The organism is Sorangium sp. So ce394 (genome assembly GCF_051474665.1).
GTDB lineage: Bacteria > Myxococcota_A > Polyangia > Polyangiales > Polyangiaceae > Sorangium > Sorangium cellulosum_D.
In genome coordinates this window covers 11,188,927-11,246,597 of sequence record NZ_CP150339.1, presented here as the reverse complement: position 1 = coordinate 11,246,597, position 57,671 = coordinate 11,188,927, and the positions used below count along the sequence as shown (strand labels likewise).

Sequence of the window (57,671 nt, the reverse complement as noted above, 5' to 3'; positions counted from 1 at the left end):
GAGCTGGTCGTGCAGGGCGCCGTCGGGGCTCACCACCTCGACGATGGGCAGCCCATACGCGCGCGCGAACGCGAAGTCGCGCTCGTCGTGCCCGGGCACCGCCATCACGGCGCCGGTGCCGTAGCTGCCGAGGACGTAGTCCGCGACCCAGATCGGCACCTCGGCGCCCGTGATCGGATGCACCGCGAACAGGCCCGTGTCGACGCCGGTCTTCTCCTTCGCGGCCCCGGCGAGGCGCTCGCGATCGCTCTTGCTGGACGCCGCGGCGACGTACGCGCGCACGGCCTCCCGGCGCGGCTCGGACGTGCTGCCCTCCGTCGACGTGATCCAGCTGGTGAGCGGGTGCTCGGGCGCGAGCACGACGTAGGTGACGCCCATCAGCGTGTCGGGGCGGGTCGTGAACACGCTCACCGAGCCCTTGCTCCACGCCTTGACCTCGAACGTGATCAGGGCGCCCTCCGAGCGGCCGATCCAGGCGCGCTGCATCGCGACCGTCCCCTCGGGCCAGTCGAGCAGGCGGAGATCCTCCGCCAGGCGGTCGGCGTAGGCGGTGATGCGGAGCATCCACTGGCGGAGCGGCGTCCTGTAGACCGGGTGGTTGCCGCGCTCGCTCTTGCCGTCGATCACCTCCTCGTTCGCGAGGACGGTGCCGAGCGCCGGGCACCAGTTGACGCTCACCTCGTCCTGGTACGCGAGGCCGTTCTTGAAGAGCTGGAGGAAGATCCACTGCGTCCAGCGCACGTAGCGCGGATCGGTCGTGGCGAGCTCTCGGGACCAGTCGTAGCTGAAGCCCAGCATCTTGAGCTGGCGCTTGAACGTCGCGATGTTCCGCGCCGTGGTGTCGGCCGGGTGCGTGCCGGTCTCGATGGCGTGCTGCTCGGCCGGGAGGCCGAAGGCGTCCCAGCCCATCACGTGCAGCACGTCGATGCCGCGCATGCGGTAGTAGCGCGACACGATGTCGGTCGCCGTGTACCCCTCGGGGTGGCCGACGTGCAGCCCCGCGCCCGAAGGGTAGGGGAACATGTCGAGCACGTAGCGCTTCTCGCGCGCGCCGCCCGCGCTGCGGACGGCGCGGAAGGTCTCGCCCTCCTCCCACGCGCGCTGCCAGTGCGGCTCGACCGCGGCGTGGTCGTAGCGCGCGGGCTCGCGCGGCTCGTTGGGAGAAGGTTCGGTGGAGGTGCGGGGGCCCATCGTCTCGGCGGCCATATCGCGACGAGCCATAGCACTGTGCTGCCGCGGTCGACAGCCGCCCCGCGGCGGCACAAGCCCGCGTCCCCGCGGGGGCGCCGTCACCCGTCCGCGGCGTGCGCCCCGCCATGTCGAGAGTTCCCGGCAAGCGTGGACAGCCCCTCGGTGCGAGCTCTGCCGTCGGGCGCGCCCGCTCGCGAGGCTTCGCGCAGGCCGCTGACGGAGCGCGCGTCCCCGGCGCGCTGGATGCGAGCGCGCCGCGGGCCGGGAGCGCCGTCCGCTCCCGCGCAGGCGGCGGGGCGAGCGCACCGCCGCCTGCGCCCACGGGCGGAGGGCGATCTCGATCTTCGACGGGCCGAGCCCGGGAAGCGCGCCGCGCTGCTCCTTCGTCCGCAACGGGCGCCGTGGTCGCGGCGCCGCGCCGCGCATCCCCGGCGCAGCAGCGCCTCACGGGCGGGGCGACGCGTCAGAAGGATGGCCGGACGCCGAGACTTGAGGGTAGATTGAGAGCGCTGTTCCGCTTCAGTGTGAGGCGGAGGGGCCGCGTTGGCGGTCTCTCCGGGGCGCGCGGATGACCGACAAACACGTTCCATGGGGAGCCCCCGAGGGTGAGATGGCGGCGCAGTCAGGCCGGCCGCTCGCATCGACGCATGCATCGGGGATCCCTTTCCGGCCGCCGCCCGTGGCGCCGCTGATGGCGCCCGGGGTCCTCCGCCCGCTCTCCTCGCAGTACGCGCTCAGCCCTCGGCTTCAGCAGCACAGCCCACCCGGCTTCGCGGGACCGGCGCCGTCCGGGGCCGGGCTCGCTGGGCCCGCCGCCTCCGGAGCGGCGTATCCCGGGCCGGCGCCGTCGCCGCCCGCGTTCGCAGCGCCGCCGCCGCCCGCGTTCGCGGCGCCCGCGCCGTCGGCGCCCGGCCTCGCTGGGCCCGCGTCGTCGACGCCCGAGTTCTCCGCGCCGGCCTCCCCTCCGGTGGCGGCGAGATCCGGCTACACCCAGCCGCCCGCGGGGAACGTCTCGGCGCGCGGAGGGACGCTCCCGCCCGGGCTCGTCTCGCAGCAGGACGTGCTGTCGACCAGCGGCGTCTATTCTGCGAGCGGCCTCCCGTTCATCTCGGCGCCGCCGCCGTCGGACCCGGCGCCCCCGAGCCAGATGTCGTTCCAGCCCGCGCCGAACACGGAACGGATGCTGGCCGCGAACGCAGCGCAGCCGCCCCCTCCGGGGGCGCCGCCGGCGTTCGCGGGCCCCGGCTTCGGTCCGGCGGGTCCCCCTGTCCACGAGGCCGGGCGCACGCCGCTGCCCTCGCTGCACGCGGGCGTTCCGGCGCCGGCCGGGCCGCCCTCGGCCGCTGCGCCCGCGCCGGCTCCGGCCGTGGGCGCGGCGCCCGCCGCGGCGGCGCCCGGCGCGCCGCCGGCGGGCGGCGGGTGGGACGGCGCATCCGCCGCGGGCGCGCCTCACGCCGCCGGCGGCTGGGACGGCGCGGCGGCGGCCGGCGCGCCCCAGGCGGCTCACGCGGCGATGGCGCCCGCCGAGAGCCCGTGGGCCACCACGTCGGCGCGCCTCGAGCTGCCGGCGCTCCCGTCGAGCTTCGTGCAGGAGCGCGCGGAGCCGCAGAAGCCGCCCGCCGTGACGGCGCCGCGCCGCGAGGGCGGCAGGACGGTCATCATCGTGCTCAGCGTGATCCTGGCGATCGCCCTCCTGGCGCTCGTCGGGATCACGCTGTGGCAGAGCATGGGCGGCGGCGGCCCCATCGCGATCGACTACACCGAGCCGGCCCCGACGACCGCCGAGACGTCGGCCGAGCCCACCCCGAGCGCGACCGCAGCGCCCGCCGCGACCGCAGCGCCCCGGCCAGCCGCGCGCCCGCGGCCGAAGAGCGACGACATCTACGACGAGATCGACAAGGAGAAGACCCGGCGCTGAGGCGGCTCGACGCGCGCGAGGCCGCGCGCCGGCGATTCGTTGGCCCTGCGGCCCGTTCCATGCTGGTGATCGCCCGCGATGGCGACGCCGATCCCGCAGAACCTTGCCCCGTTCACCCTCGACGAGCTGGCGCGCGCGACCGGCGGGCGCGTGCTGAGGGCCGGGCCGGCGGCGCGCGGCATCTCGACCGACAGCCGCACGATCGCGCCCGGCGCGGCGTTCGTCGCGCTCGCCGGCGAGACCTTCGACGGCCATCGGTTCCTCGGCGCCGCGGCGCAGCGCGGGGCGGCCGCGTTCGTCGTCTCCCGGGAGGCGGACCTGCCGCCCGAAGGCGGCGCGGTGCTCGTGGAGGACGGGCTCGCGGCGCTCGGGGCGCTGGCCAGCGCGCACCGCGAGCGGTGGCGCGGGGGCGCGCACCCGGACGGACCGCGGGCGATCGTCGCGATCGGCGGCTCCGCCGGCAAGACGACGACGACGCGGACCATCGCGGCGCTGCTCGCGGGCGCGGGCCGCGGCCACGTGCACGCGACCGCGGGCAACCTGAACAACGCCATCGGGCTGCCGATGACGTTGCTCGGGCTCGAGGACCGTCATCGCTTCGCCGTCGTCGAGATCGGCACGAACCACCGCGGCGAGGTCGCGGCCCTCGCGCGGATCGCGGCGCCGGACCTCGCCGTGCTGACGTCCATCGGCGTCGAGCACACCGAGGGGCTCGGCACGCTGGAGGACGTCGCCGCCGAGGAAGGGGATCTGCTCGCCGCGCTGCCGGCCGACGGGGTCGCCCTCGGCAACGGCGACGACGCGAAGGTGGTCGAGCAGCTCGAGCGCGCCGGCGCCGCGCGGCGGATCACCTACGGGTTCGGCGAGCGCGCGCAGATCCGGATCGCGGGGCGACGGCCGGTCGGCGTGCGCGGCACCTCGGTGCGGATCGAGCGGGGAGGGGAGGCGCTGGAGATCGTGGTCCCGCTGCTCGGGGAGGCGGGGGCGCTGGCCGCGGCGGCGGCCGTCGCCGCGGTGGAGGAGGCGCTCGGCGAGCGGCTCTCGACGGAGCGGGCGGCGCGCGCCGCCGCGGGGCTCGCGCCGCCGGGGGACGGGCGGCTGTCGGTCCGCGAGCTGCCGGACGGCACCGTGATCATCGACGACAGCTACAACGCGAACCCCCTGTCGATGCGCTCATCGCTGAGGACGGCGGTCGAGCTGGCCGAGGCGCTCGGCAAGCGGCTCGTCCTGCTGCTCGGCGAGATGCGCGAGCTCGGCGCGCTCGCGGCGGCGGAGCACGACGCGCTCGGCGAGGCGGTCGGCGCCGCGCGCCCCGCCGCGCTGATCGCCGTCGGCGGCGAGGCGGCGCGGATCGCGCGCGCCGCCGAGGCGGCCGGCGTGCGCGCGTGGTTCGCCGGCGACGCGAGCGCCGCCGCGAGCCGGGCGCTTCAGATCGTCGAACGCGGCGATCTGGTGCTGGTGAAGGGCTCGCGCGGGATCAGGATGGAGCGGATCGTGGAGCGGATCGTAGAAGACCTCGCCGGGCGCGGCGCCGGCCCCTCGCCGTGAGCACGGGCGCCGCGCGGGCGCTCGCCCGACGGGCGCGCGGTCACGCGCCGAGCGCGGCCCGCGCCTCGGCGACCGACTGGCCGAGCAGGACCTTCGCCTCCTCGTTGCTGCAGAAGGATCGCGAGATCATGCGATCGACGTACAGCGTGCCGCGGAGGTGATCGACCTCGTGCTGGAGGATCCGCGCGGGCCAGCCGGTCGCCTGCCAGCGGACCTCCTTGCCGTCCGCGTCCACGCCGCTCACCTCGACCGACAGATCCCGCTCGACCAGCGCCATGTAGCCCGGAACGCTCAGGCAGCCCTCGAAGAACGCCGCCCGCCCCGCGCCCGCCGCGTCGGCCGCCGCCGGCAGCGACGGCGCGAGGACCTTCAGCGTCGGGTTGACGATCACCTGCAGCGGGAAGGGCACGCGGCCGCGCTCGGCGCGCTGCTCCGGCGTCAGGCGGGACATCAGCGCCTCGCTGTCCTCGAGCACGATCACCTGCTGGCCGACGCCGATCTGCGGCGCGGCGAGCCCCACGCCGGGCGCCTTGCGCATGACCGCGACCATCGTCGAGACGAGCTGCTTGAGCTGCTTCGTCCCGATCTCCTCGGGCGGGACGGGCGCGGCGGGCTTCCGCAGGACGGCTCTGCCTGCGAGGACGATCGGGGGGAGCTCCATGCCGCCGGGATGAACCGGCGCGCCCGCGGGCGCAAGCGCGGCCGGCGGGGGGGCGGGCGCGCGATGTCCTCGCGGCGAGGCGGGCGTGAGGGTAGAGGAGCGGCGCCGGCCCGGCCCGGCTCGCCATGGCAGCGCCCCCTCCGCCCTCGCCGGCCCGCGCACGCGCCCCGCGCCGGCCTCTCCGCCTCGCCGTCGCGCTCGCGCTCGCGGCGCTGACGCTCGCCGCCTTCGCCGCCGTGACGCTGCGGCTCCAGCTCGAGCCGAACGTCGCCTCGCTCCTGCCCGAGCGCGGCGACGCCGCCGCGCTGCGCCGGTACGTGCGCGGGTTCGGGGGCGGCGATCTCGGCGTCGTGATGGTGAAGGGGGACGACCCCGACGAGAACGCCGCCGTCGCCGCCGAGATCGCGCGGGCCCTCGCGGCGCGCCCGACCGTGCAGCGCGCCGCCGATCGCGTCGACGCCTCGCGCGCGCTCGATCCGTGGCTCGCCTTCCGGCACGCGGACGCGCGCGTGCGGGAGCGGCTCGCCGCCGCGCTCTCGCCCGAGGGGATGCGCGAGCGCCTCGCCGAGACGCGCGCCATGCTGCTCGCGCCGGGCGCCGGCGCCGCGGCCGAGGCGATCGCGGCCGACCCGCTGCGGCTCGCGCAGCTCGTCTTCGAGTCCGCGGACATCGGCTCCGGGGTGCGCACGCAGGCCGACGGCGCCTTCGCCACGGACGACGGCAAGGTGCACCTCGTCCTGGTGCAGCCGGCCGGGCAGGCGCTCCGCGGCGCCGACGCGCGCGCCTTCGTCGCCGACGCGAACGCCGTCCTCGAGCCGATCCGCGCGGCGCACCCGCGGCTCACGCTCGGGCTCACCGGCGGGCACGCCATCGCCGCGGCCACCGAGGAGATGCTCACGCGCGATCTCGCCGTCTCGGGCACGCTCTCGATGCTGCTCGCGTCCGCGGTCTTCGCGCTGCTCTTCCGCCGCATGCGCGCGCTCGCCGCGGTGATGCCGCCGCTCGTGCTCGGGACCGTCTGGACCGCGGGGCTCGCCACGGCGCTCCCGGGCGGGCTCAGCGCGATCGCGGTCGCCTTCATGTCGGTCGTCGTCGGCGTCGGCGTCGACACCGGCGTCCACGTCTACGCCGCGCTGCTCGAGGCGCGGCGCGAGGGCCTCGATCCGGAGGCGGCCGGGCGCGCCGCGAGGGCGCGGACCTTCCGCGCGGTGCTCGTCGCCGCCGTCACCGCGGCGGCGGCGTTCGGCGCGCTCGCGCTGTCGGACATCAACGCCCTCCGGCAGCTCGGCCTCCTGTGCGCCGCGGGCGAGGTGCTCACGGCGATCGCGATCGTCCTCGTGACGCCGGCCGTCGGCGCCTGGCTCGAGCGGGGGGCCCCGCCGCCCGAGGCGCCGGCGCGCTGGCCCGACGGCCTCTACCGGCTCACCCGGACCCGGGGCCGCGCGCTCGCGCTCGCCGCGCTCGCGGCGCTCCCCATCGCGGCGGTCGCCCTCGGCGCCGCGCCGCCGCTCGCCGAGGCCATCGTCGCGATCCGGCCCGCCGAGCTCGAGCCGCTCAAGGTGCAGCAGGCGATCTTCGACGCGTTCGGCGGGCGGCGCGGGCAGTGGGTGGTGCTCCTCGCGGACGGCGAGCAGGAGCGCGCCCGCGCCCGGGCCGACCGGCTCGCGGAGCGCCTCGCCTCGATGAAGGACGACGTGGAGGCGGTCGACGCGCTCACCGCGCTCGCGCCCGCCCCCTCGACGCAGGCCGCGCGGTTCGCCGCGCGCGACGCGCTCGACCTGCCCGCGAAGGCCGGCGAGCTCGAGCGGGCGCTCCGCGACACGGGCTTCGCGCCCGAGCGCTTCTCGGCGGTGCTGGACGGGATGCGCTCGCCGCCGCGGCAGGAGGTCACGCTCGCCGATCTCGAGCGCGGCCCCGCGTCCATCCTGCTCTCGCGCTACCTCGGCGCGGACGGGGGCGAGGCGCTCGTCGCGCTGTACGTCCGGCCCCGCGAGGCCGGCTCGGTCGAGCGGATCGAGCGCGCGATCCGCGAGGAGGACCCGAAGGCCATGCTCACCGGCTACACCCGGCTCGAGGCGTCGCTCCGCGAGACGCTCGCGCACGACATGCCGCGGATCGCGATCGTCGCCGGGGCGCTCGTGCTGCTGGCCCTCTCGGCCTCCCTCCGCAGCGCGCGCGACATCGCGCTGGCCGCGCTCGTCGTCGCCTCCGAGATCTCGCTCGTGCTCCTGCTGATCCGGGTGATCGGCATCCCCCTGCACGCGTACGACGCGCTCGTCATCCCGGTGCTGCTCGGGATCACCGTGGACGAGGGCATGTTCCTGCTCCACCGCGCCCGCGACCTCGAGGCGGCGGGCGGCGGCGACGCCGTGATCCGCGAGACGCTGCGCCACGAGGGGCCGGCGATCGCCGCCACCGCGCTGACCACGGCCGCGGGCTTCGCCGCGCTCGCGTTCTGCCGCTTCGACGGCCTGCGCGATCTGGGCCGGGTCGGCGCGCTCGGCAGCGCGGTCGGCCTGGTCGTGGCGCTCGTCGTGGTGCCGGCGGGGCTGCGGCTCTGGCCCCGACCCCGCCGGCGCGCGTAACATCGCGGCGTTGTCTCCCCGGAGCCTCCTCCTCGTCGCCCTCCTCGCGCTCGCGCGCCCCGCCGCGGCGCAGCCGTCGCCGCCGCCCGCCGCGCCGCCGCGCCCCGCCGCGCCGGCGCCCGCGCCGGAGCCGCCGCGCTCGGCCGTCGCCCGCGTCGTGGACGCGCTCGCGCGCTCGCTCGACCCCGTCACGGGCCGCGCGCTCGTCGCGGCCGGCCCGCTCGCCTCGGACGCGCCGGCGCCGCGCGGCGCCCAGCTCGCGGCCGCGCTCGCCGCCCACCTCGCCGGCAAGCTCGGCGCCGGCGCGCGCGCGCACAAGGACCCGATCCCGCTGCCGCTCGCGCGCGAGGCCGCGCGCGACGACGCGGCGCTCGTCCACCTCGCCGTCGAGGTCGCGGCGGGGCGGCTGCGCGTCACGGCCGACGTGTACCCGGTGCCGCGCACCGTCTGGGCGCGCATCCGCGATCCGGAGCCGGGGCCCATCGCCCACGCCTACGCCGAGGCGCCCCTCGACGCGGAGGTCCGCAGCTACCTCGCGCCGGTCCCGCTCGTCGCCGCCCGGGTCGATCGCGCGAAGAACTTCGAGGGCGACGTCGTCGCGCTCGCGTGCGGCGATCTCGACGCCGACGGCGCGCTCGAGATCCTGAGCGTGAGCCGGCGGCGCGTGACCACGCTCCGCCTCCGCGGCGGCCGGGTCGTGCCGCTCGCGTCGCGCTCGTGGCCGGACGTGGTCGCCGTGCACCCGTCGCCGCTGCGCGAGCCGCTCGCGTTCGCCACGCTCGTCGAGCGCGCGCGGCACGGCGAGCCCGAGCCGCCGTTCGCCGACGTCGGGCTCACCGATCGCGCGCGCAGCGTCCGCTTCGACGGCAAGCTGAACGCGCTCGCCGAGCTCCCGGGGCTGGCGATCCCGGACGCGGGCGGCTCGGCCTGCACGACGGCGTGGGGGCCGCTCCTCACCGGCCCGCTCGCGCCGTGCGCCCCGGCCGATCCGCCGCCGGCCACGACGGCGCTCGCCGGCCGGTACGACGCGCTCGCGTCGGCGCAGCTCCTGTCGGCCCGGGGCGAGCCGTTCACGGTCTGGGCGGCGCGCGAGCGCGGCGCGGTCGAGCTCCGGGACAGCGCGGGCCGCCGCAAGCTCGTGGGCAGCGCCGGGGCGCAGCTCGCGATCGGCGATCTCGATCAGGACGGCGAGCCCGAGCTGCTCGCCAGCCTCGACGTGCTCGACCCGCTCGAGGACGCCGTCGTCGTCTTCTCGTGGCGGCGCCATCACGGCGGCCCTTCGCGCGCGGCGCCCCCGGAGATCCTGCGCCTCCCGGCGCCGGCGGGGGTCCGCGCGCTCGCGGTCTGCCCGCCCGACGGGCCCGGGCGCGCCCCGTTCGCCGTCGCCACGGCCGACGAGATCTGGGTGGTGCGGTGAGCCGCTCGCTCCCGCGCCGCGCCTTCCTCGGCGGCGCCGGCGCGCTGCTCGGCGCCGCCGCCCTCCCGGCGCGCGCCCGCGCCATGGGGCGCACCCCGCTCGGCGGCCGCATCACGATGCACCTCCCGTGGCCGACGGGCTCGCTCGACCCGCACGACCTGAGCGATCCGGCCGCGGCCCTGTTCGCGTCGGCGATCGCCGACAGCCTCTACGGCCTCGACGCGTCCGGGAACCCTTACCCGACGCTCACGTCCGCGCTCCCGTCGCGCGAGGGCGACGCCGCGGTCGTGCGCCTGCGCGACGGGCTGCGCACCGCGCGCCTCGTCAAGCTCGACGGCCGCGACGTCGTGAGCTCGGTCGAGCGCGCCCGCGCCCGCGGCGCCGCGGCGGTGCTCGCCGACGTCCCGAGGCCCGAGCGGCACCCGAAGGATCCGCTCGCCGCCGTGTTCCCGCGCGCGGATCCCGCCCGCGTCGCCCGCGCGCTCGCGTCGCCGATGGTCGCGCTCCTGCCGCGCAGCTTCGACCCCGCGTCGCCGGACGGCACCGGCGCCTTCCGGGCCGACCTCGGTCCGCGGCAGATCACGCTGACGCGCAACGACGTCGCCGCCCGCGGCGCTGCCTTCCTCGACGCGATCGACGTGATCCGCTCCGAGGACCTCACGACGTCGCTGCGCGCGTTCGAGACCGAGCGCGACGACCTCGGGTGGCTCGGCGCCGGGCTGCACGCGAACCGCCGCGGCGCTGTCCGCTTCGATCTCGGCGTCGCCGGCTGGATCGTGCTGACCACCGGCCCGGAGGCCGGCCCCTTCGGTCAGCCCGGCGTCGCGCAGCGGCTGGTCGACGCGCTGCCGCCCGAGCGCCTCGCGCACCTCGGCCTCTCGGGCCTCCCGAGGGCGCACGGCGATCCCGGGTGGGGCGGCCCTCCGGCCGAGCTGCTCGTGGACGAGTCCGCCGCGCACCTCGTCGAGGTCGCCGAGGCGGTCGCGCCGATCCTCTCGCGGCCCGGGCACGAGGTCACGGCAGAGCCCGTCCCTCGCGCGGAGCTCGGGCGCCGCCGCGCCCGCGGCAAGGCGACGCTCGCGATCGAGCTCGTGCGCCCGCTCGGCCCCGGGCCTCTCCACGCGCTGCTCGCGCTCGCGACCGCCGACGACCGCGCCCGCGCGCTCGACCTCGCCCGCCACCCGCCGCGGCTCGCCCCCACCGCCGCGCCGCGGTCGCTCACCACGACGCTCCGCCTCGGCGTGATCGCCGAGGTCCGGATCGCGGGCGGGGTGCTGCCGGACGTCGCCCTCGCGCGCGCCGGGGGCGGCGAGGGCTGGGACCTCGGCGCCACGTTCCGTCGATCGGCCGGGCGTTGATGCGCGCGCCGGATGTGGGGCAACAGGCGCGACTGGCGGACGCAACAGGCGTGACCGGCGCGACCGACGTGACCGGCGCGACCGGCGCGACCGGCGCCAGCAGACGCGACCGCACCGCTTCGGGTTCGGTCGGGACGTCCGGCGAGCGATGCGCGGCTGCGTCGACGGGGAGGGCTGCTTCCAGCGCTTGCGCCGGGGGGACATTTGGTTACTATCGGCTGGTCACGAACGTCACTGGCACTCGACACGACGCTTCTCTTCTCGGGGATCGCGGATTGATCGCGGACTGGACGACGCAACGTGTGGCGCACCGGGGGCTCCTCCCCAGCGCCGCCCTCCCTCGATCCCCCACGGCTCCATCGGGGCGGCAGGGCACTGTTCGGCACCGAAGCTGACGCATCTCGCAGAGCCGTGAAGTGAATCAGTGTCATGGGTACTCGCCTCTACGTTGGTAATCTCCCCTTCTCCGCCACCAAGGCCTCCGTGCAGGCTGCGTTTGCCCAGAGCGGCGAGGTGACGGATGTGCACATCGTGACCGACCGCGAGAGCGGGCAGTCGCGGGGTTTCGGGTTCGTCACGATGGGCACGCCTGAGCAGGCCCAGCAGGCGATCGAGCAGATGAACGGCGCCCTCATGGATGGCCGTCCGCTTCGCGTGAACGAGGCGGAGGAGCGGGTCCAGCGCGGCGGTGGCGGCGGCGGCGGCGGCGGTTACGGCGGCGGCGGCGGCGGCGGTTACGGCGGCGGCGGCGGCGGCGGTGGCCGCGGCGGTCGTGGCGGTGGCGGCGGCGGTTACGGCGGCGGCGGCGGTGGTCGCGGCGGCCGCGGCGGTCGCGGCGGCGATCGGTACTGATCCGAGCTAGGACGACGTTCATGCGGCGGCGCTTCCCCAGGGAGGCGCCGCCGTTTTCGTTGGTGCGCTGCCCTCACCGCCGATGCCATCTCCCCTTTCTTTGCACCTCAAACCGTCTCCACGGGCGATCTCGCTCTACTACTTCGGCATCTTCGCCGTCCTCGGCGTGTACCTGCCGCTGTTCCCGAGCTGGCTCGAGGGGCGGGGGGTCCGCGGCCTCGCGATGGGGGCGATCGCGGCGACGCTCCCCGCGATGGGCCTCGTCGCGCCGCCGGTGTTCGGCCTCATCGCCGACGCGCTCGGCGTGCGCGTGTGGCTGATCCGGGCGGCCTGCGCCGGCGCCCTCGCCGTGTTCGCGCTGCTCGCGCTGTCGTCGGCGCTCGACGTCTCGCTCGGCTTCGGCGGGCTCTTCGCCGCGGCGCTCGCGTTCGCGTTCTTCCGCGCGCCGATGTTCACCATGGCCGACGTGGTCGCGCTCGAGGCGTCGCTGACCTCCGGGATCGCCTACGGCCGGCTCAGGCTCTGGGGATCGATCAGCTTCGCGCTGATGGCGATCGTCAGCGGGGCGCTCATCGATCCGGCGCGGCCGGCGGCGTTCCCCGTCGCGATCGCCGCCGCGCTGCTCGTCGCGTTCGCCCTCTCGTGGGCGCTCCCGGCGGGCGACGAGGCGCCGCTCCAGCGGCTCGGTAAGCGCGGCGGCGCGCAGGGCGCGCAGGGCGCGCAGGGCGCGGCGGCGGCCGCCGGCGGCTCCGTGCGCGAGCGCGCCGGCGCCCTCCTCCGGAGCCGCGACTTCCGCCTGTTCCTCGCGGCGTCGTTCCTGGCCCAGAGCGCGAACTCCTCCTACGACCTCTGTTACACGCTGCACCTGCGCGACGTCGGCTTCCCCGAGCCGCTGGTGGGGGTCGCGTGGGCCGTCGGCGTCGCCGGCGAGATCGCGCTCATGGCGTTCTCCGGCCCCCTGCTCCAGCGGTTCGCGCCGCCCGTGGCGCTCGCCGTCGCCTTCGCCGGCGCCTCGCTCCGCTGGGCGCTGCTCTCGCAGGTGCGCTTCTGGCCCGCCCTGCTCGCGCTCCAGCCGCTCCACGCGGTGTCCTTCGCCATGATGTGGGTCGCGTCGCTCGCCTACACGCGGGATCGCGCCCCGCCGCAGATCCTCGCCACGGCGCAGGGGCTCTTTTCCGCAAGCGCCGGGGCCGGATCCGTCATCGGAATGCTGACCTGGGGCGAGCTCTACAAGCGCGGGGGCGGCGCGCTCACGTTCGGCGTCGCCTCGATCACGGCCGCGATAGCATTCGTCCTGGCTGTGACCTTCGCGCGATCGACGCGGCGTTCACTGTCAGGGAGCTCAATTTTTTCTGCCGGCTCCGAGTGCCAGGAGTAACGTTACGTTTTCCGCAGCACGCGTAGGCGCGCGCGGGCATTACCTAAACGAGGCGAGCATGTGCGGGATCGTCGGATACGTTGGGTCGAAAAAAGCGGCGCCGATCATCGTCGAAGGGCTGCGCAAGCTGGAGTATCGGGGCTACGACTCGGCCGGCATCGCCATTCATGATGGCAAGGGCATCGAGATCGTCCGGACGCTCGGCAAGCTGATCAAGCTCAGCGAGGCGCTCGAGAAGAGGACCCTCGACGGCACCACGGGCATCGGCCACACGCGGTGGGCGACGCACGGCCGCCCGAGCGAGGTCAACGCCCACCCGCACTCCGCGGGCCCGGTGGCCGTCGTGCACAACGGCATCATCGAGAACCACGTGGCCATCCGGCAGCAGCTGGAGGGCCAGGGCGTCAAGTTCCTCTCCGACACCGACACTGAGATCGTCGCTCACCTCGTCCACCGCGAGCTCCAAAAGGGCGCCAAGTCGCTCTTCGAGGCCGTGCGCGGGTCGCTCCGGCAGGTCCACGGCGCCTACGCGATCGCGGTCGTCTCCCGCGACCAGCCCGACGTCATCGTCGCCGCCCGCTACGGCTCGCCGCTCGTCGTCGGCGTCGGCGAGAACGAGATGCTGTGCGGCAGCGACATCCCCGCGCTCCTCTCGCACACCCGCGACATGATCTTCCTCGAGGACGGCGACATCGTCGAGCTGCGCGCCGACGGCGTCCGCATCGAGACCGTGGCCGGGAGCGACAAGGTCGAGCGGCGCGTGAAGCGCATCGACTGGAGCCCCGTCCAGGCGGAGCGCGGCGGCTACAAGCACTTCATGCTGAAGGAGATCCACGAGCAGCCCGACGTCGTCGAGGCGACGCTGCGCGGCCGGATCGATCTCGCCGCCGGCGACGTGCACGCGACCGAGATCGGGGTCACGCCCGAGTTCGCGAGGGAGCTGCGCCGGGTCTACATCGTCGCCTGCGGCACGAGCCACCACGCCGGCATCGCCGGGCGCTACTGGATCGAGCAGATCGCCCGCGTCCCCACGGTGGTCGAGCTCGCGAGCGAGGTCCGCTACCGCGAGCCGATCTTCTTCCCCGACGACCTCGTCATCGCCATCAGCCAGTCGGGCGAGACCGCCGACACGCTCGCGGCCCTCAAGGCGGCGAAGGCGCAAGGCGCCAAGGTGCTCGCGCTCTGCAACGTGCTCGACAGCGCGATCCCGCGCCTCGCCGACGGCGCGCTCTACACGCACGCGGGCCCCGAGATCGGCGTCGCGTCGACCAAGGCGTTCACCACGCAGCTCGCCGCGCTGCTCCTGCTCTCGGTCTACCTCGGCCGCCGCCGCGATTCGCTCTCCGCGGATCGCGGGCGCGAGATCCTCCAGGCGCTCTGGGAGACCCCGAGCCACATGCGCGAGGTGCTCGGCGACGCCGACTACGTGCACGCGATCGCGAAGCGGCTCGTCCACGCGAAGGACGTCCTCTTCCTCGGGCGCGGCCTCGGCTTCCCGATCGCGCTCGAGGGCGCGCTCAAGCTCAAGGAGATCTCGTACGCCCACGCGGAGGGCTACGCCGCCGGCGAGATGAAGCACGGGCCGATCGCCCTCATCGACGAGAACCTCCCCGTGATCGTCGTCTGCCCGCGCGACGCGCACTACGACAAGACCTTCTCCAACCTGCAGGAGGTCCGGGCGCGCGAGGGTCAGGTCGTCGCCATCGCCACGAAGGGCGACGAGTCGATCCTCGAGATCGCGCAGCACCACGTCTGGATCCCGAAGGTGCCGGACGAGGTGGGGCCGCTCCTCACGGTGCTCCCGCTCCAGCTCATCGCCTATTACGTCGCCAACCTGAAGGGCAACGACGTCGACCAGCCGCGCAACCTCGCGAAGACCGTCACGGTCGAGTAGCGGCGCTCCGCTGCAGCGGGGCCGCTCCGGCGAGCGGGCGGCCCTGCCGGGCGGCGCGGCGGCCCGCGTGCGCGCCGGCCGGCCTGCGCGCCGGCGCGGGGCCGCGGCTATGCTGCGCGCATGCGCATCCCCGGCAGAACGGAGCGGCGGGTCGTCGCGGCCATCCTCGTGACCGCGCTCATCCCGCTCGTCGCCAGCATCGTGGTCGCCAGGACGGTGATCGCGCGGGTGTCGGCGACGGCGTTCCAGCCCGAGTTCGGCGTCCACCTGGACAGGGCGCTCGGCGTGTACGCCGAGCTCGCCGCCGCCATCAAGCAGGGCATGCGCTCCGAGGCCGAGGCGATCGCCGCGGCGGATCCGCTGCGCCGGAGCGCCTTCGGGGACGCGGAGCTCCTCGACGCCGAGCTCGCGCGCATCATCGCGGCGCACCCCGCGCTGGTCTCCCTGCGCGTCGAGCGCTGCGGCGGCGAGCTCGTCGGCGCGCGGGAGCGCGGAAGGCCGGTGGATCCGGCGCGCGAGAAGACGCTCACGGTCCGGAAGGCGATCGAGCGCGCCCCCGGCTCGGCCTCCGGGCCCGCGCCCTCCGAAGGGCCCGCGCCCCCCGCGGAGCCCGCGCCCCCCGGAGGGCCCGCGGCAGGCGGCGGCGACTGCGAGGGCGACGCGATGGCGCTCGTCGCGACGTTCGCCGCGCCGAGCGCCCGCTTCGACGAGCTCGAGTCCGCGCAGGCGTTCGCGCAGGCGTACCGCGCGCTCGAGCGCGAGCACCGCAAGGAGTACCTCGACGAGAGCTACGGCGACGCGTTCGCCGCGCTGCTCGGCGCGACGATCGTCCTCGCCGTGCTCGCCGGCGTGCTCGTGGCGCGCCCCGTGGTCGATCGCATCGCGCGGCTCGCCGCGGCCACGCGGCCGGTGGCCGAAGGCGATCTCTCGGTGCGCGTCGCGCTCAAGGGCGACGACGAGGTCGCCGATCTCGGCCGCGCCTTCGACCGCATGCTCGAGGAGCTCGAGGGCAGCCGCGCGCGGATCGAGTTCCTGAAGCGCATGGGCGAGTGGCAGAAGATGGCGCGGCACCTCGCGCACGAGATCAAGAACCCGCTGACGCCGATCCAGCTCGCCGTCGAGGAGTGCCACCGCCGCTACGCCGGCAGCGACCCGGCCTACCAGCGCCTGCTGCAGACCACGCTCGAGGTCGTCGAGGAGGAGATCGGCACGCTGCGCCGGCTCGTCGGCGAGTTCTCCAATTTCGCGCGGCTCCCGCAGGCCGAGCTCGAGCCCGCGGATCTCGCGGAGTTCCTGCGGGAGCAGGGCGAGCGCTTCGCCGCGGTGGAGGAGGCGGGGCGCGAGCACGCCTCGGACGAGGCGCTGCTCGGGCGCGTCGATCTCGAGTTCGACGTGCCGGTCGCCCCGATGCCGGCCGCGCTCGATCGCGAGATGCTCCGGCGCGCCCTCGGCAACATCGTGCGCAACGCGGCGCAGGCGCTGCGCGACGCGCAGCGGGCGGCGCCGGGCGCTGCAGCGCGCCCCGGCGCCCTCTGGGGCAGGGTCCGCGTCTCGGCGCGGAGCGAGGGGCAGAGCCACCTCATCGCGATCGACGACGACGGGCCGGGCATCGATCCCGCCGTGCGCGACTCGATGTTCGATCCCTACGTCACGACGCGGTACGACGGCACGGGGCTCGGCCTGAGCATCGTGAAGAAGATCGTCGTCGACCACGGCGGCACGATCGACGTGCTCGATTCCCCCCTCGGGGGCGCGCGCTTCGTCATCCGGCTCCCGCGCGCTGGCACGCCCGCGGCGCGCGCCGCGCAGCGGGCCGAGGGCGAGGGCGGGCCGCGCTCGACCTCGCCGCGCGCGGCGGGCGGACCTGGAGCCCCGGCGGCGCTCGGGCGCGAGGCCTTCTCCGACGGCGATCGCGAGGACGCTCGCTGATGTTTCGGCGGGGCCGGCGGAGGGCGCCGACCGCGAAAGCGCGCCGACGCGTCGGTCCGTGTCAGGAGATGCTTGACCAGCCGGCCCCGCTTTGCCATGTTCGCCCGCGGAGAGGTGACCGAGAGGCCGAAGGTGCCTGATTCGAAATCAGGTGTACCCGCAAGGGTACCGCGGGTTCGAATCCCGCTCTCTCCGCTACGCTTGGCTGCTTGCCCCCGCTGAACCAGGTGGGCTTTGACCGCCCGCTCTCTCGCGGGCGGCGCCGGTCCGGCAGAAGCGGGGCGCGTCGAAGAAGGTTCGGGAGAGGTGACCGAGTGGTCGAAGGTGCACGACTGGAAATCGTGTGTACGGCAACGTACCGCGGGTTCGAATCCCGCCCTCTCCGCCAAGCTGAACAGTCCGCCGACTCCTGGTCGTGAGCTCCCCGAAACGAGCCAGCAGGAAGTCCGCAAGGAAAAAAGAAGATGAGGCCGAGCGGCAGCTGCGCTCGGAAGTCGTGGTCGGTCGCTGACGGTGACGCCCGGCTTCTGGAGGCGTCGCTTCGGGCTGACCCTCCCGAGCTGCGGCGCCCGTCAACCTCGGTCGAGCCGAGGCGGAGATCTGTCCCGAGCGACGGGTTCGGCGCTCGGGGGCGATGCCGCGCGGAACATGTCTCGACGAGCGCGCTCTGCTGTGCAGGGGGAGCGCGAAGGGATGCGCGGGACGCGCGCGGACGCGGCGAACGCGAAGGAGCAGCGACCGGCGTGAACGCTCGTGCTATCAAGGGGCCGACCGACGCCCTTGACCGGCTCCCGCCGGACGACAACGATGCCGTTACGAGCGGGCCCGAGACGCTTGACAGGCGGAGGGCCGCCTTGTAGAAGTTGCGCCCCTTTTTGGCAGGCGCCCTTCCGGAGTTTTTCGCCCAATGAATCCTCAGCCCAAGTCCTTTTCCGCCAAGCCTGCGGAGGCCCGCAACGAGCGTACGTGGTGGGTGATCGACGCGGAAGGCAAGCCCCTCGGCCGCCTTGCCAGCCGCATCGCCACGGTGCTTCGCGGTAAGAACAAGCCCACGTTCACGCCGCACGTCGACACCGGCGACTTCGTGATCGTCGTGAACGCCAAGAAGGTCCTTCTGACCGGTCGCAAGCTCCAGCAGAAGAACTACGTGCGGCACAGCGGTGAGCCGGGCGGCTTCCGCTCCGAGGCGTACGGTCACTTGCTCGAGCGCAAGCCCGAGCTCCCCATCCAGAAGGCCGTGAAGGGCATGCTCCCGAAGAATGTGCTCGGGCGCGAGCTCCTTACCAAGCTCAAGGTCTACGCCGGTCCCGATCACCCCCACGCGGCGCAGAAGCCGCAGCCTCTTAGCTACAGCTGAGCAAAGCCATGACGGAAACGAGAACGTACGCCACTGGGAAGCGTAAGACCGCGGTTGCGCGCGTCTTCCTCTCGCCGGGCACCGGCAACATCAAGGTGAACAAGAGGCCCGCCGACGAGTACTTCGTCCGCGAGACCTCGCGCATGGTGATGCGCCAGTCGCTGGAGCTGCTGGAGCTGCTCGAACAGTTCGACGTGAACGCGACCGTCGTCGGCGGTGGGCACAGCGCCCAGGCCGAGGCGATGCGGCACGGCATCGCGCGCGCCCTGTGCGAGCTCGATCCGGAGCGCAGGTCGTCGCTCAAGCGCGCGGGCTTCCTCACGCGCGACGCGCGCAAGAAGGAGCGCAAGAAGTACGGCCAGCCCGGCGCCCGCAAGCGCTTCCAGTACTCGAAGCGCTAGCAGGCCCGGCACGCTGCCCATCGGGGCGGATGCCAAGGCAAAGACATCGAGGACGCGAGGGATCTTCCCTCTGCGTCCTCGATGCTTTTTGTCCTCGGCCACGCGAGGCGCTGCGCTCTTCGAGCGGATCACTCGGCCCGTCCGGCGTCACATCGTCTCCGGCGGACGCTCGCGATCGGGGCGTTCGATGAGCTCGCCGCGCTGGAGCGGACCACTCGGCCCGCCCGGCGTCACATCGTTTCCGGCGGACTCTTGAGATCGGGGCCCTCGATGAGCTCGCCCTCATCGTCCCCGGCGCCTTCGGGCGGCTTCGCCTCGGGCTCGGTCGGCCCGCTCGGCCCGACCGCGGGCGCCGCGGAGACCGTGGCCTCGCTGCCGGCCGCTGCGGGGGGCGGCGGGGTCGGCTCCGCGACGTCCGGCTTCACCGGCTCGGGCGGCGGCTCGGGCAGCGGGATGGCGTCGAGCCGATGGTCGAGCGCCTCCTTCGCCGCGGCGAACGCCGCGCGATCGACGCCGGGCATCACGCGCTCGCCGTCGAGCTGGAGCGTCTCGGCGTCGAAGTACTTGCCGTCCTTCTTCGCGCTGAAGTGAAGGTGCGGGCCCGTCGAGCGGCCCGTCGACCCCACGTACCCGACGAGCTGGTGGGTGCCCACCTTCATGCCGACCTTGATGCCGGGGGCATACCTCGACAGGTGCGCGTAGCCGGTGCTGACGCCGTTCGGATGCAGGACGGTGACGAGGTTGCCGCTCGGTCCCGCGGGGCCGACCCACTCGACGACGCCGCGATACGCCGAGTACACCGGCGTCCCTGTCGGCGCGCCGAAGTCCGTCCCGTTGTGGGGCATCTTCTTCTTCAGCACCGGGTGCATCCGCTGCGGGTTGAACTTCGACGTCACGGGCGCGCCCGGGACCGGCGCGCGCCAGCCGCCCGCGTACGGCTGCCGGCCGCGCTCGTCGAAGTAGCCGCGGGCCTCCTGCCCCTTGAAATCGTAGATGCGCAGCGGCTTCTCGGCGGGATCCGCGGGCCGGTACTCGAGCGCGATGATCTTCTTGTACCGGGAGAACATCCCGAGCGCCGTCTCCTCGACCGCGATCAGCCGGACGATGCTCCCTTCCTCGAAGCTCTCCGTCGACATGCGCCCGCTCAGCGCGTCGTCGATCACGTCGAGCACGCCAGGCTCCAGGCCGCCCGATCGGTACGCGCTCGTGAGATCCTTCCCCACGTAGAAGGCGGCGACGACCTCCTCCTCGGCGATCTTCATGTCGAGCGTGGTGCCCGCGAGCAGCCCGGCCGCGTCCTCCCGCGCCTGGTAGATCTCGCTCGCCGAGACCTCGTACTCGAAGGCGCGGACGCGGCGCGTGGAGCGGTCCATCGCGACCGTGAACCGATCCTTGCGGCCGCACTTGTCGAACTTCCGCAGCCCGTCGAAGGCCTTCATGATCCGGTAGATCTGCGCCTTCGGCACGCCCTTCTCGTCGAGGGCCGTGATGAACGACCGGCGGTCCATCACGTCGCTCGCCACGATCACGGACGAGTCCTTCGCGAGCTCGGAGATCCGCCACGGGCCCGGCAGCGGCGTGCGCGTCTTCGCCTTCACCTCGGGCGCGGCGGGCCGCCCGGCCTCTTCCGTGCCTGTGGCCGAGCCCGCCGGGCTCCCCGCGACGAGCGCGCGCTCGTCGCGCACCGGGACGCCCTGGATCAGGAGCGCGATCAGCGAGGTGAGCGTCGCGAGGCCGAAGATGCCGCCGAAGACCGCGGTCATGCGCGGCGAGAGGTGCGGCCCCGGAGGCGGCCGGCTGAGGCCGGCGGGCAGGCGCGGGCCGTCGGCCGCGCCGGATCCCGCGTAGGGACCGCCGTCCGCGAGCGACGGGCGAGAAGACCGCGGATCGCTGCCGCGCGACCACGGCGCGGCGCCGCGCCCGCGAGAAGAAGGAGGAGGGAGCTGCGTCCACGACGGCGACGAGCGCGCGCGCAGATCGCCGCCGCGTGACCAGGGCGCGGCCGGAGCGCTCTCGGCCCGGCGGTGGCCCACGAGCGGCGCGGCGAGCGGCGGCGTGGCAGGCCTGCTGGAGGTGTCGAGCGCGTCGTCCGTCACGTCGGCGGCGCTGCTGCGCTCGATGTCCGCGCGCGGCGCGTGGTGCGGGACGATGCCGGGCTCGGCGCGCGGCGCGTCCCGCGGGGTGGCGTCGGCCTCCGCGCGCGGCGTGCCCTGCGGGACCGCGGCGCCGGGCTGTTCGCGCGGCGCTCCCTGCAGGGCGGCGGCGCCGGGCCCCGACGCCCTGCCGGCGTCTTCGTTCCGCTCCTCGGAGCGGTCCGCGGCGTCCGGCCCTCCGGAAGCCTCGAGCGGGTTCTGGGGTACTGCACTCGGCACGCCGACGTGCGTACCAAGGCATCGCCGGGGTTGCAACCGCGCGGCCACCCGATCCGCGCAAGGGTTGCGCGGAAGACCGACCGCATCGTACGCCGCTCGCGTAAGCTGGCGGGCCTCATGGACGACAGGCTGAAGCAGCTTTTGGTTCTCGGCAGGGAGCACTACGAGCGGCGCGAGTACGATCTGGCCGAGCACGCCCTGCGGCAGATCCTCGAGAAGACCGATCGGTTCGCGGACGTCTTCAACATGCTCGGCGTCATCCTCCACGAGCGCGGCGATTTCCTCGCGGCCGAGGCCCACTTCGAGCGCGCGGTGCAGCTGAACGAGCACTACACGGAAGCGCTGCTGAACCTCGCCGTCACGTACAACGATCTCGGCAAATACGAGGCGGCGCGACAGGTCTACTCCCGCATCCGTCGCGGCGAGGGGGACGGCGGCGTCCTCGATCCGTTCGCGCGCGGCAAGATCGCCAACATGCATGCCGATCTCGCGCAGGCCTACGCCGACGCGGGCTGCGCGCAGGAAGCGATCGCCGAGCTGAAGCGCGCCGTGGCGCTGTGCCCGACGTTCGTCGATCTCCAGCTGCGCCTCGGCACGATGTACCGCGACGCCGGCAATCTGGCGCTCGCCCGGGAGCACTACGCCGCCGCGCGCGACGCCAACCCAAAGTACGCGCCTGCGCGCGTGTTGCTCGGGGTCGCGCTGCACTCCCTCGGCGCGCTCGATCTCGCGATCGCCGAGTGGCGCGAGGCGCTCGCGATCGAGCCCGACAACAAGACGGCGAAGATGTACCTTCGCATGGTGGAGGCGCAGCGGAGCGGGAACACCGCGGGCGCGGCGTCGCGCGACGCGCCGTCGACCACCGCGAGGGGCGCCTCCTGGGAGGCGCTCGACGAGCCGACCCCCACGGAGGTGAGCGACCTCCTGTCCTCGCTGTCGGCAGACGCGGCCGATGACGCGGATCGCCCCACACCGGAAGGCAACCCCTGACCGTTGGCGAAATACTCTCTGCTCCGAGAGGAGGCGCGCCGCGCATGGCGCGAGCTCCGTGGAAGCGAGCTGTCGGCCGGCCGGACGGCCGTGGCGGTGGCGATCGGCCTGTTCATCGGATCGCAGCCGATCTTCGGGTGCCACACGCCGCTCGTCCTCCTGCTCTGCCTGTGGTTCCGCCTGGACGCGGCGATTGCCTGGGTCGCCGCGAACATTTCCAACCCCTTGTTCGCACCAGCGCTGCTCACGGCCGAGTTCCAGGTCGGGGCGTACCTCCGCACCGGGCGCTGGCTGCGCCTTCATGAGAAGATGAGCTGGGCGCAAGCACTGTCCGACTTTCCCGAGTACATGCTCCTCGGCGCGCCCGTGGTCGGGCTCGCGCTCGCCGCGCTCGGCGGCGGCCTGGTCTTCGCGCTCGTCGCGCTGAAGCGGCGCCGCGCGCCCTCGCTGCAGCGCGGCGGGATGGAGCCGTATCGGCTCCCCGAGGACGCGCCGCCGTGGGCTCACGCGATCGAGCGCGTCGCCGCGAGGTACAGCCCGCAAGAAGGCGCAACGGCGGCGCAGCGCACCCGGTTTCACTACGTCCGCTTCAAGCTGCTCGGCGATCCGGTCGCGCGGCTGATTGCCGACATCGCCGGCGACCGCCCCGGCGCGCTGGGGGAGGTGCTCGATATCGGGACCGGGGCTGGCCAGCTGCCGATTCTCCTGCTCGAGCTGGGCCGGGCCGCGCGCGCGCGCGGGTTCGACTGGGACCGCGCCAAGATAGAGGACGCGCGCCGCGCGAGCGGCGGCGATCCGGGCGCGCGTCTGCCGCCCTCGTCGGCGCCGCCCGGTCCGTCCGGCGAGCAGCCCGCGCTCCCCGCGGCCCCTCCGCTGGCCGCCGAGTTCTGGTGCGCAGACGCGCGCGAGGCCGAGCTGGGAGACGCGGACACCGTGCTGCTCATCGACCTGCTCCACTACTTCCGCGTCGAGGAGCAGGACGCGATCCTGCGGCGCGCGGCGGCCGCGGTCCGACCGGGAGGGCGCCTGCTCGTCCGCGAGGCGGACACCGAGCGCGGCCTGAGGAGCTCGATCACGCTCCTCGAGGAGCGCATCTTCACCGCGCTTCGATTCAACCGGGGCGAGCGGGTGCGTTTCCGCCCTGCCCGGGAGATCGTCGCGCTCCTCGAGCAGCTCGGCTTCTCGTGCGAGACGAGGCCCGCCTGGGGGAAAACGCCGTTCTCGAATGTCCTCATCGTCGGGACCCGGGCCGATCGCTGAGCCCGAGTCGCGCTTCCCGCCGAGATCTCTTCACGCACCGCCGTCGCGACGCCCCTCGGTGGTGTCACCGGGGCGCCCGGTCCAGCGTGCGAGCTCGGCCCGGCGGCTCGACTGTCGATCGAGCGCCGCGGGGCTCCGATGAGCATCGCAGATGGTCAGAACCTGTCCAGCGCGGTTGCAGTTGGGTCTCGCCGCTTCACGCCGCGCATGAGGCGCGGTATCCGCTGAGCAACTCCAATGTGGCACAGACCATGCCTGAACGCTGACCAAGACCAAGGGCCTGCGGCGGTCCTTGCTGTCCGGGTCCCTGCCTGAGCCACAGAGGCCGAGAGCGTCCGAGGGCCCTCTTCGCTGGAGGCCGGGCTCGCCCACGTTGCAAATTCGCACTATCCGCCTGGGGCGTCCTGCCCAGATGTCTGTGAAGGTGCGTTGGCCTCCATCCCGCTTCGGGGTGACGCGATGCCTCGCAGGCGCAACCATCGGTACCCGACGGGACACCGGGGGGAGGCGGCGCGGGCCAGGCGCTCACAGCCGAGACGCTCGCGCCGCGCCGATCGTGCTCTGCCAGCTTGGCAATCTCGACCACTTGCGGCCCACACAGCTAGATGTGGTGGTCCTTCGATGTTGCCCCACGACCTGTTGGGGTCCTCGGGTGAGGTGACGCTGTCCGTCTGCCGCGCGGACGACAGGAGCGCGCGCAGGGCGGCTCGGAAATCCAGCGTCCTGGGCGCCGGAGCGCGCCTGGGCGCACAGCGGCTTTCGGGCGCAGCTCCCGCGTCGCGTCGCTGGGCGGATCCGCTCAGCAGCGGTCGGACGGGAGCTTTCGGGCCACGTGCGCGGATTTCTCCACCGCGCGTGCGGGGGTCTCCACGGTGCTACGCGGAGAGGGCATTGCTGGGGGAGTTTTCCTGAGAGGGGTCCGGAAGCGTGTACGGCTGCGGAGCTTGCTCCGCACCGATGTGCGAGGTCTCCGCGCCTGCCTGGGGAGCTCCTGGCTCGCCACGATTTCCCCTGCTGCGCTTGGAGGAAGGCTGGACGTCGACCTCGGTTGGCTCGGCCGGACCCGCCCGGCGGGCGTCGAGGCCGGCTTCAGCGGGAAAAGTACTTGGTAGCCCGCTTCTCTCCTTTCGACGTGATCTTCTTCTCGACGAGCAGCTTCCGAATCGGGAGGGTGAGCTCCTTCGTGGTGGTGCCCAGATCCTTGGCGATCTGCTCCACGCCCTGGCCGCTGTTGGCCCGGATGTGCTCCAGGACCTTCTGCGTCATGGCGGCGAGCTCTTCCTTCGAGCGCTTCTCGCCCTTCTTGCGGGTGGGCTTCGCGGCGCGCGCGGGGCGCCCCGCCGCCTTCTTGACCTCCGCAACCGGCGCGGGAGCGGCCTTGGCCCGACCCGCCTTGCGCGGCGCGGCGGCGGCAGCGGCCGGCTGGCCCTCCCCCCGCAAGGCGTCGGCGACGGCCTCGAGAGCCGCTTTGCGGACAAGTCCGCTCAGCTGAGAGACGAATGCATCAACGTGGCTTTTGATCTCGGTTTCGACGTTGCTCATTGGATCTCGCGTCCCATGAATAGCTAGAGTTGTCAACTGCTGAACAGCACCTTGGTTGAAAATAATTCGAGAGGTGTCCCCCTCATCCCCTTCATCCCCTCAGCTTGCGTCAGGAACCCGCGCTCGCGAGCTCCCCGTCCCGCCGTCCCCTCATGGCGTGCTGGGGCGACCGGTCGAGCCGGACTCCAGCCAGCGCGTCTCCCCAGTGGCGTCGCTCCACGAAGCCAAGCCTGGTGGCTTCGCGGAGCGGGGCGAAGCCCGGTGGCACCGCGCCGCGAAGCCAGGCTCTGCCCAAACCCAGGAGGGGGGCGATGGACAGCGCCGCGCTCCTCTCTGCGCCGCGCCGCGGCTTCTCCTGCTGCCGCGCGGCGCGCGCCGCGGGCAGACCCGTAACCGTGGGGAGCCAGCGACATTCCCACGAAGGTTGGCTTTCCTGTGCTCCGGACACAAGCGACCCACCTCGCAGCAGCCGAAGCGGGCGCCTGACCGAGGGCGCGCGGAGGAGCCTGACCCCCCCGGGTGAGCCGCCCTCGTCGAGGAAAGGTGTCATGGACGAGGCCGCCGTTCCAGCCCACCCCGGTGCGCTGGACCGGAGGTCTTTCAGTTCTGCATTCCGCTCTGCGCCGCCGGCGTGTCTGTATGCCCGAGCTTTCGTCTCCGGACCGAGCAGCTCTCCGGGATCGACCGCAACGTGTCCGCCGCCGATCCGCCCTCCGGCGCTGTCGACGTCATGAGGGCTACCCCACCCACCTGCCAGGGCGCCCCCCCGGCGGAGCGGCGCGAAGGCCCGAGGCGGTTGCGCCCACCCATGTTGCAGCACCGCGGCCACCTCGCCTCGGGCGTGGCTGCGTCTTTTTGCGGCTGTGCTGGAGCTGCCCAGCCTGCGGCCGTGTCCCCCAAACCGCTCGCCGCGCCCCCGACCCGGCCGCCGCCCGGGCAAGCCGGAAGTCTGCCCGCGGGAGGTCTCGAGGCCGCCGCTCCTGCTCAGCTGCTCATCCTGACTCAGGCGGTGACACTCGCGCTGGGCACCAGGGTGACGCTCGTCCGCGGCTCGCCCCAGCTCGCGGGCGCAGAGCGCGCCGCCGCCGCCGAGGACGACGTCGATCCCCTGAGCGGGGCGGCGGTGATGGACGCTGGTGGACAGTTCGTCACTCCTCGGCTGTTCGACGCGCACTCCCACCTCGGGGTCCACCCGACACCAGGTGCAGCGGCGCACCTGGACGGCAGCGAACGGGGACCAGATTCGGGACCGGTGGCGCCGCAGGCTCAGTCCGCCGATGCCTTCTGGCCACAGGACCCGGGTATCGAACGGGCAGTCGCTGGTGGTGTTACGACCATACAAGTCCTTTCGGGTTCAGGCAACCTGATTAGAGGGTGCGCGGTAAAGATGGAGCGCCGGCCGGGCATCGGGGCCTCCCAGATGGTTCCCAGATGCTTCCCAGATGGTCCCCAGACGCGCGTCACCGTGGCGCCCGGCGGGCTGAAAGTGGCTTGCGGGGAGAACCCGAAGCGCAGCTACGGCGAGGACAAGCGGGCACCGATGGCCGGCCCGGGCAACCTCGCTCTCCAGCGGGCGGCCTCTCTCAAGGCCAAGAAGCTCCAGACGGACTGGGCGCGATGAGGCGACGAGGAGTCGCGCAAGATTGCGACCGAGGCGAAGACGCCGTCGCCCGCGAGGCCACGAAGGAGGAACGCGCGACACCCGAGACCTGCTCCCGGGAGGTCTTGCGAAGATCTCGCCGCTCGGCCGCCTCTCGGATCGAGGGCGCGTCTCGAGGCGAGCCGCGCGCGATGAGCCACCACCGCTGTCGTCTCCGCCGCCGGCCACACGAGCGATGGCGACACAGGCGAGGGCTCGGGCGCCGTGATCATGAGGACGCCGACGCCGGGGCGCGCGAGCGCGCCGCGCCGCCGGGCGTGCCCCAGACGAAGCCGCGCAGTCGCGGCGCCGCGCCGCTCGTCGCGCTCACGCGAGTCGCGCGACGAGCGGGGCGGCGCGACTGTCGCGCAGGTCACCGCGCCTCCGCGGTCCGCGCCGTTCGGGCGGCCGGCGTGAGATCTCGACCTGGGCGTTCTGCCTCGCCCGCGCCGCGAGCTGCGCCGCGCCGCGTGACGGCGTTTCCGAGGCGTCGCGGAGCACCGCGCGGGCAGCGTCGCCCCGGTGCGCCCGAGGGGCCGTGATCGGGGCGCTTGCTGCCGGCGCGCGCGACTTCTAGATCGTTCCGGCCGTGGTCAACCCGAGCGCCAAGCAGGATCCCGAAGCCCTCCTCGCAGCCAAGCTCGCCTCGCTCCCGACGAAGCCTGGCTGCTATCTGTTCATCGACAAGACGGGCGCCGTCGTCTACGTCGGCAAGGCGAAGAGCCTGCGCTCGCGCGTCCGCAGCTACTTTCAGGAGAGCGGGAGCGACGCCCGGTACTTCATCCCGATACTCCGGAAGATCGTGGCCGATCTGGAGACGGTGGTGACCGCCACCGAGAAGGAGGCGGCCGTACTCGAGAACGAGCTCGTCAAGCAGCACAAGCCGCGGTTCAACGTCAAGCTGCGTGACGACAAGGACTTCCTCTGCCTCAAGCTCGACACGCAGAAGGAGTGGCCGATGCTCGAGACGGTCCGCCGCCCCGCGCCGGACAAGGCCCGCTATTTCGGCCCGTACCACTCGGCGACGAGCGCGCGGCGGACGCTCCACCTGGTCAACAAACACTTCCAGCTCCGCACCTGCTCCGATGCCGAGATGGCGTCGCGGCGGCGCCCGTGCCTCCAGTACCAGATCAAGCGTTGCCTCGCGCCGTGCGTGATGGATGTGGATCGCGAGCTCTATACGGAGATGGTCCGCTCGGTCGCGCTCTTCCTCGAGGGGCGCCACGACGAGCTCACGGGCGAGCTCACCGCGCGTATGCGGGACGCGTCGCGGGAGCTCGAGTTCGAGCGCGCAGCCATCTACCGCGATCAGCTCCGGGCGGTCGAGGCGGTGCGGGAAGCGCAGCGCGTCGTCTACGTGAAGGACGTCGATCAAGACGTGGTGGGCCTCTACCGCGAGGGGACGCTCGTGGAGGTCGAAGTGATCATGGTGCGCCAGGGACGCGTGACAGACACGCTGTCCTTCTCGCTCCGCAACATGGAGCTGCCCGACGACGAGGTGCTCGGCGGCTTCCTCAACGAGTACTATGGCGTCGCGTCCACCACGATCCCCGATGAGGTCCTCGTGCCGGTGTTGCCCGACGGCGCCGAGGGCGTCGCGGAGTGGCTCAGCGATCGGCGCGGCCGCAAGGTGACGCTCTTCGTGCCGCAGCGCGGGCCCCGCGTCGACCTGCTCAAGATGGCGAACGAGAACGCAGCTCACGCGTTCCGGGAGAAGCAGCGGAGCTCGGACGATCTCGAGGCCCGCCTCGAGGAGCTCAGGGAGCGCCTCCGGCTCCCGACGCTCCCGCGTCGCATCGAGTGCTGCGACATCTCGCATCTCGGCGGCGGCGACACGGTGGGATCGATCGTGGCGCTCCTCGACGGCCAGCCGGACAAGAAGCGCTACCGCAGCTTCAACGTGAAGAGCGTGGCCGACGGCGACGACTACGCCGCGATGTACGAGGTGCTCGCGCGGCGCTTCCGCCGCGGCAAGGCAGCTCGTCCGGCGAGCCCGCCGGCCGTCGCGGACGACGCGGAGAGCGGCGCCGCGCCCGACGCCCCCGAGGCGGCCGTGAGCGACCTGCCCGAGGGCGACGCGGCCGAGGGCGCGGCTGACGACGCGATCGAGAATGAGGCGCCGGAGGGCGAAGCGATGGAGGCGGATGCGGCCGAAGCGACATTCGACCCGGCGAGCGCTGGCGACGCTCCGCCGGAGACAGAAGCGGCGCTGGCGCCCGCGACCGCGGAGCGGCAGGCCGCCGACTCGGCCAGCGAGGCGCCGAAGAGCGCGCAGTCCGGCGGAGCCGAGTGGGATCTGCCCGACCTGCTCGTGGTCGACGGCGGGCGCGGCCAGCTCCAAGTCGCGCTGTCGGCGGCGCGCGATCTCGGCCTGCACGGCCTTCCGATCGTCGGTCTCGCGAAGGAGCGCGAGACGCAGTCCGGCGAGAAGCTCGTCGACCGCGTCTACCTGCCTGGCCAGAAGAACGGTATCCCGCTCCGCTCCACGAGCTCGGCCCTCTTCTTCCTGGCGCGGGCGCGCGACGAGGCGCACCGATTCGCCAATCACGCGCGCAAGCGGCTGGGCAAGGCGCGGCGCCTCCGCTCCGAGATCGAGGACATCCCGGGGCTCGGCAGCGCGGTGAGGACGGCGCTCCTCCGGGAGCTCGGCTCGCTGGAGGGCGTGCGCCGCGCGACCGACGCGCAGATCCTGGCGGTCACCGGTGTGACCAAGCGCCACCTGTCCGCGCTGCGCAAGGTCATCCCGTCTCCCGAGGCCTCGCCGTCCGCCGCGCCGGCCGAGGGCGGCGGCGATCCCGACAAGGCTCCGGGGCTCACCCGGTGAGCGCGCGCCGGCCCGCGGCGCGATGGACCGGTGTAAAGATCACGCGGCGACCGAATGGCGTTCCGGGTTGAGCGCCAACGCGTTCTCTGCGACGATCCGTACATCAGGCGCCCGGCATCGCTCCGGGCGCCCGCTATCACCCTCGATCAAGATCACCACCTGGCACACCGAGCGCTTCTCGCGAACCCGACCTCGCGGAGGCCGCGCTCGGCGGGCTCCATTCCCGGCGGGGACAGGCTCGCTCCGGGGTTACGCGGCACGTGAGCACCATGGGAGAAGTACGCGCTGGCCACACGCTCGGTCGCTATGAGCTCCTCGTCCCCATCGCGCTCGGGGGCATGGCCTCGGTGTGGGCCGCTCGAACGAGCGGTCAGCTCCCGAAGATCGTCGCCGTCAAGCTGCTGCGCGCCGAGCTGAGCGACGACCCCGACTTCGAGGCGATGTTCCTGGACGAGGCCACGCTGGTCTCGCAGATCCACCACCCGAACGTCGCGGAGACCATCGATGCGGGCGAGGAGGACGGCGTCCTTTATCAGGTGATGGAGCTCATCGACGGCGAGCCGCTCAACCTGGTTCTCCGCGAGAGCAAGGCGCGCGGCGGCGTCCCGCTCCCGGTCGCGCTCCGCATCGTCGGCGAGGCGGCCCTCGGCCTGCACGCGGCGCACGAGCTGCGCGGCCGCGACGGCAAGCTCGTCGGCCTCGTCCACCGCGACGTCTCGCCGCAAAACATCCTGGTCGGCTACGACGGATCGGTGAAGATCCTCGACTTCGGCGTCGCCAAGGCCGCCTCGAACCTGCAGCGCACCAAGGTCGGCCAGGTGAAGGGCAAGTACGCGTACATGTCGCCGGAGCAGGCGGGCAGCGAGCCCATCGATCGGCGCACCGACGTGTTCACGCTCGGGATCGTCTTCTATCAGCTGGTGACGGGCAAGCACCCCTTCCTCGCCGAGAACGAGCCTGCGACGGTGCGCCGCATCTGCGACAAGACCGCGGCCGAGCCGCCGCGCACCCTCGTCCCTTCGCTCCCGGAGGACGTCGGGCGCATCATCATGAAGGCGCTCGCGAAGCCGAGGGACGAGCGCTTCGCGTCGATGGCCGAGCTGCGGCGCGCCATCGAGCAGGCGTCGCCGACGACGCCGCTCGCCACCGCCGATGAGCTCGCCGCGCTGATGCAGCGGCTGCTCGGCCCGCGCGGCGAGCGCCGGCGCGCCGCGATCCAGGAGGCGATGCAGATCGCGCGCGAGCGCTCGAACGACCCGGACTTTCCGCCTCCGCAGCCGAGCTCGCCAGAAACCGTCGAGCCCGCCGGGCGCGCGGTCGTGGAGCGCGGCGCGAGCGCGCCGCCGCCCGACCGACGCGCGCGGCGCTGGCTCGTCCCCGTGGCGTCCGTCGTCCTCGCGGTCCTCGTGGCGCTCGCGGGCGCGTACCTCCTGCGGTCCGCGCCCGAGAACCGCGCGCCGCACGGGCGGGGCGGCTTCATCGTGCCCAGGGCGGGCTCCATCAAGGCGCCGCTCCTCCGGGCCGCGCACGCCGCGTCGAGGGCGCCGCGCGGCCGCGCCGTCCCCGGGACGGGCGCCGCCCCGTGATTCGGTAGGCCGGGTAGGCCGAGCAGGCCGCGCCGGCGGCGTTTCCTTGACGGTTCGGGGAAGGCTTTTCAAGATGGCCGCCCTCGCATGGATCTTCGCCGCTCGCCGGAGCTCTGGCGGTTCGCCGCGCTGGTGGCGATCTTCGTCACGAGCGGCCTGGTCATCACCTACCTCGTGCTCCCTCCGCCGCCGGACGACGGCCGGAAGCCTCCGCCGGTCCTCCGCGTCGCGCAGGTGCCGGTGCCGACGGGCGGCGACGTCGTGGCCAACGCGCTCGATCTCGTGCGCCGCTACGCGACCGGCGAGATCCGGATCGTGCTCCCCGACGGCTCCGCGCGCGCGCTGCGCCGCAACGACCTCGGCGTCGAGATCAACCGCGTCCGCCTCGCCGAGTTCGTCCGCGAGGCGCTCCGCCCGGAGAGCGCGCTCCGCCGCGCGCACGAGCGCAACGACGAGGACGCCCCGCTCGACATCCCGATCCCGCTCCTCCTCGACTCCGAGCGGGCGATCAGCAAGCTGCTCGATCTCAAGGTCGAGCTCGACGCGCCGGCGGTCGACGCCTATGTCGATCTGGAGGCGAAGCAGCTCAGGCCCGAGAAGATCGGGTATCGGCTGGACGTCTACGGCACCCTCGCGCGGATCGACGCTGCCCTCCGGGCGGGCGAGGACACGGCGCAGGCCAGCGTCGAGACGATCGCGCCGAAGCTCGTCGCGGAGCAGCTCGGCAACGTCAAGTTCGACCAGGTGCTCGGCTACTTCGAGACGCGCTACGCGACCGGGGGGAAGTCCAAGGAGAGGACGTATAACCTCAGGCTCGCCGCCTCGAAGCTCGACGGTGTGGTCGTCATGCCGGGGGAGATCTTCGACTTCAACGAGACGGTCGGCCCGCGCGACGAGGCGCACGGCTACCGGGTCGCTCCGGTCATCGCCCAGGGGGAGCTCGTCGACGGGCTCGGCGGCGGGACTTGCCAGATCTCGGGCACGCTCCACGGCGCCGCGTTCTTCGCGGGGCTCGAGATCGTCGAGCGCTACCCGCACTCCCGCCCGAGCTACTACATCAAGCTCGGCCTCGACGCGACCGTCGTCTATCCGACGATCAACTACCGCTTCAGGAACCCGTTCGACTTCCCGATCGTGCTCCACGAGACGGTGGCCGGCGGCGTCGTGCGCGCCGAGATCCTCGGCCCCTCGCGCAAGCTCACGGTCACGTACTTTCGCCGCATCGACGAGGTCATCCCGTTCGAGGAGCTGGAGCGCCCGACGCCGAAGCTGCCTGAGGGGACACGGACGCTCGCCCAGCGCGGCATCCCCGGCTTCCGGACGACGAGCTCGCGGGTCGTCCGCGACGGCGCCTATGGGGTGCGGGAGAAGTGGAGCGACAGCTACCCGCCGACCACGCAGATCATCCATGTCGGGAGCGGCCCGCGCGATCTGGAGGTCAAGGTGGCCGACGACAATCACCCCGAGTACGTGGCCGACGAGTACCTCGTCGTCACGCAGGGCCCGGACGTCCGCACGCCCGGCGCGACCGGCCCCGAGCCGGGCGGCGGCACCGTCGAGAGCCGCGAGCCGGGGCTCACGGGCGAGCGCGGCTGGACCGAGCGCGCGGGGATCGGCACCTTCCGAGCGAAGGGGGATGCGCGCGAGGGCGCGCGCGGCGAGGACGCCCCGCCCGCGGAGGGCGCGGCCACGGTGCAAGCCTCGAGCGAGCAGCCCGAGGGCAAGGGCGCGAGAGAGGCCCGCGGCCAGAAGGACGCCGCGGGCGACGAGGCGAAGGACGGCAAGAGCAAGAAGCGGCGCCCGAAGAAGGGCGACGGCGGCTGATCGGCCGCCGCCTGCCGGCCCAGGCGCGGCGGTCGGCGTCACGTCCGCCCGCGCCGGCGGCGGCCTTCAGCGGACGCCGATCGCCTTGCGCGTCTCCTGGATCGTCACGCTCGCGATCTGCCGCGCGCGCGCCGCGCCCTCCGTGAGCAGCGCGTCGACGCGCGCCGGGTCGGCCATGAGCTCCGCGTAGCGCCGGCGCGGCTCCTCCAGCGCGCGGTTCAACACCTCGAACACGGCCTCTTTCGCCTCGCCCCAGCCGATGCCGCTCCGGTAGCGGCCGCGGAGCGCGTCCGTCTCCTCGGGCGTCGCGAACTCCCGGTAGAGGTGGAACAGCGGCGAGGTGTCCGGATCCTTCGGCTCGCTCGGGGGCGACGAGTCCGTCTTGTACTTGAAGATCGTCTTGCGAAGCTTCTCCGGCGCCAGGAAGAGCGGGATGGTGTTGTCGTAGCTCTTGCTCATCTTGCGGCCGTCGAGGCCCGGGATCACGGCGGTGTGGGCGTCGATGCGCGCCTCGGGCAGGACCAGGACCGGGCCGTAGATCGCGTTGAACCGCTGCGCGATGTCGCGGGCGATCTCGATGTGCTGGACCTGGTCCTTGCCCACGGGCACGACATTCGTCTTGAACAGGAGGATGTCGGCCGCCATCAGCACCGGATAGCAGTAGAGGCCCATGTTGATCCCGGCGTCGAGGTCGTCCATGTCCTCCACGGCCGCGGCGCTCGACGCTCGGGACTCCATGTTCTTGGCGACAGCGGCCTTGTAGGCGTGCGCGCGGTTCATGAGCCCCTTCGCCGTGAAGCACGAGAGGATCCAGCTGAGCTCGAGGATCTCCGGGACCTCGGATTGCCGGTAAAAGATGACCTTCTCGGGGTCGAGGCCGAGCGCGAGCCAGGTCGCGGCGACCTCGTGGACCAGGCCGCGGAGCTTCTGCGCGTCGTGGATGGTGTTGAGCGCGTGGTAGTCCGCGACGAAGTAGAGCGCGTTCGACGCGGTCCCTGCGAGCGCGAGCGCCGGCTTGATCGCCCCTACGAAGTTGCCGAGGTGCGGCGTTCCGGTCGGCTTGATGCCGGTGAGGACGGTGCTTGCCATCGTTTCGTGTTCCTGTGAGGGAGCCCCGTGACGAGCTCTCGGTGGGGGATGCTACTGCCGCGCGCCAGAAATCCCGCCAGGGATTTCTCGTCGCCACGTGACGGCGGCTCCCGCGCGACACCGGGCGCGCCGCGCCGCGGCCGCCGGTTGGTTCACTGGCCCTTCGGACGCAGCGCCGCCCCGCGCGGCGCCCGGTAGGGATTTCCATGCCTCGGCGCGTTCGCCTCCGGGGGCCAGTACGCATCGCACTTGCGGCAGTGCCACCGCTTCTTCAGGACGAGGAGCGGCAACCCGAGCAGCAAGAGGATGGCGAGGATCTGACCCGGAGCCCACTCGCGGTAAGCGTAGCGCGCGCCGCACCCAGGGCACTTCGGCCCATCGAGCTCGGCCGCCTCATCGTCGTCCTCGTCGAGCTCGCGATCGTCATCGACGGGCGGCGGTCTCAGGATCTCGGCCGCCCGCTCCAGATCCGCGCTCGGCACCTGGAGCCGGATCCCGAGAGACCTGCCGATATAATGAGGGGTCAGCGTCGCCACGTGCTCATCGGCGAGGAAGGCGCGGATGCCGTGAGCGGACAGGGCCGAGCGCCCCATCTGCGCCTCGACGGACTCGCTGTACGTCGCCACCGTGACGAGCTGCTCGGAGCCCGCCCGGGCGCGGCCCCGCGGCCGATCGAAGGAGCGCACCCGGTGAGGGTAGCATCCGCCCGCGGCGCAGCGTGTACGGCCGCCGGTTTTCGTGCCACGGTGGGCGGAGGCGGACCGCGAGGCGGTCCCCGATCGATGTTCACAGGGGACCGCGGAGCGGCTCCCGACCGATGTTGGCCAAGGGACCGCGGAGCGGCTCCCGACCGATGTTGACCGGCGACCGCGAAGCGGCGCCCCCACGCTGGCACCTGCATCATGTCCGGCCGAACGCCGTCCTCTCCTGCGCCTCACCCCGACGCCCCCGCTCCGCCGGCCGCCGGCCACGCCGCCGCCGGCGGGCGACCGACCGTCGCGCTCGCGGTCTCCGGCAGCATCGCCGCGTACAAGGCCGCCGAGGTCGCGCGGCTCCTGATCCAGGGCGGCGTGCGCGTGCTCCCGGTCATGACCCGCGCGGCGCAGCAGTTCCTCGGCCCGATGACGCTGAGCGGGCTCTGCGGCGAGCCGGTGCGCGACACGATGTGGGACCCGGGGTTCGCGGGCGAGCTGCACGTCGCGCTCGCCGCCGAGGCGGACCTCGTGCTCCTCGTGCCCGCGACCGCCGACGTGCTCGCCCGCCTCGCCGCCGGCCGCGCCGACGACCTCGTGACGGCGCTCGCCCTGTGCGCGAAGGGCCCGGTGCTCGCCGCGCCGGCGATGCACCCCCGCATGTGGGCGCACCCCGCGACCGCGCGGAACGTCGCCACGCTCGAGGCCGACGGGCGCGTGGAGCTCGTCGGTCCGGTCTTCGGCGAGGTCGCCTCGGGCGAGCGCGGCCTCGGCCGCATGGCCGAGCCCGCGGCGATCGCGGCCGCGGCGCTCTCGCGGCTCGGCCCGCGGGATCTCGCGGGGCTCCGCCTCGTCGTCACCGCGGGGCCCACGCTCGAGGACCTCGATCCCGTGCGCTTCCTCGGCAACCGGTCGACCGGCAAGATGGGCTTCGCCGTGGCCGCTCGGGCGGCGCTCCGCGGCGCGCAGGTCACGCTCATCGCCGGTCCCGTGTCGCTCGCTGCCCCGCCCGGCGCGCGGCGCGTCGACGTGCGCGGCGCGCTCGAGATGCGCGCCGCGCTCTGGCAGGTGCTCGGCGAGGACCTCCGCGGCGCCGACGCGCTGATCATGACGGCCGCGGTGTCCGACTACCGCCCGGCCGAGCAGCACGCGACCAAGCTGAAGCGCACGCCGGATCTCGCCTCGCTCCCGCTCGTCCCGAACCCCGACCTGCTCGCCGAGGTCGGCCTCGCGCGCGCCAGCCTCGACGCCGCCGCGCGCGAGGGCGCGCGGCCCCCGGTGCTCGTCGGGTTCGCCGTCGAGACGGACTCGGACGACGGCGTGATCGCCTACGCGCGGCGCAAGCTCGCGAGCAAGCGCGTCGACATGATCGTCGCCAACCACGCCGCGGACTCGTTCGGCCGGGACGACAACCGCGCCACGATCGTGACCCGCGACGCCGCCGACGCGCTCGGCGTGTTGCCCAAGCCCGTGCTCGCCGACCGCATCCTCGATCGGGTCGTGCAGCTGTGCGCGCGATGATCCCGGTCGACCCGCCGGCCACCGACCCGCGCGAGCCGCCGCGGGCCTCGCGCCGCGAGGCCGCGCTCATCGCCGCGTCCGTCACCGCCTGTGTCGCGCTCGCGGTCGCGTACGCGTTCCACCCCGATCGCGCGGGCGCGCCGGGCATGCTCGCGCCGCTCGGCGCGCTCTACGCCGTCCTCGCGGCGGTCACCGTGCTGTGGCTCCGCCGGCGCGGCGAGCTCCGCTCCGCGCTCCGCCCGCTGTCGGGCGATCTCGCGCGCGGCGCGTTCGTCGCGGCCGTGCTCTACGGCATGGCCATGGCGGTGCAGCTGGCGCTCGCCCCGCGGGGCTCGCCGCGCGAGGCGTGGCTCCTCCGCATGTACCTCCACCTCGGCGACCCCCTGGCCGACACGCGCGTGTTCACCGGCGCGATCGTCTTCGTCGTGGCCGCGCTCGAGGAGCTCGTCTGGCGCGGGCTCGTCATGCGCGCGCTCGAGGGGCCGTTCGGCCAGGTGACCGCCTGGCTGCTGTCGAGCGCGCTCTTCGCCGCCGCGCACCTCCCCACGCTCTTCTTGCTCGGCGATCCGGTCGCCGGGCCGAACCCGCTGCTCGTCGCGGCGGGCTTCGGCTGCTCGATCGTGTGGGGCCGCGTGGTGCACCGCACCGGCCGCCTGCCGCCGGCGCTCTTCGCCCACGCGTTCTTCTCGTGGGCGATCGTGAGCTTCCCGATCTGGCGCCCGTGACGTGCGGGCGCCCTCGTCGGGCCGGGCGTCACCCCTCGAGCTTCGCGAGCTCCTCTTCGGGGACGTCGAAGTCGGCGTAGACGTTCTGCACGTCGTCGTGGTCGTCGAGCGAGTCGACGAGGTTGAGACAGACCTCGGCGTCGCGGCCGGCGACCTCCTTCTTGTTCTTGGGGACGTAGCCCGCGGCGCTCGACTTCACCGGGATCTTCGCGTCCTCGAGGGCCTTCACGACGGTGTCCATCACGTCGACGCTGGAGAGCACCTGCCACTCCTCGCCCTGGTCGCTGTAGTCGTCGGCGCCCGCGCCCACGGCGGTGTCCATGAGCTGGTCTTCGGTCGCCGCGTCCTTCGCGATGAGGATGATCCCCTTGCGATCGAAGGCCCACTGCGCGGAGCCGCCGGCGCCGAGCTGCCCGTTGTTCTTCTCGAAGATCTTCCGGATCTCGGCGACGGTGCGGTTCCGGTTGTCGGTCATCGCCTCGCAGAGGAACAGGGTCCCGCCGGGGCCGGTGCCTTCGTAGAGGATCTCCTCGTAGTTCGCGCCCTCGATCTCGCCGGTGCCGCGCTGGATGGCGCGCTTGATCGTGTCGGCGGGCATCGCCTGGCCCTTGGCGTCGTTGATCGCCTTCCGGAGGCGCGGGTTGCCGTTCGGGTCTCCGCCGCCCATGCGCGAGGCGACGGTGATCTCCTTGATGAGCTTGGTGAAGAGCTTGCCGCGCTTCGCGTCGAGGGCGCCCTTCTTCCGCTTGATGGTGGCCCACTTGGAATGGCCGCTCATGCCTGTCTGCTCCGTGATGACGGGGCGCTCGCTCGGCGCGCGCCCAGGGGAAAGGTTCGGCGCAAGCTGGAGCACCGATCGGTCCGGGGGGATACGCCGTCGGGGCGCCGGGGGCGCCGAGAGAGCGTCGACCTCTCACGGCATCCCCGGCGCCCCGGCGGTTCGAACCGTCTGTCGCTCTAGCGGTGCGCCCGGGTGGAGGCAACTACGACGGCGCCTCACCCCCTCGTTACCAGGAGAGCGAGCCCGGCCGAGGCCCGAGACGACGCTGGGGGCCGGGGCTGCCCCCCGCGTCGCTACAGCGCGTAACCGGTCTCGCCGTGCTCGGTGGCGTCGAGGCCCTCGCGCTCGTCGCTCTCGGCCACGCGCAGGCCGATCAGCTTGTCGACGAGCTTGAGGAGCAGGAAGGTCACGATCGCCGCGTACAGCCCGACGGCCACGATGCCGGCGAGCTGCGGGACCATCTGACCGGGGTTGCCGGCGATCACGCCGTCGCGGCCGCCCTCGTTCAGGGCCTTCTCCGCGAAGACGCCGGTCAGGACGGCGCCGAGGAGGCCGCCCACGCCGTGGACGCCGAACGCGTCGAGCGAGTCGTCGTAGCGGAGGCGCTCCTTCGAGACGACCGCCGCGTAGCAGACCGCGCCCGCGAGCAGGCCGATCACGGCCGCGGCCCAGGGCGCGACGAACCCGGCCGCCGGCGTGATGCCGACGAGCCCGGCCACGATGCCGGACGCGACGCCGAGCGCGGTCGGCTTCCCCCGCTGCGCCCACTCGACGAAGAGCCACGCCGCGCCGCCCGCCGCCGCCGCGACGTGCGTGTCGAGCAGCGCCAGCGCCGCGAGCCCGCCCGAGGTGAGCGCGCTGCCGGCGTTGAAGCCGAACCAGCCGAACCAGAGGATGCCCGTGCCCGTCAGGGTCATCGTCAGGTTGTGCGGCACGTGCCGCTCGTGCGGGTACCCCGAGCGCCTGCCCAGCACGATCGCGCAGACCAGCGCCGAGATGCCCGCGGCGAGGTGGACGACGGTGCCGCCGGCGAAGTCGAGCGCCCCCATCTCGAAGAGCCACCCCTTCTCCGCCCACACCCAGTGGGCGACGGGATCATAGACGAGCGTGGACCAGAGCAGGATGAAGACCAGATACGCCGGGAACCGCATGCGCTCGGCGAACGCCCCCGCGATGAGCGCGGGCGTGATCACCGCGAACATCATCTGGAACGCCGCGAAGGCGAGGTGCGGCACGGTGCCGCGCTCCACGCCCGCGAGCCCCCGCATGCCGACATAATCGAGCCCGCCGATGAGCCCGCCCTGCGACGTGCCGAACGCGAGCGAGTACCCGATCGCCACCCATTGCACGGAGATCACCGCGAGCGCCGCGAACGAGTGCATGAGCGTCGCGAGCACGTTCTTGCGGCGCACCATGCCGCCGTAGAACAGGGCGAGGCCCGGCGTCATGAAAAGGACGAGGGCTGTCGATGCGAGGAGCCAGGCCGTATCCCCAGTGTCGATCTTCATGGCTCGGGCGTAACGTGCCCGATGTTTCAACGAGGTTTCGGGGTCGCGGCCGGATGCATTTGGCAGGGCGTCGGGAAATTTCTAATGCCCGATCCGGTGGTGCCGGATACGGATGCGATGGTCCCCGATGCCACGAACCCCGGGCCCGAAGCGTCAGGACGTGTCGATCAACCGCTCTGCGGGCCGCGGATCGTCAGCACCGGGACCTTCGCCGAGCGCACCACCCGCTGGGCCACGCTGCCGAGCAGCGCCCGCGCGACCGCTCCGCGCGTGTGCGTCCCGATCACGATCATGTCGGCGCCGATCTCGTCGGCGAGCCGGCAGATCTCCTCGTCGGGGGCGCCGGCGCGCAGCGTGCCCGAGATCTCGACGTCGCCCACGGCGCGCCGGCGCTCGAGCACCTGATCGAGGCTCCGCTGGGCCGCCTCGGCGAGGCGCGCCGCGTCCTCGGCCGAGGGGATCAGCGACGAGCCCTCCGGGAAGGTGTAGACGGGCACGCTGTACACGTGTGCGACGACGACCTTCGCGGAGAGCTTGCGGGCGAGCTCGATCGCAGTGTCGAGGGCGCGCTCCGAGGTCTCGTCGAAGTCATGGGCCAGGAGGAGGGTCTTCATCTTGCTCCGCGGTGCTGGTTGGCTCGGGCGGCGCGCCGCCGTCTTTTCTGTCCTGCTTTCGTAGCTCCGGAGCCGGGTCTTCGGTAGGGGGCTCGTCGCGCTCGGCCGGGGCCGGCGGCGGCTGCTTCGCCGCCGGCTTCACCCGCTTGAAGAGCGCCATCTTCTTCAGCCGGCCGAGCTCCGTGAGCTCGCCGCGCTTCACGGCCGCGTTGTGGCGCTCCAGGTCCTTGCCCTTGAGCTCCCCCTCGTCGAGGAACACGTACTGGACGAGGGCGGCGCGGTCGCCCGGGTAGAAATAGGCTTCCTTCCGGTTGGATACGTGCGGCCCCATCTTGCTCGTCGCGCCGACGATCGCGCCGGGCGGGATCGACGCGACCTGCTGCCTGACCCACGCGTAGGTGGCCTCCTGCTCGGGCGTGAGCGCGCGCGCCACGCGGTGAAAGCCTCCCCTGAACGAGGCGTTCTCGACGAGGCCGCCGAACTTCCACGACACGAGCGCGCTCGCCACGAGGGTCGCCGCGAGCAGCGCGCGCGAGAGCCGCCGCCCGTCGAAGCCGAGGTACGCGGCCGGCGCCGAGTCCTCGACCCGCTTGAGCGCGATCGGCGTCAGCACGAAGGCGATGGGGAAGAGGATCGACGAGTACTGGAAGTGGATCGAGAAGACCGCGTCGCGCGAGGCGAGCAGGCAGAACAGGAGCCCGTAGGCGAGCATCCATCGCCCGGGCTTGGCGAGGAAGGGCAGGAAGCAGAGGGGGACGAAGAGCTGGAGCAGGAAGAGGATCTTCGGCTCCTCGAGCATGACCTTGAGGACGAAGACGGGGTTCGTGAGGATGGAGACGACGAGGCCGCCGAGCCCGCTCCGGTTCGGCATGAGCTCTTCGTAGTAGTAGGCGAACGAGTACGCGTCCTTGCCCGACATGATGATGCCGGCGGACGTCATGAAGAACAGCTTCACGATGACGAAGTAGACGAGGCTCGTCGCGATGGTGATCCAGCCGAGGCGCGTCCGGCCCGCGCGCCGGTCGAAGATGGCGTAGAGCCCGATGAAGCACATCAGGAGCGAGACGTCCTCGCGGCAGAGCAGCAGCGCGGCGAGGGTGACCCAGTACCACCGGTCCTTGCCGGTCTCGTAGAAGTAGAGGAGCCAGACGACGAGCGGCGAGATCAGCGCGAGCGAGTGGAACTCGTACATGTTCGCGCCGTGCAGGGCCGGGTAGAGGGCCCACACGGCGGCGAGCAGGAGCGCCTTGCCGCGGTGCTCGAGCTTGTCGAGCGCGAGCAGGTACACCGGGATCACGCCGGCGCCGAGCCACACGGACTGGAGCACGAGGAGGAGCTCCGCCCGCGGGTAGATGAGGTAGAGCGGCGAGAGCAGGACGAGGATGGGATCGAAGTGCGCGGAGCCGTGGTAGCCGGCGCGGAGCCAGGAGCAGCCGAGCGGCCGCCCGTGGATCGACTGGTAGAAGATGTTGTCGTAGTACCCGAGGTCGGGCGTCCGCGTGTGCAGCGCGTGGTGGTTGGTGATCGCGAGCCGGGAGAAGAAGAGGGCGTAGCCTGCCCACAGGGCGAGGACGGCGAGCGGCGCGAGCCACCGGCCGGCTTTGGCGAGCGGGTTGCCGCTTGCGGGCGGGTTGATGCTTGCGGGCGGGTTGATGCTCGCGGGCGGGTCGTCGAGCGCGGGCGAGAGCCGGGCGCCGCGGCCCCAGGCGTAGACGCCGGCGCCCACCGTCGCGGCGGCGAGGGCGGCGTAGAAGATCGCGGTCCTCGGGCTGTCCTTCTCGATGTTCGGCAGCTTGAGCGCGGCGACGAAGGGGAGCGCGAGCAGGGGGGCGAGGGCGCGGTTGAGGCGGCCCACCGTGCCCACGACGTCCCACGAGCGGGTCAAGACGCGCCCCGCCAGCATCACGGAGAAGTAGGCGAGGCCGACCCCCACGATGGCGGCGACGGCGCCGCCGGCCATCCAGCGGCGTTCCAGCTCGGTCAGCTTGTTCGTCGAGAGCAGGGCGACGCGGCCCGGGTGGGTGAAGACCCACGCCGACGCGGCGATGCAGATGCCGAAGAGGATCGGCCACGGCGCCAGGGTCACGGCGGCGCGCGCCAGCCGCTCGAGGGTGCCGTCGAGCTTCGCGAGCGCGCTGCTCAGCCTGGTGCGGTGGGGCTCTAGCATGGAGGAGGCGGGTCCTCGGCTACTTGACCCTACCCCCCGCTGTCAAGGAACGGCAGGAATGGCGCGGGGGCGTGGGAAGGGCAGGCGCCGCGCGCGGCCCGCGGTAGAATGGGTCCATGTCGCACTACCGGGATCATCTCGATGCGGCTCGCGCGCGCATCGAAACCCTCGAAGCCAAGCTGAAGGAGCGGGAGGCGGCGCTCGCCGCCCGGGACGCGGAGCTCGCGGAGGTCCGCGCCGAGGTCGAGCGGCTGCGCGGCGGCTCGGGCGACGACGGCCCGCCCGACGGCCCTCAGGGGCGGGCCGGCGGGCAGCGCTCCCTGCTGGTGGCGCTCGCGGTGTGCGGCTTCGCCACCGCGACCGGCTACGCGATGGTGCGGCCTGCGCACTGCCCGCAGCGCGGCGCCCCGTACCCCGCGTCGGCCGAGGTGCTGCCGCGGTCGCACGACGGGCACGACGCCTGGTCGAGCCGGGCCGACGCCGCGCGCCTGCGCGTGGGCAGGGCCGCGGGCGCCGCGCTCGAGCACGGCCGGGTGCGCGCGCAGCGCTGCTGGCAGCCGGACGGTCCGAGCGGCGAGGGGAGCGTGACCGTGACCTTCGCGCCGAGCGGCGACGCCCAGGTGGAGCTGGACGGGCCGCCCTACGCCGGCACCGAGGTCGGCGAGTGCGTGGTCGACGCCTTCCGCGCGGCGGCGTCGCGGGTGCCGTCGTTCGACTGGGAGCCGCTGACCCTCACGACGCGCTTTTCTCTTTGAAGGGCGCACACCCGCTTCGGATACGGGCCCATCTCGACGTTTTCGGTGCTCGGCGTACAAGAGTACGCCTCCGCGCCGAAAACGCCGATCTGGGCCCGTCTCCTGTGCGGGTGCGCGCCGCGAACGGTGGGCAGATCGGCACGACAGCCCGCTCACGAGGACGGATGTGAGCGCGGGAATCACGGCGGGGCCGGGGTCTGCGGGGCAGGGGCGGTGGGCGGGGGGGCCAGCTGCCAGCTCACGAAGCCCAGGGCGACGACGTTGAGGTAGATGACCGCGAACACGAGGAGGCCGAAGCTCACGCCGTGCTCGGCGGTGAAGCCGAGGGAGGGGAACACGAGGGAGAAGAAGAGCTCTCGAACCCCGACGCCGGCGATCGAGATCGGCAACAGGCCGAGGAGGTTCGCGATGGCGAGCAGGCAGGTGACGTCGAAGAGCGAGAGCGAGATGCCGAGGGCGCGCGCGATCAGATAGCCCTGCACGAAGTTGACGACGAACGTCGCCACCGTGACCGGAAGCGTGAAGAGGAGCCCGCGCCCGACGTGGGCCCGGAGCGCCACGAGGAAGCGGCTCGCCGCGCCAGGCTCGGCGGAGTCCCCGGGCTCCTTCGCGATCTTGCGCGAGAAGGCGAGGAGGATGCGCTCGGCGAGGCCAGGGATGAGCAGCATGAGCGGGGCGAGGACCGTGAGCGCGATGCCGCCCCACGTCAGCCAGGCCAGCTGGCCGGCGATGACCGCGCTGTAGCGGGCGACGCCGACGGCCACGAACGCGGCGAGCACGTAGAGATCGCACAGCCGATCCATCACGACCGTGGCCAGGCCCTCCGCATAAGGAACACCGAGGTCGTGACGCAGGTAGCGGATCCTGAGGACGTCGCCGACCCGACCCGGGGTCAACATGCCGACGTAGAGCGACGTGAGGTACGCGCTCCACGCCCGGCGAAGGGGGTAGACGATGCCACGGGCGCGGAGCAGCGCGTCCCAGCGGACCACCTTGAGGTGGATGTTGAGGACGTTGAGCGCCGCCGCGAGCGCGAGCGGGGCGGCCGCGGCCGAGGCAACGGCGCCGAGCACCGCGTCCCGGTCGTCCATGCGCGCGACCACGAGGACGAGCAGCAGCGGCCCGATCAGGCGAACGAGGGCGCGCAGGACGGTGCGGCGCATGGAGACGCTGGACCGCGGCGCGCTCAGCGCGGGGCCGCGAGGGGGAAGAGCCGGAGCGGAGCGGGGAGCCCGGGCGCAGGGCGCCCGGACCGAGCGGCGCGCGGGGCGGAGATCACTCGATCTCCTCGCGGACCGGCAGCTCCTCGGCCTGGTGCCGCTGCTGCATCTGGAAGGTGAGGAACTCGCCGATGAAGCCCATCGAGAAGAACTGGATGCCGAGGAGGATCATCAGCACGCCGAGCAGGAGCAGCGGGCGATCGCCGATCTTGTGACCGAGGAACCAGAGGAGCGTGAGATAGGCGTTGATCGTCACCCCGACCGCCGCGAACACGAGGCCGATGAGGCCGAAGAGGTGCATCGGCTTCTTCGAGTAGCGGGTCAGGAACATGACGCTGAGCAGGTCGAAGAAGCCGCGCAGGATGCGCTCCAGGCCGTAGCGGGAGCTGCCGTACTTGCGGGCGTGATGGCGCACCGGGATCTCCGCGACCCGGAAGCCCTGCCACGCGGCGAGCGCCGGGATGAACCGGAAGAGATCGCCGTAGATCGGGATGGTGCGGAGCACCTCGCTCCGGTACGCCTTGAAGCCGCAGTTCATGTCGTGGAGCTTCACGCCCGTGACCGAGCGGACCGTCCCGTTGAAGATGCGGGACAGGACGAGGCGGTTCTTGGGGTCGAGCCGGTTGACCTTCCAGCCGACCACGACGTCGAGCCCCTCCTCGACCTTGGCGATGAAGCTCGGCAGATCGGCCGGGTCGTCCTGGAGATCGGCGTCCATCGTGACGACGATCGCGCCCCTCGCCTTGCGGAAGCCGGCCGTCAGCGCCGTCGCCTTGCCGAAGTTCTTCCGCAGCCGGATGCCCTTCACCACCGGGTTCTCCGCGCGGATCCTGGAGATGACGGCCCAGGTGTCGTCCGTGCTGCCGTCGTCCACGAAGATGAGCTCGTAGGTGAAGCGCCCCCGCAGCGCCTGGTCGATGCGCTGCGCGAGCTCGGCCAGGCTCTCCGCCTCGTTCAGCCCCGGGACGACCACCGAGACGTGCGGCGCCGCCGAGGTGGCCGGCGCTATGGAAGGCGCCATCAGGCTCGGGCGAGGGTCGAAGGCGGAGAGCCCGAACGTGACGCGGTCCTCCGGGACCTCTGTAGGGGCAGGTGTGGGGGGCTGGTCCACAATCACGGCGGCGGAGGATAGCAGGATCGTCGCGGATGCGCGCGGTTCCGTCCGTGGGAAGCGACCGGCGCGCCGGCAGGGGCGCGAGGAGCGCTGGCGCGTACCGTGGAGGGAAGGGGAAACGAGGCCGGAGGCGAGCGATCGTGGCCTCGTTGGATCCGTGCTTGCTGGGCACCACAACCGAGCCTCCAACGCACGCGGCGGTGAAACGAATGGCGGACGAACGACACGACCCGACGACAGGCGAGACGACCGGCGAGCCAGCGCCCCGCGGCGGCCACCCCGACGACCCGCGGCTCTTCGGCCCCGAGGCCGTCGCGAAGCTGCGCGCCGCGTTCGAGGAGATGACGTGGCTCCTCGGCCGCGGCTATCCGCTGCGCACCGCGATCCGGACCGTCGGCGACCACCACCAGCTCGCCGCCCGCCAGCGCCTCGCGCTGCAACGGTCCGCCTGCTCGGACGCGCAATGCGCGTCGCGCCTCGCGCGCCGGGCGCCCGCGTCGTCGCTCCGGGGCGCGGAGGCGAGCATCGACGGCTTCAACCTGATCATCACCCTGGAGGTGGCCCTCTCCGGCGGCCTGCTCCTGCGCGGCCCGGAGGGGGCGCTCCGCGACCTCGCGGGCCTCCGCGGCAGCTACGCGCCGATCGCGGAGACCGACGCGGCCATCGATCGCCTCGGCGCCGCGCTGTCCGGCGCCGGCGCGGCGCGCGCGCGCTTCCTCCTCGACGCCGCCGTCCCCAGCTCGGGCAAGCTGCGCGCGCGGATCCTCGAGCGCCTCGCCGGCGGCCCCTTCGCGCTCGAGGCGACGCTCGTCCCCGATCCCGACCGCCTGCTCGTCGGGGCGGCGGGCGTGATCTCGTCCGACAGCGTCGTCCTCGATCGCTGCGCGCAGTGGATCGACCTCGCGAGCGAGATCCTGGCCGCGCGCGCGCCGGCGGCCCGCCTCGTCGACCTCGCCGGCGGCGGTGTCGACTTCGCCGGCGGCGGCGTCGACCTCGCCCCCGGCGGCGTCGATCCCGTTCCCCGTGGAGGAGCGTCCGGCTCCTGAACTGCGCAGGAACCCGGGGCCACGAGCGCGCGCTCACCCCCGGCCTCCGGCTGCGCGGGGCCCCGCCGCGCTACCGGGCGCGCCCGAGCCGCCGCGACTGCCACGCCACCTGGGCGGCGAGCCCCTCGCGCAGGGGCACCCGGGGCACATAGCGGAGCGCCGCCCGCGCCGCCGCCGTGTCGGCCCAGGTGTGCCGGACGTCGCCGGCCTGCGGCTCGCCCCGCTCCACGCGCACCGGCCCGGCGAGCTCCCCGAGCAGCCGGAGCGCCTCGTTCAGGCTCACCCGCGAGCCGCCGCCGATGTTGAACACGCCGACCGCGCCGCCCTCCATGGCCTCGACGTTGGCCTGCACGACGTCGCTCACGTACGTGAAATCGCGCGTCTGCTCGCCGTCGCCGTGCACGCGCACCGTCTCGCCCTGCAGCACGGCGGCGATGAACCGGTGGAACGCCATGTCGGGCCGCTGCCCGGGCCCGTACACCGTGAAGTACCGGAGCGAGACCGTGGGCAGGCCGAAGTTGCGCCGGTACAGCTCGCAGAGGTTCTCGGCGGCGAGCTTCGTCACCCCGTAGGGCGAATGCGGTGCGGTCCGGCTGGATTCGTGCATGGGCACGTCGTCCGCGTCGCCGTACACGGAGGAGGACGAGGCGTAGACGAGCTTGCGCACCTGGCCGTGCGCCCTCGCCGCCTCCAGCAGCCGCTGCGTCGCGAGCACGTTGTCGCGCAGGTAGCCCTCGAAGCTCTGCCCCCAGCTCGGGCGCACGCCGGCCTGCGCCGCCTGGTGGAAGACCACCTCGCACGTCGAGAGGAGCGGGCGCAGATCGGCGGTCGCGAGATCGGCCGTCGACAGAGAGAAGCGCGGCTCGCCGAGCAGCCGGGCCAGGTTCCCTTCCTTGATCTCGCGGCCGTAATAGTCGGTGAAGCGGTCCACCCCGAGCACCTCATGCCCGAGCTCGATCAGCCGCTCCGCCAGGTGGGCGCCGATGAATCCGGCCACCCCAGTCACCAGACAACGCATCCGCCTCCCGTCCTGGTCCCGCCGCGCCGCGCGGCCCGCCGTCCTCGTCGTGCTGCCGCCCTGCGGCCTCCGTCCCGGTCCTGCCGCGTCGCGGCGCGGCGATGCTAGCACTTCGACCTGTCCCGTGGACCGGCACCCGCCGGCAGCCGCCCGCGCGCCCGCCGCCCGGCGAGCTCCAGGAGAAGGCGCGCGATCCGCGGGCTTCTTGCAAAAATACCCACCTTTCCGATGTATCTTCTGAATCCGGTTGCGCCTCCCCGTTCGGCGGGCGACGCTGAGCGGCGCTCGGGCGCCCTGGTCTTTTTCTGTCCGAGGCGCGCGGGACGGGCAGAAGGTTAGCTGTCGCTTATGGGAATCGTTGTCGAGCAGCTCACGAAGCGGTTCGGTCCGAACAAGGTCGTCGACGACGTCTCGTTCGAGATCGAGAGCGGCGCCCTGGTCGCGCTGCTGGGGCCGAGCGGAGGGGGCAAGAGCACCGTCCTGCGCATCATCGCCGGGCTCGAGAGCCCCGACTCCGGCGAGGTGATCCTGAACGGGAAGAACGCGACGCACACCCGGGTGCAGGAGCGGAACATCGGCTTCGTGTTCCAGAGCTACGCCCTGTTCCGGCACATGACCGTGCGCGACAACATCGCCTTCGGCCTCACGATCCGGAAGCGGCCCCGGAAGGAGATCGAGGCCACGGTCGACGAGCTCCTCGGCCTCGTGCAGCTCGAGGGGCTCGGGGGCCGGTACCCGCACGAGCTGTCCGGCGGCCAGCGGCAGCGGGTCGCGCTGGCGCGCGCGCTCGCCCCGGGGTCGTCGCTGCTCCTGCTCGACGAGCCGTTCGGGGCGCTCGACGCCAAGGTGCGCCTCGAGCTGCGCGAGTGGATCCGCAGGCTCCACAAGGAGCGCGGGATCACGAGCGTCTTCGTCACCCACGACCAGGAAGAGGCGATGGACCTCGCCGATCGGGTCATCGTGCTGCACAAGGGGCGGGTCGAGCAGATCGGCACGCCCGAGGAGATCTACGACCGGCCGGCGACCGAGTTCGTGGCGAGCTTCGTCGGGTCGATCAACGTGCTCAAGGGGGAGGTCCGCGACGGCCAGGCCGCGCTCGGGACCCTCGCGGTGCACGCGCCCCCCGGGACGGGCGACGGCGCGAGCGTGCGCGCCTTCGTGCGGCCGCACGACATCGAGCTCCACACCCGGATCGACTCGTCGAGCTCACCCAGCGCCGACGACGCCAGCGTGGCGCGCGTCGAGCGGCTGTCGCGGGTCGGATGGATGGTCAAGGCGGAGCTCCGCCTCTCCGACGGCCAGCCGCTCTCCGTCGAGCTGACCAAGGACCGCGTCGCCGAGCTCGCCCTGTCCGAGGGGGACCGGGTGCTTGTAAATCTCCGAGACGCCAAGATCTTCGTGCAAGATTACTCCATCTAGCCACCTGGCCGGCGCTTCCGCCTGGCCCCGGGGGCCAGCCAACACGGAGGGCGGGCACGTGGGTTCAATCTTCGACAACATCGCGGCGACGATCGGGCGCACCCCCCTCGTTCGCCTGAGCTCTGCGGGCAAGGGGCTGCGTGCCGAGCTGATCGGCAAGGTCGAGAGCCGGAACCCCGGCGGCAGCGTCAAGGATCGCATCGGCCTCGCGATGATCGAGGACGCCGAGCGGCGGGGCAAGCTGACCCGCGGGAGCGTCCTCGTCGAGCCGACGAGCGGCAACACGGGCCTCGCGCTGGCGATGCTCGCCGCGGCCAAGGGCTACCGGCTGATCCTCACGATGCCCGAGTCGATGAGCCCGGAGCGGATCGCGCTGCTCCGGGCGTTCGGGGTCGAGGTGCTGCTCACGCCCGGGTCCTTGATGGTGCAGGCCGTCGCGCGGGCGCGGCAGATCGTGGAGGAGACGCCGGGCGCGGTGATGCTCCAGCAGTTCGAGAACCCGGCGAACCCCGCCGCGCACCGGATGACGACCGCGCGCGAGATCTGGGAGGACACGGACGGGGCGGTCGACGTCGTCGTCGCCGGCGTGGGGACCGGCGGGACGATCACCGGCGTGGGCGAGGTGCTGAAGGAGAAGAAGCCGGGCGTGAAGATGATCGCGGTCGAGCCGAAGAACGCCGCCGTGCTGAGCGGCGGCCGCGTGGGGGCGCACCTCATCCAGGGCATCGGCGCGGGCTTCGTCCCGAAGATCCTCCGGCGCGAGCTCATCGACGAGGTGGTGCCCGTGACCGAGGACGAGTCCTTCGACGCCGCCCGCCGGCTCGCCAAGACCGAGGGGATCCTCGTCGGCATCTCCGGCGGCGCGGCGATGGCGGCGGCGCTCTCGATCGCGGCGCGCGACGAGATGCAGGGCAAGAAGATCGTGGTGATCCTGCCCGACGGCGGCGAGCGGTACGTCACCTCGCCGCTCTTCAAGGAGCTCGTCGGCTGCGCCCGGGGGCCCGCGAAGGGCTAGGGGAGGCAGCCGCACATCGGGTCGCCTTCCCTGCAGACGCACTCCGCCTTCTTGGGCGCCGGCTGCGCGTGGGGCCGCGCGACCTTGCCCTGGAGGGCGTCCCGGTCGCGCTTCGCCGCGAGGAGCTTGCGCTCGAGCTCCGCCTTCTCCGCCTCGCTCCGCACCGTCTGGTACGCGAGCGTGAGCTCGCCGATCTGCCGCTCGCTCGCGGCGAGGTCGCTCTCGAGCGCCGCGAGCCGCTGCTCGTACGCGGCGCGCGCGGCGGTCTGCTCGGCGAGCGCCTGCTCGGCCTCCGGCTGGATCTTGCCGAAGTAGACGCCGAGCGTCGCGGCGAGCGCGGCGACGAAGAGCGCGCTCCCCCCCGCGATGAGCCGCACGAGGCGCCGCTTCTGGGCGTCGCCCGCGAGGGCCGCGAGCCTGCGCTCGTGCTCGCGCTGCTTCTCCAGGGCCTCGACGCGGGCGCGCTGCTCGGCCTCGACGCGGGCCTTCTCGACGGCCGCCGCCCGGATCCCCTCGAGCCGCGCCGCCTCCTCGCGCGCGAGCTCCTCCTCGCGGCGGGCCCGCTCCTCCTCGGCCCGGAGGCGCGCCTCCTGCTCCGCCAGGGCGCGCCGCTCGAGCGCGCTCCGGGCCTCCTGCGCCGCGAGCGCGCGCCGGCGCGCGGCCTCCTCCTCCTCGCTCACGCGCTGCTTCTCGAGGCTCATGAGCTGCTTGAGCGAGAAAAGAACAGAGCTCTCCTGGATCTCGGCCATGACGGATCGACCTCCTTGCCCGCGCCGGGGTGCGGCGCACGGCGCGCGACGTGGAGCGCGCCGCCGGCGGCGGATGGAGTCCACCCCTCCGGCATCGCTCCTCGCGCGCGGTGCGCTCGCGGTTCGCAACCTTCGACCGAGCGAGGAGACGGAAGCTTGGATGGTTCAGGGCACGTTCAGAGGACGAACGAAGGGGCGCCGGGGAGGCGCCGCGGAGCCTGGAGAAGGAGGGCGGCGCGGCGGCGCGATCACTCGACGCGGACGGCGACGATGACCTTCATCCACACGCCCTCGGGCGGGATCTTCTTCGTGAGATCGACCTCGCCGAACCAGTCGACGTGCACCGTGTAACCGCCGTTCTCCTCGTCCGGATAGAAGAACTTCCGGATGTCGCCGTGATACTTGCGATCCAGCGGGACGATGCGCTCGCCGGCGGGCATCGGCGCCTTCTTGGCGATCAAGGTCGCTTCGCCGTCGACGACGGCCTGGGCCGTGATGCTCTTGATGAACGTCAGGTCGGGCACGTTGTCGTCGCGCGCCTCGAGCCGGATGAACCTGAGCTCGGCGCCGTCGACGGAATTCGGGTCCTGCGAGATGGAGACCTCGCTCCATCCGGAGAAGGTCGACTGCGAGGTCGGCTTGACGAGGAACTTGGTCTCCGCCTCATGCTCGCCGGCTATCGTGGCGCAGGCGCTCGCGCCGAGCGCCAGAGCCGCGGTGAGCGCCGCGCCGGCGCGCGCGGAGAGACAGAGCGAGGCAACGGCACGGCGACAGGTCCGGATAAGCATGTTCATCCGTGAAAGATAGCATGGCGGCGTCCCTGGCCGAGGCGATCGACCGGTCGTTTCCGTGCGTTACGTGCGTCCGCGGCGCCTCCGGAGGGGCGCTCCGCGCTGCGTGCTCCGGCGCGGCCTCGTCGCTCTCGGTTCGACACGAGATGCCGAGTCTTCTCGGCGCCGTCACGCCGCGGCCCGCGCGCTGCGGCGCCGTCACGCCGCGGCCCGCGCGCTGCGGCGCCGTCACGCCGCGGCCCGCGCGCTGCGGCGCCGATCGACGCCCGGCGCGCGGCCGGCTATGGTCGTGCCCCGAGGGCGACCGGATGGCGGCGGAATCAGGCGCAGGTATTGACGGAGCGGAGGGATCGGCCCCCGCCTCCTTCGAGGCGAGGCTCGAGCTCGCGCAGCAGACGAGCGCGCGGCTGCGCGAGGCGATCGGGCAGGCCGTCGTCGGCCAGGGCGACGTCATCGAGCAGACGCTCTGGGGGATCATCGCGGGAGGGCACGTCCTCCTGGAAGGGGCGCCCGGGCTGGGCAAGACGCTCCTCGTCAGGACCATCGCCAGCTGCCTCGATCTCAGGTTCTCCCGCATCCAGTTCACCCCGGATCTCATGCCGAGCGACGTGATCGGGACGAACGTGCTCGTCACCGCGGAAGGCGGCTCGCGCCACTTCGCGCTGCACAAGGGGCCGATCTTCGGGCAGGTGATCCTCGCCGACGAGATCAACCGGGCGACGCCGAAGACGCAGAGCGCGCTGCTCGAGGCCATGCAGGAGCACGCGTGCACCATCGCGGGCGCGCGGCACGCGATGGAGGAGCCGTTCTTCGTGCTCGCCACCGAGAACCCGATCGAGATGGAGGGGACGTACCCGCTGCCGGAGGCGCAGCTCGATCGGTTCCTGCTCAAGGTGCTCGTGCCGAGCCCGACCGAGGACGAGCTGACCGAGATCCTCGCCCGGACCACGGGCCACGACCGCGGCCCGCCGCCGCGGGTGCTCACCCGCGACGACGTGCTCTCGCTGCGCTCGCTCTGCCGCGACGTCGCGGTCGCCGAGCCCGTGATGCGGTACGCGTCGCGGCTGACGCGGGCGAGCGATCCGGCCGCCGAGGGGGCGCCCGAGATCGTGCGCAGGGCGCTCCGGTTCGGCGCCGGCGTGCGCGGCGCGCAGTCGCTCGTGCTGGCCGCGAAGGCGGTGGCGTTGCTCCAGGGCAGGGCGCACGTCGCCTTCGCCGACGTGCAGCGGGTCGCGAAGCCGGTGCTCCGCCACCGCATGATCCGGTCCTTCGAGGGCGAGGCGGAGGGGATCACGACGGATCAGGTGATCGCCGCGCTCCTCGCCGCGGTCGAGCCGCGGCCCGAGCCCGTGGCGCAGGCGATCCGGCGATGAGGCGCGGCGACGAGGCGCGGGAGCCGGCGCTGCGGATCGCGACGTCGAGGGGCGCGCGGGGCGCGGCCGGCGCGGCGTGGCTCGCGGCGCTCCTCGCCGCGGGGCCTGCGTCCGGGCAAGCGCCGAGCGCGCCGGAGCTCGTCGTGGACGCGGCGCCGGTGTTCGGGACGAGCGGCGCGATCCCCTGGGGGTGGAACCAGGTCGTCGTTCGCATCCAGAACCGCGGCGGCAAGGCGGCGAGGGGCGAGGTCGAGGTCGAGTCGAAGCGCTACTCCGAGCAGCGCGTGTTCGTCGCGTCGGCGCCGTACACCGTCGCCGCGGGCGAGTCGGTCCACGTGCGCGTGCCCGTGCAGGTGGCACCCTTCGGCGACGTGCAGGTGCGCGCGCTCGACGAGGGCGGCGCGACCGTGTCCTCGCACGCGCTCTCGTCGACCTCGCAGCGCGCGGTGGTGCTCTTCGACGTCAGCGAGACGTCGCTCCTCCGCGCGGGCCTGCACGAGGCGCCGGTCGCGCCGCTGTACACGCCGAGCGGCCGCGGGCCCGGGTCGTCGCCGGCCGCGGTCCTGTGGGTCGGGCAGCCGCGCTACGACGGCGCGACCGGCGATCCGCTGCTGCCCGATCGGGCGGCCCTGTACAGCGCGGCGGACGCGGTGCTCATGCGCACCGACACGCTCTCGATGTTGAACGGCGCCGAGCTCGACGCGCTCGCCGGCTACGTGCTCTCCGGCGGCACGCTGGCGCTCGCGGTCGGGCGCCCCGAGGCGCTGCGGCACCCGACGCTCGCGGCGCTCGTCGGCGGCGAGGTCTCGAGGGCGGGCGTCGCCCCGCCGACCCTCGAGGAGATCGTGCCGCCCGGCGCGCCCAGCGGCTTCGGCAAGCAGGGCAACCCGCTCCTGCCCGCGCCGAGCGCGAGCCCCGAGGTGGCCGAGGCGCTCGCCGGCTGGTCGGGCGGGAACCTGCGGGCGAGCCCGTATGGCAGCTCGGCGTTCTACGGCCTCGGTGAGGTGCACGTGCTCGCGTTCGACCCGACGCAAAAGCCCGCGGCCGGCGACCCGTGGGTGAAGATCCGGATGGCCGATCTCGCGCGCCGCGCCCACGACCGCCGCTCCACCGTCGCGTTCCGCCCGGGCGAGGAGGCGATAGGCCTCGATCTGGACCCGGTGCGGCGCGAGCTCGATCCGAACGAGGGCGCGCGCTGGGCGATCGGGGTCTCGGCGCTCTTGCTCTGCATCTACGCGGTGCTCGCCGGCCCGATCAACTTCTCGCGCGCCGCGCGGCAGGGGCGGCCGCTCCGCGCGCTCCGTCACCTGCCCGTGTACGCGGCGGTGACGTTCGCGGCGATCGTCGGCGTGGGCGTGCTCGCGAAGGGCGTGCGCGGCAGGGCGCGGCACCTCACGCTGATCGAGGCGGGGGCCGGCATGACGAAGGGGGCGGTGCGCCGGTTCCGCGGCTTCTTCGTGGCCAGCTCGGAGGAGCTCACCGTCCGCACGACCGACGCGAGCAGCGTCATCAGCACGGCGGTGCTCGCCGAGCTCTCGGAGCGGCGCGACCGGCTGCTCGTGGACCGCGACGGCGCCCGGCTGACGAAGGTCGCCGCGCTCCCGTGGCAGACGGTGATCGTGCGCGAGGACGGCGTCGCGCCGCTCGGGGACGGCATCGCGATCGTCGCCGAGCCGAGCGGCGACGTGGTCGTGAGCAACCGGAGCGGCCGCGATCTCCGGGGCGGCGTCCTGTGGCTGCCCGAGGGGGCGGCCCGCTACTTCGCCCGCGTCCGGGACGGGGAGAAGGTCTCGTCGCACGCGGGGGTCGATCTCGCGGCGCGGGCCGAGGGGCAGGGGTGGCTGTCGCACGTGAGCTTCGGCCGGCGCGTCGGCGGCATCGACATCCACGACCTCGGCGGGAGCCTGCTGGTCCCCCTGCTCGAGCCCGACGCGCCGGGGCTCGGCGCCGCGTGGCTCGCGATCGAGGAGGCGGCCGGCGACGCGGTCGACTGGTTCCCGGCGGGCGTGCCCGTCCTGCTCGGGCAGCTCGACGGCGGCGAGGGGCGCGCGGTCGACTCCGGGCTCGGGATCGAGAGCGACCGCGTGCTCGTGCGGATCGTCGGCTATGGAGGCCAGCCGTGAGCGCGTCCGGCGGCGCCCCGCCCCCCGCGGCGCGGATCGAGCGGCCTGCGCCGACGATCCGCGTCCGCCACCTCTCGCACCGCTTCGGCGCGCTCGACGTGCTCCGGGACGTCTCCTTCGACGTCGGTCCCGGCGAGATCTTCGGCTTCATCGGTCCGAACGGCGCGGGCAAGACGACGACGATCCGGGTCATGGCGACCTTGCTCGAGCCGATGGCGGGGCGGGTCGAGATCGACGGGGTCGACGTCACGATCGACCCGGCGGCGGTCCGCCGCAGCATCGGCTACATGCCGGATCACGCGGGCGTCTACGACCGGATCACGGTGCGCGAGTACCTCGAGTTCTTCGCGGACGCGTTCCGCGTGCCGTCGCTCGACGTTGTCGACGCGGTCCTGGAGCTGACCGACCTCGGCAAGATCCAGGACCGGATCGTGGCCACGATGTCGAAGGGCATGAAGCAGCGCCTCCAGCTCGGGAGGATCCTGCTGCACGATCCCAAGGTCCTCATCCTGGACGAGCCGGCGAGCGATCTCGATCCGCGCGCGCGCATCGAGATCCGCGACCTCTTGCTCGAGCTCCGCAGCCTGGGGAAGACGATCTTCCTCTCCTCGCACATCCTCACGGAGCTCTCCGACGTGTGCACGTCGATCGGCATCCTCGAGAGGGGCCGCCTCGTCGTCGCCGGGCCTATCGGCGAGATCGCGGCGCGCCTCGAGGCGCTGCGCGCCGCGCAGGCGCACGGGCACGCGCCGCCGCGCCACGCCGCCGCGCCGGGCGCGCACCCGGCAGAGGCGCGCCACGCGCCCGCGCACGGGCTCGGGGAGCCGGCCGCCGTCGGGCCGCAGCAGGCCGAAGGTCCGCCGCCCGGGTACGGGCCGTACCCGCCCCACGCCGCGGGGCCGGGGCAGGCTCCGGCCTACCCGGGGCTGTCGCCGCTCTCCCGGCGCAAGGTCAAGGTGCGGGTCCTCGGCGATCCCGAGGCCGCGGCCTACCTGCTGCGGGGCGGCCCCGGGATCACCGACATCGAGATCGTCGCGGGCGCCGTGCACGTCGGCTACGTGGGCAACGACGTGAAGATCGCCGAGATCGTGCAGCACCTCGTGCGGAGCGGCATCGGCGTGATCGGGGTCGAGCCGGAGCGCAACGAGCTCGAGAGGATCTTCCTCGAGGTCACGCAAGGAGAGGTGCAGTGAGCGCGCAGACTGGCTCATCGCCGCCCGCCGGCCCGGCGTCGCAGCGGCTCGTCGATCGGGCGCGCCACCGTGTGGCCCGCCTCCTCGGCGAGCCGAACCCGATCTGGATCCGCGAGCTCAAGCAGGCCGCGCGGCTCGCCCGCACGCCGATCATCCTCCTCGTGCTCGCCGTGATGATGACGCTGCTCGTGGCGTCGATCGGCGGCATGGTGTCGCAGGACATCGCGCCCGCGAAGGCGGGCGTGATCCTGTTCCAGGTCTTCTTCTCGCTGGCGTTCTTCGTGGTGGCGCTGGTCGGGCCGGCGGTCGCCGCGAACAGCATCGCGTCGGAGCGCGAGGGCCGCACCTGGGAGGCGGTGCTCCTGACGGGCATCCCGCCCGGCGAGATCGCGCGCGGCAAGTTCCTCGCCGCCTACACGGCGATCTCGATGTACGTGGTCATGCTCGCGCCGGTCGGGGCGCTGCCGTTCCTGTTCGGCGGGATCACCGCGATGGAGGTGGTGATCGCCTTCCTATTCCTCTTCCTCATCGCGCTGCTCAGCGTCGCCTTCGGCCTCGCGATCAGCTCGAAGATGGCGAGCCTCCGCGCGGCGATCCTCGTCACGCTGCTGCTCGCGTTCCCCCTGTCGATCTGCCTGTTCATGGCGGGGGGCACGGGGCTCTCGTACGCGGCCCACCTCGCCTGGCCGGAGGTGCCCGACGGCCCGCCCATCTGGCTCCCGGTCGCGTACCAGCGCGTCCCGTTCGGCGTCGACTACGCGCTCTTCCTGGTCCTCCTGCCGCTCGCGGCGGTGGTCGTCCCCGCGTGGTTCCTCTACCAGGTGACCGTCGCGAACCTCACGAGCGAGAGCGACGATCGCTCCTCGGGCCTGAAGACGTGGTTCGCGGTCTGCACGCCGGTGGTCGCCGCCGCCGCGGCGGTGCCGGCGTTCTCGGTGGACCCGTCCGATCGCCTGGCCGCGATCCTCGCGGGCCTGTGCGCGACGCTGTCGTACCTGACCTTCTGCGTGTTCCTCTTCGCCGGCGATCCGGTCGGCCCATCGCGCCGCGTCGAGGTGCACTGGGCCAGGAGCCGCGCCGGCCGGCTGCGTCGCTTCTTCGGCCCCGGCGTGGCTCGCGCGGCGTACCTCCTGCTCGCGGCCGGCGTCCCCGCCGTCGTCGCGCTCTGGGCCGTCGGGCACCAGCTGCTCCTCGGCGCGTCCGTCGGCGCGCCGGAGAGCCAGACGCGGCAGCTCCAGTACTTCGCCGTCTACGCGCTCGCCTTTTATGTGTTCCTGGTCGGGCTCGGCGCCTTTCTGCGCGCGCGGATCGCCGCGCCGATGGTGGCGCGGGTGCTGCTGCTGACGCTCCTCTTCTCGATCGCGGTCGGCCCGTGGATCGTCGCCGCCATCGCCGGCCTGATCACGGAGTTCAGCGCCAGCGAGAGCGCGCTCCTCGTCGCGGCCCCGTCGCCGTTCTACGCCTTCGTGATGCTCTCCAAGACCGCGCAGGGCGATCCGGGGCCGGTCGTGGTCGCCGGGCACGTGGCCGCCGCCGCCTGGGTCGCCGCGGGGCTCGGCCTGCTCGCCGCGGCGCGCGCGCGCTGCGCCGCCCTCCTCGCGCAGCGGGACGCGGCGCTCGCCGTGACGGACGCGCTCCTCGCCCAGGAAGACGAGGCCGCGCGCGCGGCCGAACAGGCAGTCCCGGCGCAAGCCGCCGCGCCGGAGCGCGCCGAGCCAGGGAGCGCCGCGGGCACCCTCGCCTGAGCGCATCGCCGTGGCGCGCGCTGAAATCGTATGTGTGAGCGTCGTTGTTTGGAAATTTGGAACGACTCGCGGGAATGCTTCATGATGCGCCTGCGCGCGGATCTGTCGAAATCTTGAGCGCTCCGGGAGGGCGTGTGAAAAGGGCGTTCGCGCTCGAGGTCCGGGAGCGAGAGGGGATCTCGACCCTCGCGTCGCGTGGCGACGGCGGTGCGACCTCGACCCGCGGAGGATGGCCTTGCCTTCGCACGACGACTGCCGGTGCTCGGCGTTCGAGCTGAGCGATACGCTGCTGTACGGAACGCCGTACCGGCCGGTGCGTCGGCTCGGGCGAGGCGGGATGGGGGAGGTGATCGAGGCCGCGCACGTGGGCCTCGACAAGCCCGTGGTGGTGAAGCTCCTGCACCGCGATCTGAACCGCGAGCCGCGGCTCGTGGAGCGGATGCGGGTCGAGGCGCAGTCGCTGGCGCGGCTCGCCCATCCCAACCTG

General features: G+C 73.3%; 43 protein-coding genes and 2 tRNA genes (2 of these 45 only partly in view). 30 read left to right on the top strand and 15 right to left on the bottom strand.

The genetic code is table 11. The annotated features are described in order from the left end of the window. Positions 1–1,206, bottom strand: the 5' portion of a protein-coding gene (gene leuS / locus WMF33_RS41555) for a leucine--tRNA ligase (protein WP_437333782.1). The gene continues 1,344 nt to the left of window position 1, outside the view; the window shows 1,206 of its 2,550 coding nt (coding positions 1–1,206); the start codon lies at positions 1,204–1,206; its stop codon lies beyond the left edge, outside the window. 676 nt (positions 1,207–1,882) lie between these two features. Between leuS and WMF33_RS41550 the strand changes: the two genes are divergently transcribed. Both WMF33_RS41550 and WMF33_RS41545 read left to right on the top strand, forming a co-directional pair. Further along, on the top strand, positions 1,883–3,109 hold the full coding sequence (locus WMF33_RS41550) for a hypothetical protein (RefSeq protein ID WP_437333781.1): 1,227 nt from the start codon (positions 1,883–1,885) through the stop codon (positions 3,107–3,109). A gap of 78 nt (positions 3,110–3,187) precedes the next feature. Continuing rightward, on the top strand, positions 3,188–4,657 hold the full coding sequence (locus WMF33_RS41545; protein ID WP_437333780.1) for a UDP-N-acetylmuramoyl-tripeptide--D-alanyl-D-alanine ligase: 1,470 nt from the start codon (positions 3,188–3,190) through the stop codon (positions 4,655–4,657). A 40-nt stretch (positions 4,658–4,697) separates the two neighbouring features. On the opposite strand, the gene WMF33_RS41540 is transcribed toward WMF33_RS41545, so the two are convergent. Further along, a complete protein-coding gene (locus tag WMF33_RS41540) occupies positions 4,698–5,318 on the bottom strand; it encodes a peptide deformylase (RefSeq protein WP_437333779.1) in 621 nt (206 codons plus the stop codon). A gap of 125 nt (positions 5,319–5,443) precedes the next feature. Between WMF33_RS41540 and WMF33_RS41535 the strand changes: the two genes are divergently transcribed. From WMF33_RS41535 to rpsI, 11 genes are all read left to right on the top strand, one after another. Continuing rightward, a complete protein-coding gene (locus tag WMF33_RS41535; protein WP_437333778.1) occupies positions 5,444–7,903 on the top strand; it encodes an MMPL family transporter in 2,460 nt (819 codons plus the stop codon). Positions 7,904–7,913: 10 nt separating this feature from the next. Further along, a complete protein-coding gene (locus WMF33_RS41530) occupies positions 7,914–9,320 on the top strand; it encodes a hypothetical protein (RefSeq protein ID WP_437333777.1) in 1,407 nt (468 codons plus the stop codon). After that, complete coding sequence (locus WMF33_RS41525) at positions 9,317–10,678, top strand: hypothetical protein (RefSeq protein ID WP_437333776.1); 1,362 nt, start codon at positions 9,317–9,319, stop codon at positions 10,676–10,678. Before WMF33_RS41530 ends, WMF33_RS41525 begins: the two co-directional genes overlap by 4 nt. Positions 10,679–11,107: 429 nt before the next feature. Further along, positions 11,108–11,530 (top strand): RNA recognition motif domain-containing protein, encoded by a 423-nt coding sequence (locus WMF33_RS41520; protein WP_437333775.1) that lies wholly within the window; start codon positions 11,108–11,110, stop codon positions 11,528–11,530. Positions 11,531–11,612: 82 nt separating this feature from the next. Then, a complete protein-coding gene (locus tag WMF33_RS41515; protein ID WP_437333774.1) occupies positions 11,613–12,908 on the top strand; it encodes an MFS transporter in 1,296 nt (431 codons plus the stop codon). A 58-nt stretch (positions 12,909–12,966) separates the two neighbouring features. Beyond that, the gene (gene glmS / locus WMF33_RS41510; RefSeq protein ID WP_020740463.1) at positions 12,967–14,802 is read left to right on the top strand and encodes a glutamine--fructose-6-phosphate transaminase (isomerizing); all 1,836 of its coding nucleotides are present in this window, start codon (positions 12,967–12,969) and stop codon (positions 14,800–14,802) included. Positions 14,803–14,922: 120 nt separating this feature from the next. Further along, the gene (locus WMF33_RS41505; RefSeq protein WP_437333773.1) at positions 14,923–16,731 is read left to right on the top strand and encodes a sensor histidine kinase; all 1,809 of its coding nucleotides are present in this window, start codon (positions 14,923–14,925) and stop codon (positions 16,729–16,731) included. Positions 16,732–16,839: 108 nt separating this feature from the next. Continuing rightward, positions 16,840–16,926: transfer RNA gene (locus WMF33_RS41500), tRNA-Ser, on the top strand. Between the two features lie 105 nt (positions 16,927–17,031). Beyond that, a tRNA-Ser gene (locus WMF33_RS41495) sits at positions 17,032–17,119 on the top strand. Positions 17,120–17,638: 519 nt separating this feature from the next. Next, positions 17,639–18,088 (top strand): 50S ribosomal protein L13, encoded by a 450-nt coding sequence (rplM, locus tag WMF33_RS41490; RefSeq protein WP_061625733.1) that lies wholly within the window; start codon positions 17,639–17,641, stop codon positions 18,086–18,088. Between the two features lie 8 nt (positions 18,089–18,096). Beyond that, positions 18,097–18,489, top strand: coding sequence for a 30S ribosomal protein S9 (gene rpsI, locus WMF33_RS41485; protein ID WP_020740460.1), 393 nt, complete (start codon positions 18,097–18,099; stop codon positions 18,487–18,489). Between the two features lie 230 nt (positions 18,490–18,719). On the opposite strand, the gene WMF33_RS41480 is transcribed toward rpsI, so the two are convergent. Then, positions 18,720–20,861, bottom strand: a complete 2,142-nt coding sequence (locus WMF33_RS41480; protein ID WP_437333772.1) for a peptidoglycan DD-metalloendopeptidase family protein — start codon at positions 20,859–20,861, stop codon at positions 18,720–18,722. 117 nt (positions 20,862–20,978) lie between these two features. Between WMF33_RS41480 and WMF33_RS41475 the strand changes: the two genes are divergently transcribed. Together WMF33_RS41475 and WMF33_RS41470 are read left to right on the top strand one after the other, a co-directional pair. Beyond that, positions 20,979–21,851: a tetratricopeptide repeat protein gene (locus tag WMF33_RS41475; protein WP_437333771.1), complete on the top strand. Its 873-nt coding sequence runs from the start codon at positions 20,979–20,981 to the stop codon at positions 21,849–21,851. Between the two features lie 3 nt (positions 21,852–21,854). Continuing rightward, positions 21,855–23,111 carry a DUF2062 domain-containing protein gene (locus WMF33_RS41470; RefSeq protein WP_437333770.1) on the top strand — a complete coding sequence of 419 codons (1,257 nt, stop codon included), beginning with the start codon at positions 21,855–21,857 and terminating at the stop codon, positions 23,109–23,111. Positions 23,112–24,200: 1,089 nt separating this feature from the next. Here the strand turns inward: WMF33_RS41470 and WMF33_RS41465 are convergent. Beyond that, positions 24,201–24,653 (bottom strand): hypothetical protein, encoded by a 453-nt coding sequence (locus WMF33_RS41465; RefSeq protein ID WP_020740455.1) that lies wholly within the window; start codon positions 24,651–24,653, stop codon positions 24,201–24,203. A gap of 1,009 nt (positions 24,654–25,662) precedes the next feature. Between WMF33_RS41465 and WMF33_RS41460 the strand changes: the two genes are divergently transcribed. From WMF33_RS41460 to WMF33_RS41445, 4 genes are all read left to right on the top strand, one after another. Then, positions 25,663–26,274: a hypothetical protein gene (locus tag WMF33_RS41460; protein WP_437333769.1), complete on the top strand. Its 612-nt coding sequence runs from the start codon at positions 25,663–25,665 to the stop codon at positions 26,272–26,274. A 607-nt stretch (positions 26,275–26,881) separates the two neighbouring features. After that, positions 26,882–29,116, top strand: coding sequence for an excinuclease ABC subunit UvrC (uvrC, locus tag WMF33_RS41455; RefSeq protein ID WP_437333768.1), 2,235 nt, complete (start codon positions 26,882–26,884; stop codon positions 29,114–29,116). A gap of 269 nt (positions 29,117–29,385) precedes the next feature. After that, entirely contained in the window at positions 29,386–30,702 is a 1,317-nt protein-coding gene (locus WMF33_RS41450) for a serine/threonine-protein kinase (RefSeq protein ID WP_437333767.1), read from the top strand. An 87-nt stretch (positions 30,703–30,789) separates the two neighbouring features. Continuing rightward, entirely contained in the window at positions 30,790–32,526 is a 1,737-nt protein-coding gene (locus WMF33_RS41445; protein WP_437333766.1) for a VanW family protein, read from the top strand. Between the two features lie 66 nt (positions 32,527–32,592). Here the strand turns inward: WMF33_RS41445 and WMF33_RS41440 are convergent, their stop codons facing one another. Then, positions 32,593–33,615: a tryptophan--tRNA ligase gene (locus tag WMF33_RS41440; RefSeq protein ID WP_437333765.1), complete on the bottom strand. Its 1,023-nt coding sequence runs from the start codon at positions 33,613–33,615 to the stop codon at positions 32,593–32,595. A gap of 152 nt (positions 33,616–33,767) precedes the next feature. Beyond that, positions 33,768–34,301 carry a putative signal transducing protein gene (locus tag WMF33_RS41435; RefSeq protein WP_061625337.1) on the bottom strand — a complete coding sequence of 178 codons (534 nt, stop codon included), beginning with the start codon at positions 34,299–34,301 and terminating at the stop codon, positions 33,768–33,770. 216 nt (positions 34,302–34,517) lie between these two features. Between WMF33_RS41435 and coaBC the strand changes: the two genes are divergently transcribed. Both coaBC and WMF33_RS41425 read left to right on the top strand, forming a co-directional pair. Next, positions 34,518–35,828 (top strand): bifunctional phosphopantothenoylcysteine decarboxylase/phosphopantothenate--cysteine ligase CoaBC, encoded by a 1,311-nt coding sequence (gene coaBC, locus WMF33_RS41430; RefSeq protein ID WP_437333764.1) that lies wholly within the window; start codon positions 34,518–34,520, stop codon positions 35,826–35,828. Next, positions 35,825–36,553 carry a CPBP family intramembrane glutamic endopeptidase gene (locus WMF33_RS41425; RefSeq protein WP_437333763.1) on the top strand — a complete coding sequence of 243 codons (729 nt, stop codon included), beginning with the start codon at positions 35,825–35,827 and terminating at the stop codon, positions 36,551–36,553. Before coaBC ends, WMF33_RS41425 begins: the two co-directional genes overlap by 4 nt. A gap of 28 nt (positions 36,554–36,581) precedes the next feature. Here WMF33_RS41425 and WMF33_RS41420 read toward each other — a convergent pair whose 3' ends face one another. From WMF33_RS41420 to WMF33_RS41405, 4 genes are all read right to left on the bottom strand, one after another. Next, on the bottom strand, positions 36,582–37,331 hold the full coding sequence (locus WMF33_RS41420; protein WP_437315471.1) for a YebC/PmpR family DNA-binding transcriptional regulator: 750 nt from the start codon (positions 37,329–37,331) through the stop codon (positions 36,582–36,584). Between the two features lie 296 nt (positions 37,332–37,627). Then, positions 37,628–38,842, bottom strand: a complete 1,215-nt coding sequence (locus tag WMF33_RS41415) for an ammonium transporter (RefSeq protein ID WP_061625333.1) — start codon at positions 38,840–38,842, stop codon at positions 37,628–37,630. Positions 38,843–39,009: 167 nt separating this feature from the next. Further along, positions 39,010–39,456, bottom strand: a complete 447-nt coding sequence (locus tag WMF33_RS41410; protein WP_061625332.1) for a universal stress protein — start codon at positions 39,454–39,456, stop codon at positions 39,010–39,012. Further along, a complete protein-coding gene (locus tag WMF33_RS41405; protein ID WP_437333762.1) occupies positions 39,431–41,623 on the bottom strand; it encodes a DUF2079 domain-containing protein in 2,193 nt (730 codons plus the stop codon). Before WMF33_RS41405 ends, WMF33_RS41410 begins: the two co-directional genes overlap by 26 nt. Positions 41,624–41,739: 116 nt before the next feature. Here WMF33_RS41405 and WMF33_RS41400 point away from each other — a divergent pair, with 116 nt between their 5' ends. Further along, the gene (locus tag WMF33_RS41400) at positions 41,740–42,378 is read left to right on the top strand and encodes a hypothetical protein (protein ID WP_437333761.1); all 639 of its coding nucleotides are present in this window, start codon (positions 41,740–41,742) and stop codon (positions 42,376–42,378) included. Between the two features lie 179 nt (positions 42,379–42,557). Here WMF33_RS41400 and WMF33_RS41395 read toward each other — a convergent pair whose 3' ends face one another. Next, entirely contained in the window at positions 42,558–43,541 is a 984-nt protein-coding gene (locus WMF33_RS41395) for a lysylphosphatidylglycerol synthase transmembrane domain-containing protein (RefSeq protein ID WP_437333760.1), read from the bottom strand. A 112-nt stretch (positions 43,542–43,653) separates the two neighbouring features. Further along, positions 43,654–44,715, bottom strand: a complete 1,062-nt coding sequence (locus WMF33_RS41390; RefSeq protein ID WP_437333759.1) for a glycosyltransferase family 2 protein — start codon at positions 44,713–44,715, stop codon at positions 43,654–43,656. A gap of 206 nt (positions 44,716–44,921) precedes the next feature. Between WMF33_RS41390 and WMF33_RS41385 the strand changes: the two genes are divergently transcribed. Continuing rightward, on the top strand, positions 44,922–45,758 hold the full coding sequence (locus tag WMF33_RS41385; protein ID WP_437333758.1) for a DUF434 domain-containing protein: 837 nt from the start codon (positions 44,922–44,924) through the stop codon (positions 45,756–45,758). A 70-nt stretch (positions 45,759–45,828) separates the two neighbouring features. Here WMF33_RS41385 and WMF33_RS41380 read toward each other — a convergent pair whose 3' ends face one another. Next, complete coding sequence (locus WMF33_RS41380; RefSeq protein WP_437333757.1) at positions 45,829–46,776, bottom strand: NAD-dependent epimerase/dehydratase family protein; 948 nt, start codon at positions 46,774–46,776, stop codon at positions 45,829–45,831. 348 nt (positions 46,777–47,124) lie between these two features. Between WMF33_RS41380 and WMF33_RS41375 the strand changes: the two genes are divergently transcribed. Together WMF33_RS41375 and cysK are read left to right on the top strand one after the other, a co-directional pair. After that, positions 47,125–48,195 carry a sulfate/molybdate ABC transporter ATP-binding protein gene (locus WMF33_RS41375; RefSeq protein WP_437333756.1) on the top strand — a complete coding sequence of 357 codons (1,071 nt, stop codon included), beginning with the start codon at positions 47,125–47,127 and terminating at the stop codon, positions 48,193–48,195. A 58-nt stretch (positions 48,196–48,253) separates the two neighbouring features. Continuing rightward, complete coding sequence (gene cysK, locus WMF33_RS41370; protein ID WP_437333755.1) at positions 48,254–49,210, top strand: cysteine synthase A; 957 nt, start codon at positions 48,254–48,256, stop codon at positions 49,208–49,210. Here cysK and WMF33_RS41365 read toward each other — a convergent pair. Together WMF33_RS41365 and WMF33_RS41360 are read right to left on the bottom strand one after the other, a co-directional pair. Then, positions 49,207–49,959, bottom strand: coding sequence for a hypothetical protein (locus WMF33_RS41365; protein WP_437333754.1), 753 nt, complete (start codon positions 49,957–49,959; stop codon positions 49,207–49,209). The genes cysK and WMF33_RS41365 overlap by 4 nt on opposite strands. Positions 49,960–50,207: 248 nt before the next feature. Beyond that, positions 50,208–50,753 carry a hypothetical protein gene (locus tag WMF33_RS41360; RefSeq protein WP_061624329.1) on the bottom strand — a complete coding sequence of 182 codons (546 nt, stop codon included), beginning with the start codon at positions 50,751–50,753 and terminating at the stop codon, positions 50,208–50,210. 305 nt (positions 50,754–51,058) lie between these two features. On the opposite strand from WMF33_RS41360, the gene WMF33_RS41355 reads away from it, so the two are divergent. The 5 genes from WMF33_RS41355 to WMF33_RS41335 all read left to right on the top strand — a co-directional run. Continuing rightward, positions 51,059–52,123, top strand: coding sequence for an AAA family ATPase (locus WMF33_RS41355; protein ID WP_129579426.1), 1,065 nt, complete (start codon positions 51,059–51,061; stop codon positions 52,121–52,123). Next, positions 52,120–54,246 carry a hypothetical protein gene (locus tag WMF33_RS41350; protein WP_437333753.1) on the top strand — a complete coding sequence of 709 codons (2,127 nt, stop codon included), beginning with the start codon at positions 52,120–52,122 and terminating at the stop codon, positions 54,244–54,246. The genes WMF33_RS41355 and WMF33_RS41350 overlap by 4 nt, the downstream gene beginning before the upstream one ends. Further along, entirely contained in the window at positions 54,243–55,439 is a 1,197-nt protein-coding gene (locus tag WMF33_RS41345; protein ID WP_437333752.1) for an ABC transporter ATP-binding protein, read from the top strand. Before WMF33_RS41350 ends, WMF33_RS41345 begins: the two co-directional genes overlap by 4 nt. Next, positions 55,436–57,184: an ABC transporter permease gene (locus WMF33_RS41340; RefSeq protein ID WP_437333751.1), complete on the top strand. Its 1,749-nt coding sequence runs from the start codon at positions 55,436–55,438 to the stop codon at positions 57,182–57,184. The genes WMF33_RS41345 and WMF33_RS41340 overlap by 4 nt, the downstream gene beginning before the upstream one ends. 229 nt (positions 57,185–57,413) lie before the next feature. Next, positions 57,414–57,671: the beginning of a serine/threonine-protein kinase gene (locus WMF33_RS41335; RefSeq protein WP_437333750.1), read on the top strand. The gene runs 993 nt beyond the window's last position; only the first 258 of its 1,251 coding nucleotides appear in the window; the start codon lies at positions 57,414–57,416; its stop codon lies off the right edge, out of view.

Bases quoted from the DNA above. Each gene is read 5' to 3' on its own strand.
- WMF33_RS41550 (WP_437333781.1), top strand. From the start codon at position 1,883: ATGGCGCCCGGGGTCCTCCGCCCGCTCTCCTCGCAGTACGCGCTCAGC.
- WMF33_RS41545 (WP_437333780.1), top strand. From the start codon at position 3,188: ATGGCGACGCCGATCCCGCAGAACCTTGCCCCGTTCACCCTCGACGAG.
- WMF33_RS41540 (WP_437333779.1), bottom strand. From the start codon at position 5,318: ATGGAGCTCCCCCCGATCGTCCTCGCAGGCAGAGCCGTCCTGCGGAAG.
- WMF33_RS41535 (WP_437333778.1), top strand. From the start codon at position 5,444: ATGGCAGCGCCCCCTCCGCCCTCGCCGGCCCGCGCACGCGCCCCGCGC.
- WMF33_RS41520 (WP_437333775.1), top strand. From the start codon at position 11,108: ATGGGTACTCGCCTCTACGTTGGTAATCTCCCCTTCTCCGCCACCAAG.
- WMF33_RS41515 (WP_437333774.1), top strand. From the start codon at position 11,613: ATGCCATCTCCCCTTTCTTTGCACCTCAAACCGTCTCCACGGGCGATC.
- glmS (WP_020740463.1), top strand. From the start codon at position 12,967: ATGTGCGGGATCGTCGGATACGTTGGGTCGAAAAAAGCGGCGCCGATC.
- WMF33_RS41505 (WP_437333773.1), top strand. From the start codon at position 14,923: ATGCGCATCCCCGGCAGAACGGAGCGGCGGGTCGTCGCGGCCATCCTC.
- rplM (WP_061625733.1), top strand. From the start codon at position 17,639: ATGAATCCTCAGCCCAAGTCCTTTTCCGCCAAGCCTGCGGAGGCCCGC.
- rpsI (WP_020740460.1), top strand. From the start codon at position 18,097: ATGACGGAAACGAGAACGTACGCCACTGGGAAGCGTAAGACCGCGGTT.
- WMF33_RS41475 (WP_437333771.1), top strand. From the start codon at position 20,979: ATGGACGACAGGCTGAAGCAGCTTTTGGTTCTCGGCAGGGAGCACTAC.
- WMF33_RS41465 (WP_020740455.1), bottom strand. From the start codon at position 24,653: ATGAGCAACGTCGAAACCGAGATCAAAAGCCACGTTGATGCATTCGTC.
- WMF33_RS41450 (WP_437333767.1), top strand. From the start codon at position 29,386: ATGGGAGAAGTACGCGCTGGCCACACGCTCGGTCGCTATGAGCTCCTC.
- WMF33_RS41445 (WP_437333766.1), top strand. From the start codon at position 30,790: ATGGATCTTCGCCGCTCGCCGGAGCTCTGGCGGTTCGCCGCGCTGGTG.
- WMF33_RS41440 (WP_437333765.1), bottom strand. From the start codon at position 33,615: ATGGCAAGCACCGTCCTCACCGGCATCAAGCCGACCGGAACGCCGCAC.
- coaBC (WP_437333764.1), top strand. From the start codon at position 34,518: ATGTCCGGCCGAACGCCGTCCTCTCCTGCGCCTCACCCCGACGCCCCC.
- WMF33_RS41425 (WP_437333763.1), top strand. From the start codon at position 35,825: ATGATCCCGGTCGACCCGCCGGCCACCGACCCGCGCGAGCCGCCGCGG.
- WMF33_RS41420 (WP_437315471.1), bottom strand. From the start codon at position 37,331: ATGAGCGGCCATTCCAAGTGGGCCACCATCAAGCGGAAGAAGGGCGCC.
- WMF33_RS41415 (WP_061625333.1), bottom strand. From the start codon at position 38,842: ATGAAGATCGACACTGGGGATACGGCCTGGCTCCTCGCATCGACAGCC.
- WMF33_RS41410 (WP_061625332.1), bottom strand. From the start codon at position 39,456: ATGAAGACCCTCCTCCTGGCCCATGACTTCGACGAGACCTCGGAGCGC.
- WMF33_RS41405 (WP_437333762.1), bottom strand. From the start codon at position 41,623: ATGCTAGAGCCCCACCGCACCAGGCTGAGCAGCGCGCTCGCGAAGCTC.
- WMF33_RS41400 (WP_437333761.1), top strand. From the start codon at position 41,740: ATGTCGCACTACCGGGATCATCTCGATGCGGCTCGCGCGCGCATCGAA.
- WMF33_RS41395 (WP_437333760.1), bottom strand. From the start codon at position 43,541: ATGCGCCGCACCGTCCTGCGCGCCCTCGTTCGCCTGATCGGGCCGCTG.
- WMF33_RS41385 (WP_437333758.1), top strand. From the start codon at position 44,922: ATGGCGGACGAACGACACGACCCGACGACAGGCGAGACGACCGGCGAG.
- WMF33_RS41380 (WP_437333757.1), bottom strand. From the start codon at position 46,776: ATGCGTTGTCTGGTGACTGGGGTGGCCGGATTCATCGGCGCCCACCTG.
- WMF33_RS41375 (WP_437333756.1), top strand. From the start codon at position 47,125: ATGGGAATCGTTGTCGAGCAGCTCACGAAGCGGTTCGGTCCGAACAAG.
- WMF33_RS41365 (WP_437333754.1), bottom strand. From the start codon at position 49,959: ATGGCCGAGATCCAGGAGAGCTCTGTTCTTTTCTCGCTCAAGCAGCTC.
- WMF33_RS41360 (WP_061624329.1), bottom strand. From the start codon at position 50,753: ATGAACATGCTTATCCGGACCTGTCGCCGTGCCGTTGCCTCGCTCTGT.
- WMF33_RS41355 (WP_129579426.1), top strand. From the start codon at position 51,059: ATGGCGGCGGAATCAGGCGCAGGTATTGACGGAGCGGAGGGATCGGCC.
- WMF33_RS41350 (WP_437333753.1), top strand. From the start codon at position 52,120: ATGAGGCGCGGCGACGAGGCGCGGGAGCCGGCGCTGCGGATCGCGACG.